A 57332-nucleotide genomic window follows, 5' to 3' on the forward strand; every position below is an offset into this window, starting at 1 on the left:
ACGTAAACAAGAATAGGTGCAACGACAGCAACTGGAATGATTGCAGAGAATGCAGCTATAACACCTGTCATGGCTGCAAGAGCAAAGACGCCAGCATTTAAGATACTGTAACCACGACCAGCCCCCATCCATTTTGAACCAACAGATGCAATATACACAGTAGTTGGGAACATACCTCCAAAAACAGCTCCTAGCATTGTTCCAACACCATCTACTGCCTGACATTCACGAACATCGTAGCTATCACCTTCTGCAGACATAGCCTCGACATTATTCATCGTTTCGACAGCGTTATAAATTGTTATTGGTAATATAACCGCGAGTAGTGCAATCATGCCTCCAAATAAATATTGAAATCCTTCAAATACGGCAATAGAAGGAAGAATCGGATAAAAACCTAAATGTCCTAAACCTTCATGTATAGCACTAACATCTGCATAGCCAAGGGAAAATGCAAGGACCACCCCGACTACAATGGCAAAAAGTGAAGCTGGAATTTTAAATGGAAGAGAAACTTTACCTACGATTCCTAATAAAATAACGGCTAGAACAAATAATCCTACGATTGGCATTTCAAGTGTCATAAATAACATCTCACCAGCAATAAATGCTAGTGCTACACCTGCTAACGCCCCAAGCATAGCAGCCCTTGGGAGATTGCGCTGGATCCATTTCCCAGTAAAACTTGCTAATACTTCAATCAGTCCACTGATAAAAGCTGCAGCTAATGCGATTTTCCAAGCTAATTCAGGGTCACCTGTAAAAGCATGTGCAGGAACTAGTACTCCAAAAAGGAAGATAAACATAACAGGGGTACTTATTCCATAAGAGAGAGCTGTTACATTCGTACGATTCTCCTTCTTAGCTAGTCGATTGGCCATATAAGCGTAGTATAGGTTACCGAAAATTACTGCTACTGCTGCTCCTGGAATAACTTTTCCAAAAACTAAACTAGCGGGAAAACCAAGCCCTAGCATTGTCACAGCAATGAGCACAAAATTAGCAATGTTATTTTGAAATAAAGCGAAGAAAGCATCTGTATCTTCTTTTTTAAACCAAGGATAATATGTTTTTTCAGACATGATTAGGATCTCCTTTTTAATAAGATAAAATGAGGTAAAGGTATTAGCTTAGTGTAATTCACAACGGTTAACCTTCTTCTATGAACGCTACTTTTCCGTTTGACAGGGAAGAAATTCTTGCAAGGGATTCTACCCTGTACCCCTTCTCCTCCAGTTGTTCTCGCCCTGGCTGAAAGGACTTCTCAATAACAATACCAATGCCCGCAATAGATGCACCTGACTGCTTTATAATATCGATTAGTCCGAATGCTGCTTGGCCATTCGCTAAGAAGTCGTCGATAATGAGGACATGGTCATTCTCAGATAATAATTCTTTTGATATGGCAATTTCGCTTGTCTGTTGTTTTGTAAATGAATAAACCTCAGCAGTATAAAGTTTATCTAGCATCGTTAATGATTTTCGTTTCCTAGCAAAAACAAGCTCACAATCTAGGTTGAGTGAAGTCATTAGTGCAGGAGCAATCCCTGAGGATTCAAGTGTGACAATTTTTGTAATACCATCACCGCTGAATTTTTCTGCGAAAGTTTTACCAATTTGCTCCATTAATTTTGGATCAATTGCATGATTTAAGAATGAGTCTACTTTTAATACGCCTTCGGAGATGACCGTTCCTTGTGAAGCGATCTGTTCTTTTAGAAGTTCCATGTTGCGTACCTCCTTTAAAATATAAAAAACCTCGATATGACCATTCACTCGTTTGAATACAAGTGAACAGTCATATCGAGGTTTTCTCAAAGGAAAACAGGGAACAACTATACATAGAACCTTAACAAAAGGAAGATATTAGTATAGTAATCCTGTGGATAGACTCTTCACTCGTAGTCAAACAATTTACGGTCGTTTGGTAGAGACTCGTGAGCCTTATTCTCACAGTTATACGAGTGTTTTATAAGTTTGTGGATTGATTATAGCATATAATTCTAGGCTGTAAAACCTTTTTATCCGAACTTTATCATAATAAGAAAGGATAAATGTTCGTTTTATGTATAAATATCCCAATGGAAAGGTTTACATTACCACGTGTTAATTTATGAAAATAAAGTAAATTACTAATAATGAATGATAGGAGTGATTTATTATGTTAAAAAAGTTATTTGGGTTAGATAAAAAAAATGAAAAAGGAGCTTCAAAAGCAACGGGTAGTGATATAGTGAAGAGTCCCATGACAGGAAAAGTTGTTCCTTTATCAGAAGTCCCAGACCCTACTTTTTCACAGAAGATGATGGGGGACGGGATGGCAATTGAGCCTGCAGACTCTCTAGTTTTAGCTCCTGTAGATGGAGAAGTTATCAATTTATTCCCGACAAAACATGCCATTGGTATAAAAACAGTAAATGGAATTGAAATCTTGATTCATATTGGAATTGATACCGTTAACATGAAAGGGGAAGGGTTCGAGGCATTTATTAAGCAGGGTGATAATGTTAAGACTGGAGATAAGCTCATTAAATTTGATATGGGACAAGTTGAGAGTAAGGCTGCAAGTACAATTACACCACTCATCATTACTAATGGAGATGCTGTGAGTGAACTAAATAAGGAAGAAGTAGCTGATTGTATTGCTGGTGAGACTACACTTATGACAGTAATAAAAAAATAGTCTACCCTAAAAATAAAGAAAGAGGCTAGGAAATATCTAAAGTGTTTAACTGAAATTGCGAACGATAATAAATTATACCTAAGTTCCGTAGCGAATGTTCGAATATTTCATATGTTAAAACACTTTTGTCCCAGCCTCTTTCTTACAATCCATTTAATTCAAGTAAAAAAGTCAATTTCCTTAATAGTAACTTGGATAAACATAAGGTGAATCAGGTTGATCTACTTCTGTAATAGATGCATCTTTTATAACAGGAATAATGAAATCATTATATTCTCCCCGGTCAATTGTACCAGTAACATAAATCCAAGTATCTTCGTCATAATGTCGGGCTTCCTCAGACTCGACAAGAGTACCATATACACCTGCATCAGCTGTACAACACGTAATAGAAAAACGGGCCACTACAATCTGATTTTCAGTAAAGTCTAGCTCCCTAAAAGCAAAACCGAGTATTTCAATTTCTTTCCCTATAAATTGATCTAAATAGAGGTCTAATACAGTCATCACATCTAGGTAGTTTCGATCAGTTACAGTAATGATAGACTCTTTACTTAATTCTTGAGCGAGTTCATCATAATACTCGTTAAACCAATCCTCATCATAAAAGGATTCAAGTTCATATGGATTATGACCCTCTTCTATATAGTCATCACTAAACTGCTCTAAGCTACTTAAATAAGCCTCTGGATCTTCTAAGAAAGCTTCTGCACGAGCCAAGGAATTCTCTTCGCCATCTTCTTTAACAGAAGTTTGAGCACTTGCTTGATTGATCCCTAATCCAGAACCATATTGTATCCCACGGTTTGCAGCAATGGAGCTATCAAGTGCTTTGTCAGGAATGATAAATCCAAATAGTATTGGAAGAATAAATATACTATAAATCAATAACTTCACAGGTGCGGGTCCCTTTATTTGATGATCATGATCACATTGACAAGATGTATCATGCTCACTATCTTTTTTCGTGCTACGAAAAATTTGTACAATCCCTAAAAGGAAGAATGTAATCATAGCAAAATAAATAAAAGGCATCATCATTGGAGCGATATAGTAAACGATATTACCAGTAATAACCAGTCCTAGAATTAACAAGGCAAACCCAATCAGAATAATCCCTTGAATATAAGCATGAAAAAGGTGGTCGTATTTTCTCATATAGACTCACTCCTTTTATAATATAAATCCAAACAAGATGACTACTGCTGCAAAAACAACAACAGTAACTGTTATCATAAAGGTGATGACGAATCGGGACTTAAAAAATGCAAAGAGCATAATTGTATTTTTTAAATCAAGCATAGGTCCATAAACTAAGAAGGCTACCAGTGACATATCCGTAAATTGTCTACCGAATGATGATGCAACGAATGCATCTGCTTCTGAGCATAATGATAACAAGTAAGCAAAAACCATCATGACAGCTGTGGAAGAATAATCATTTTGCCCGATTGTAGTAAGAATGGCACGGTCTAGGAATGTTTGGAATAGAGCAGCAATGAACGCACCTATTATTAAATACTTACCCATCATGAAAAACTCATCTACGGCATGGTGCAAAACGTCTCTTATTCTAGTGAAAAAGGTTGGTTTCTGAATATTTGTTATGTGATGGTGGTGATGTACAGTTACATCACTTCTTAGCTGATTACTATTTTTAAATATAGAGTATAGGATTCCACCTATAATGATAGATAAAACAAAGGCTAGTCCCATTCTTGAATATAATATTGTATTGGTCGTTTCACTTCGAAAAGCAAAATAAGTTGATGCAAATACGACGGGGTTTAAAATTGGTGCTGCGACGAGAAACACTACTCCGACACTTAATGGCATCCCCTTTTTTATTAAACGCCTAACTACTGGTACAATAGCGCATTCACATAAAGGGAGAATAGCGCCTAATAAAGCTGCAGGTAAAAGAGCGACGATAGCATTCCTTGGTAAAAAACGCTGGATCGTATCTTCTGACACATAAATCTGGATTAAAGCTGAAACGAAAACCCCTAAAAGGATAAAAGGAATCGCTTCAATGACTATACTTAAAAAAATTGTGTTAACATTTATCCAAGCTCTTGGTATATCATTTAGCATTTCATTATTGTTTAATGTATCACTCATTAAAAACAGGATTAAAAAGAAGAATAATAATAAAAGTCCAATAAGATCTTTGAAGAAGTTATTTTTACGATTCATTTGGTCCCCCATCAGTAATCTATACTCTGAATGTATAATATCAATTATGATTATATATCTCTTGATATTCTATCAACTATAGGACGTATAGTAAATCATTAAAATATGGCTTTTGTTAATATATAAAATAAGATGAGGCTGGGACATAACTTAAGTGTTTAACTGAAATTGCGAACAATAATAACTTTTGCGGAGTATATTTCCGTAGCGAATGTTCGGATTTTTTCATATGTTAAAACACTTTTGTCCCAGCCTCATCCTATTGTCTACAATGCAAATATTTATTCTACTTCCATAATCATCGTTGGATCAAGCAGTGTAAATACAAGAATTGCTACGATAAAGCAGTATATGGCAAAATAAATCAGCTTACTCTTCTTTAAGAAATCAATAAGCCAGACTATTCCAATCATCGAAAATATAAACGTAACTACAAAAGAAACTACTAAGTTCATTGGACCAATATAATCGACCATAGTGACAGAAAAATCATCGATTGCTAATACAGTTGAGCCTAAGATGACAGGGATTGCTAGTAAGAAGGAATATCTTACAGCTGTTTCTCGGTTTAATCCAGCTAAGAGGGAGACAACGAGTGTTGCACCTGAACGGGAGATTCCCGGTATAACTGCCAACGTTTGCCCTAAACCTACGAGGACTGAATCCCAAAAAGTCATTGTTTCTTCTGATTTATTTCCAGTACGGTGGAATCTTTCTATAAATATTAAAGCAACCCCAGTAACCGTAAGTGCTAGTGCAATAAATGGTGGTGTCTTGATTGCATCTGAAGCCACGTCAGTTAAAACCATTCCTAAAACACCTGTAATGATAGTAGCTACTAAAATATATATTCCGAAGAAAAATTGTGTTTTGTTCTCTTCTCTTTTTCCACCTAGAAACTTAAAAAATCCTTGAATGACTCGCCATAAGTCTTTCCAAAAATAAATTGTAACTGCTAACACAGAGGCGAGGTGCAAAAAGATTTCAAAGCTAAGTCCTGGAAAAGTGTAGCCGAATATTAACTGTGTAATAACAATGTGGGCAGTACTTGAGATTGGTAAAAATTCTGTAAGTCCTTGAACGATTCCGAAGATAATTGCTTCAAATAATGTCACATGGATCTTCCTTTCATCATGAGGTTTTGCTACTTAACAACTTATAGCTGAAACCACTTTAATAATATACATTTATACACTTCAACTATCTTACCAAAAAAAAGATTGTAATAGTATCTTTTTTTAAGACCTATTTTAATAAATAATATCGCTTGTACATCAAATTTATTACCGTTTTAAGTAGATCTATTTTATAGAATGTTAATTCCTTTCAACTAACATGAATACCATTTATACTGAAGTTGATGAGAAAGAAAATGGAGGAGGCTTATCATGAAGGCTAAACGATTAACCACGATACTATTATTTATAGCTGCCCTTGGCCTTGGGGCCTTTGTTATATACGAGAATCAATCGCAACAAAATCAAAATGAACGACAAATACAAGAATATCTGAATGAGGGCACTGAGCAAGGGGGAAATGGGACTACATCTATTCAACTTGGTGTTGAAGCTCCAGATTTTAGTTTACCTGTGTATGAAGGTGAAGCAGATATGATGAGTTTATCTCAGCACAGAGGGGATTTTGTGATTATTAATTTGTGGGCCTCATGGTGTAAGCCTTGTACTGACGAAATTCCTCATTTCATTCAATTTTATGAGGAATACGAAGAGGACAATGTTGAAATTTTAGGTGTAAATATGACTAGTACAGAATCAAATCATGAAGTAATATATAGGTTTTTAGAGGACTTTCCTATCAACTATCCTGTACTTCTAGATGAAGATGGGCAAGTTTATGATGATTATCGAGTTTATGGGCTACCTATGACTTTTTTTATTGATCCAGACGGTTACATTGCCAATAGCGTGATGGGTTATGTCAGCTACGATAGATTAGTATCTATGTATGATAGCGTAGTGGAGGAGTATGAGGGAAGGTAGCAAACTAAAATGAAGAGGCTGGGATATAACTGAAGTGTTTCATTGTAAATGCGAATAATAATAACAAAAGTGGATGTATATTTCCAAACTGAATGATTGAATTTTTATATAAAAATACTTTTGTTTCAGCCTCTTCATCATTGTTTTCTTTTATTCCTAACCAAATTCCATACTAACGGTGTTTGTCATATTTAATTTGATTTGTAACGGCTCCTAATGCAACAAGTTCCTCTTCACTTAAAGTATCTACGAAAGCTGCGGAAATATTTCTCTCCAACTGTTCAATCGAGCTTGCCCCTGGAATTGTTGTAACAACTGCAGAGTGATCTATAACATACCGTAATGCTAATTGCTCCAATGTTAATCCTTTATCGTTCGCTTTTTCTAACAAATTCGAAATCATTTCTTTTAGTTCTTGTTCAGAGTAAGTTAAATAACCATCTGAAGTCAATTTTCTTTTATATCTCTCAGTAAGGTGGCCTTTAGCAACAGGTCCTCGGGCAATTATAGAAACGTTATGCTCTTCAATGTAGGGCATGAATTCTTCTGGGCGACGGTCCAATAAACTATATTGCATCATGATGCTCACAATATTTGATTCTTTTAAATACGATTTAATGACATTAGGACGGATAGATGAAATACCATAGTACCGAACAGTGCCTTCTTGAACAAGCTCTTCAAATGCTTCAATCGTCTCACCGATTGGGTCATCGATGGTTCCCCCATGAAGTTGATATAAATCAAGATAATCTGTATTTAGCCTCCTAAGTGACTCCTTTAAAGCGGTTTTTATATGTTGTTTGGAAGGATTCCATTGCCATCCTTCTCCATTACTCTTCCATTCATTTCCTCCTTTAGAAGCGAGAATAACATTATTTCTTTTTCCATGTAGAGCTTTACCTACTGATTCTTCATTCCAACCACGTTGATATAGGTCGGCAGTGTCAAAAAAATTAATCCCTTGATCTATTGCGTAATGAATGAGTTTCTCGTTGCTTGGCTGGTCCATTCCTAGAGACATACATCCAAAACCGATTTCCGAGACATATAAGTCTGAGTTCCCTAATCTATTTTTATTCATTCTTGCACCTCGCTCTCTTAGTGATGAAACCGTTTATATAACGATAGTAACAATCATTTATTACAAGTCAAGAAAAGAGGACGGGTATTTATTAGGAAAATGAGAATACATTGGGAAGGGGAGGGGTGTTGGCGTGCTTACAGAAGAAAAGGTTCGAGTAACAGAGATTCTAGAAAAATCAAATGATATTATTCGGATAAAAACTTCGGGAGGGTGTGGGAAAGCGCTCCTTTATCGAAGTCTTTGTCCTGACGTTGAAGTTGGTGATGTAGTTATAGTCAACACAACGGCAGGCAATTTAAGACTAGGAACAGGTGGATGGGATATCGTTCGATACGTCATGAATAAGCATATAGAAGAGAAGGATATTAGTAAAGAAGATGGACATATCATGAAGGCAAGGTATTTAAGTGATCAACACAGTGTTTTATCCGTAGAAGCTCCAGAAAGTATAGATCATGAATTATTTCAACAACCAATACATTTGAACGGACGAAATATATTAATAGGCGAGTTACATAGTATGCTCCCGATCGTTTGGTTTTTATTAAAAATCTTAAAAGAAGAACAATCTTCTTTAGCAGTTATCTTTAGTGATGAGGCTTCTTTGCCCTTAATAATGAGCAAGCATGTATCTTATTTACATAAGCAATCGTCGTTTTATTCTATCACGACAGGTCAAGCATTTGGTGGAAAAGCAGATGCAGTAAACGTAGTCACTGGCTTACAATATGCAGTAAAAAAATACCCCATTGATACACCGATCTTAATTACATTAGGACCAGGGGTAGTAGGATCTAACACTCACTATGGCTATAGTGGATTAAGTCAGGCAAATTGGGCTAATTATATTGGCGCATTAGGAGGTAAACCAGTCTGGATCCCTCGACTATCAGAGTATGAGAGTCGTGAGAGACATCGCGGGATTAGTCATCATACATTAACGCCTCTTAAGGAATTAACATTAACAGAAAGCATCTTACCATTACCAAGTGGAGAGTATAGTGACAGCTTAGTGAGTAACGGAATTGATTTAATTAAGAACCAATCACATATTTATATAAAACAAATTTCAGAATATAAGCTTTTTCCGTTACTAGAAAGGGTTCAGAATTTGTCCCCATTTCCTTTATCAACAATGGGACGAACAATTGACAAAGATCCTTTATTTTTCTTAGGGGTAGCAGCTGCAGTATGCTGGTTATTAGAGAGTGAACGGTGCCATTCCTCCACTAAATAAAATTGCTTCTTCTTTTGTTTTAAAAATTCTCTAATTTCCCAAGCCTTCCCAATGAGGGCAACACCGTTATTAGTGCAATGAATTTTCATGTAATAATCCCTCCAATTCTGTGTAATTAAATGATTTCTTTGATATGCTAAACAATATGTACAAAGGGTACAGATCAGAACTGGAGGGATAATAAAATGGATTTAAACGAGCGGACAATAAAGGAAAAATCGATTTATAAAGGGAAAATCATTGATTTAACCATTCATGATGTAAAGCTGCCTAATGGCAAGGAAAGTAAGCGAGAAATTGTGACGCATCCTGGAGCTGTTGCAGTTATTCCAGTCACAACGGAAGGGAAAGTTATACTTGTGAATCAGTTTCGAAAGCCACTAGAAAAAGTTATCGCAGAAATACCTGCAGGCAAACTTGAAAAAGGCGAAGACCCACTATTATGTGCAAAAAGAGAGTTAGAAGAGGAAACTGGTATGCTTGCAGAAAACTGGACGAATGTAGGTTCTTTTTATACAAGTCCAGGATTTGCTGATGAAATCATTCATTTATACTTAGCCGATGGACTTACAGAAGGAAAGGAAAATTTGGACGAAGATGAATTTGTAGAGCGTTTTGAAGTAACACTAGATGAAGCAGAAAGACTAATTGAGACACAGCATATACATGATGCGAAAACAGTCTATGCTATCCAATATTTAAGACTACAGCAATTAAAGAATAGGTAAGGTGGTCGTATTGTCATCGACTAAAAATAAGTATTATATGGATTTACACATACATATTGGAAGAACCAGATCAGGCCGCCCTGTAAAGATCACTGCTTCAAACCAATTAACCCTATCCAATGTATTAGAGGAATCTCTTGTAAGAAAAGGGTTATCTATTGTAGGAGTAATCGACTCCCATTCTCCTGAAGTGCTGGAGGAGTTGGAGGAACTTTTGGATACTGGATATGCAAGGGAGCTTACTGGTGGCGGTTTAAGCTATCTAGATCAGATTACATTAATCCTTGGTACAGAGTTGGAGATCTATGATGAGAACTCCATTGGCCCAATACATGTCCTTTGTTTTTTCCCAACGATAGAACTAATGACTGTTTTTTCGAATTGGTGCAAGACCCGTATGAAAAATATTCACTTAAGTTCTCAGCGTATATATGTCAGTGGTAAGGAGCTACAAAAACAAGTTCTCGCACTTAATGGTTGGTTTATTCCTGCGCATGTATTTACCCCGTTTAAAAGTCTCTTTGGTAAAGGTGTAAATATTTCTCTAGAAGAAGTGTTTGATTTTAATGATATTCATGCAATGGAACTTGGTTTAAGCTCTAACACACAGATGGCGGAGAAGCTATTGGAAATGCAATACTTCCCGTTTTTAACGAATTCAGATGCTCACTCCACAGCTAAAATTGGCAGGGAGCATCAAATTGTACAATTGAACGAGCCATCATTCAAAGAACTGACCCTGGCATTGAAGAATGAGGCTGACAGGGGGATCATTAGAAATATCGGTTTAGACCCAAGGCTAGGGAAGTATTACCGCACGATCTGTAAAGTCTGCGAAACTCAAGCCGTAAATGGGGAGTGTCCTAATGGTCACGATCAAACAAAAATAATTAAAGGCGTTTCTGAGAGGATAGATGATTTAGCACTTAAGCAATCGTCGCTGGTCATGAACAAGAGGAAAGAAGAAAAGGTTATACATCCTCCTTATATACATCAAGTCCCTTTAGACTTCATCCCAGGTTGCGGGGCGAAAACAATGGACAAGCTGCTATCGAATTTCCAAACAGAAATGAAAATATTACATGAGGTATCAGGTGAAGAACTATTGGCGGTGGTGCCTGAAAATATTGCAAATAAAATATTAGCTGCAAGAGCTGGGAAATTAATGATTAAAGAGGGTGGAGCAGGAAAATACGGAAAAATAAATTAGATGAAATCTATGAACTCAGTCATAGTTTCCTTAATAGATTCATAGGCTTTGATAGAAGCAGAATTATAAGGAAATGAGGCGAGTAAACGATGAACCGTATGGGAATATTTAAAAGGTCTTTGGTGGAGCACGTGACTAATCATCTTTCTATTTATATATTTACAGTTGTTCTATTATCAATGGGGGTAATTTTCGGGGCAGTTATAGTTAATAGTTTAAGCTTTTCACAAAAAAATGATCTATACGCTTATTTGACCCTCTTTTTTGGACAAGTAGAAGAAGGGGAGTTTGCAAATTCCTCGACGATGTTCGTACAAAGTTTTGCACACTATAGTAAATATCTAGGACTGATGTGGTTTTTAGGTCTATCTGTAATTGGGCTGCCAGTTATCTATATATTACTTTTTCTTAAAGGCTTAGTAGTAGGGTTTACAGTAGGTTTTCTAGTTGGTCAAATGGGGTTAAACGGCTTTTTTCTCTCATTTGCAGCAATTTTTCCCCAGAACGTGTTGCTCATTCCGATCTATATTGTTGTCGCTACTGTAGCAACGTCATTTTCAATTAAATTGTGGAGACAAGTTACAAGAAGAGGATTTGAACCAATGTTCCCTCATTTCATGTCCTATTCCTTCTTCTTGCTCTTTATCGGTGCACTTATCGCGATCGTTTCATTATTTGAAGCATACGTTTCTCCTTCCATTATGCAAGCAGTATTTCAAATCTTAGGATAGACACCATTACAATTATTCTATCTTTATGGTAGATGTGCGCTTTTTTATAAATATTATTATATGATAATAATTACAGTATTGAATTTATAATGATTCTCATTTGACACCTTTTTTTCTCAAAGAGTATAATAGTTATTGTAGATGGGCTTTTGGGGGGAAAGATGATGGAACAGAGGATCGAGAGAATAAAAAAACAGTTACATTCCCAGAGTTACAAACTGACACCTCAGCGGGAAGCGACAGTAAGAGTCCTTTTAGAAAATGAGGAAGATCATTTGAGTGCTGAAGATGTATATATGCTTGTGAAAGAGAAATCGCCAGAAATTGGTTTAGCTACAGTATATCGGACTTTGGAATTGTTAACGGAATTGAAGGTAGTAGATAAGATTAATTTTGGTGATGGTGTTTCTCGCTACGACTTGAGAAAAGAAGGTGCTGCTCACTTTCATCACCACCTTGTATGCATTGAATGTGGTTCAGTAGATGAAATTCAGGAAGATCTCCTAGAAGAAGTTGAAAAAGTAGTGGAACGTGATTGGAATTTTTACATTAAAGATCACAGACTAACTTTTCACGGAATATGTCATCGTTGTAAAGATGTAAAACAAGATTAAATATAATATTAATGGCTTAAAAGTAGCAGAATCGCTACTTTTTTTATTTAATTAAGGTATACAACTTGTCTTGTCCGTCATATTCTGTACTATACAGAATGAATGGAGAAAGGAAGTTGTATATGAAGGTTCTGAAAAGCTTTGCTGAAGCAGTGTGGGTATTTTTATTGTTTATGGGGTGCACGCTCATTTTTTATTATGGTATTCTATGGGTAAGTTCGGGGTATCAAGATTACCATCGCTATGATGAACCTAGTGGTAGGGCTACAAAAGTATTCCAAGTTGAAGAACCTATAAACCTCGAACCTTCTTTGTGGCGTTTACAGCTATTTTTAAATCACGGTGAATAACATGTTAGCATTTGTAAAGGGTTCACTGATTAACAGTGAGGGTGGAGATAAGATGCTTCAAGAATTGAAATCATTCACATATTTTTTAGCAATGGAAAGGGGAGTATCTAAAAATACAATTGAGGCATATCAACGAGATTTAACTCAATATATCCACTTCTTACAGGAGTCAGAAGCTATCGAAATGATTGATCAAATTTCCCAAGGGCATATCAAAGCTTACATTCACCACCTTAAATCCCAGGGAAAAGCAGCCTCTACACTGGCTAGAACGGTCACTTCTATTCGAGCGTTTCATCAATTCTTATTACGGGAATCTATACATAAAAGTGATCCAACGATACATATTGAAAGACCGAAGGAAACAAAAAGAATACCGAGTATTTTAACAACATCGGAGGTAGAAGCTTTATTGGAAGCAAAGGTCGATAATCCCCTACTCGATATAAGGAATAAAGGAATGCTTGAACTTCTTTATGCTACAGGAATTCGGGTTAGTGAATTATGTAACTTGACTACTGCTGACTTACATTTGGAGTTAGGGTTTCTTCGATGTTTTGGGAAAGGGAATAAAGAAAGAATTATCCCTATTGGACGAGTTGCTAAGAAAGTTCTAGAACAGTACTTATTAAGTGCCAGACCGCTCTTGATAAAACAACAAAATCATGATTTTTTATTTGTGAATCATCATGGGAGGCAATTGTCACGTCAAGGTTTCTGGAAAATCATAAAAATGTTAGCTAAACTAGCAGGGATTGAAACAGAGCTTACACCTCATACTTTGAGACATTCCTTTGCAACACATTTATTAGAGAATGGTGCAGATATAAGAGCAGTTCAGGAGATGTTGGGGCATGCTGATATTTCTACTACTCAAATTTATACGCATGTAACGAAAACAAGAATGAAGGACGTTTATTCAAAATATCACCCTCGAGCGTAGGAAGGGTGTTGTTTTATATGAAAGGTCAGACTTCAGACTACCTATTGGCCAGAAGTTATTGCCATCAGAGAATTACTATTTTCACGGTAGACAAATAAATAAAAAGTAATAGAAGTGCCATCTGTGACGAAAGATATGAAATAGAGAATGGAAAGTACGTAAAAGAGGGAGGAAATTATGAAATATAAACGTATTTTTTTAATTGTAATGGACTCGGTTGGAATTGGAGAAGCCCCAGATGCTAAAAAGTTTGACGATGAGGGGTCCGACACATTAGGAAATATTGCTAAAGCTGTGAACGGTTTAAAATTACCTAATTTAGATAAACTTGGATTGTCTCATATTAAGACATACCTTGGTGGAGAAAAACCTGAAATAGCTGATGCTTACTTTGGGAAAATGGAGGAAGCATCAGTTGGTAAAGATACGATGACAGGTCATTGGGAAATCATGGGGCTACATATTGATCAACCGTTTCAAACTTTTCCAGAAGGTTTCCCCCCAGAGCTAATACAAGAGTTAGAAGAAAGAACTGGTAGAAAAGTGATTGGGAACAAGCCTGCATCTGGAACAGAAATACTAGAGGAATTAGGTGAGGAACATGTGAAAACAGGTTCTCTCATTGTCTATACATCGGCAGATTCCGTCCTTCAGATTGCCGCTCACGAAGACGTAGTTCCAATAGAAGAACAGTATGATATATGTAAAATAGCTAGGGAATTAACATTGAATGAAAAGTATATGGTCGGGAGGGTAATCGCCCGTCCGTTTATAGGAGAACCAAAAAAGTGGGAGCGTACGTCAAATCGACATGATTATGCCCTTAAACCATTTGGCCGAACTGTGATGAATGAACTAAAAGATGGAGGCTTTGACTCTATAGCTATCGGAAAAATTTCTGATATATACGATGGTGAAGGAATAACAAAATCACTTCGTACGATTTCAAATATGGATGGAATGGATAAATTGAGAGATACATTAGAAATGGAGTTTACTGGTCTAAGCTTCTTAAACTTAGTTGATTTCGATGCGAAATTTGGTCATCGTCGTGATCCAGAGGGGTATGGGGCAGCACTGGAAGAGTTTGATGTACGTCTAGAAGAAGTTTTTGCTAGGCTTCAAGATGATGACCTTCTAATGATAACAGCGGATCATGGGAATGATCCTACCTTTAAAGGTACAGATCATACAAGGGAATATGTTCCGTTACTAGTTTATAACAAGAATATGAAAGAGGGTAAGTCAATAGGAACTAGAAAAACATTTGCTGATGTAGGGGCAACTGTTGCAGATAATTTCCAGGTAACTATGCCAAAATACGGAAAAAGCTTTCTAAATGAATTAGGAGAATAGGGGAGAACTTAAATGGTATCAAAAAATGAAATTATAAAAATTGCTGAACTGATTAGGAAAAAGAGTCAGTTTCAACCCAAAATTGGACTAATTTTAGGATCTGGTCTCGGTGTCTTAGGAGATGAGATAGAGGATAGTGTAAAGATTCCTTATAGTGATATTGAAGGATTTCCAACTTCAACAGTGGCAGGTCATAAAGGGCAACTTGTAATCGGAAATTTAAATGGTCAGCAAGTGATCGCCATGCAAGGTAGATTTCACTATTATGAAGGATATAGTATGGAGCAAGTTACCTTACCAGTGAGGGTAATGAAGGAGTTAGGTGTATCACAACTAATCGTCACGAATGCTGCAGGTGGAGTAAATGAAAGCTTTGAACCTGGTGATTTAATGCTTATTAATGATCATCTTAACCTGACTGGAACAAACCCTCTAATTGGACCTAATGATGAAAGCTTAGGTGTGCGTTTTCCAGACATGTCGAAAGCTTATTCACCAACATTACTTGAATTGGCAAAAAAGACAGCAGAACAATTGGATATTCAAGTCAAAGAGGGTGTGTATGCAGGTAACCCAGGCCCAGCTTATGAAACTCCCGCAGAAATACGAATGATTCGAACACTTGGTGGAGATGCAGTTGGAATGTCTACTGTTCCTGAAGTCATCGTTGCGCGTCACAGTGACATGGAAGTACTAGGTATCACTTGTATTTCCAACATGGCTGCTGGTATATTGGATCAACCTCTATCCCATGAAGAAGTGATAGAGACCACAGAAAAAGTAAAGGCAAACTTTTTAAAGTTTGTGAAGGCAATCGTTCGTGATATCAAATGAATATGTTAGCCTTGTTTCATCGTGTTTAATCGTGTTTAAGGATTATTGAGGAGTGAGATCCATGAGAATGGTGGATTTAATTGAAAAAAAGAGAAATGGAAGTGCCCATACTAAGGAAGAAATTGATTTCATTATTAATGGCTACACTAATGATGACATTCCTGATTATCAAATGAGTGCATGGTCGATGGCCGTTTATTTTCAAGGAATGGATGATCAGGAGCGAGCAGCGTTAACTAATGCAATGGTTCACTCTGGAGAAACGATTGACCTATCTGCTATAGAAGGAATAAAGGTAGATAAACATAGTACTGGGGGCGTTGGTGATACAACTACACTAGTTTTAGCACCTCTAGTTGCGAGTGTTGGTGTTCCTGTAGCAAAAATGAGTGGTCGTGGTCTAGGGCATACTGGAGGAACGATTGATAAATTAGAATCTATTAGTGGGTTTAATGTGGAAATTAGCAATAATACATTTATTGAATTAGTTAACCGAAATAAAGTTGCTGTCATTGGTCAGACACACAACTTGACACCTGCTGACAAAAAACTATATGGGTTGAGGGACGTAACTGGTACAGTAAATTCAATCCCACTAATTGCAAGCTCTATTATGAGTAAAAAAATTGCTTCTGGTGCTGATGCTATTGTATTAGATGTGAAAACTGGGTCTGGTGCATTTATGAAAGAGTTAAAGGATGCGAAAGAATTAGCAAATGCCATGGTTAAAATCGGAAGAAGCCTCAATAGGAAAACATCAGCAGTAATTTCCGATATGAGTCAGCCGTTGGGATACGCAATTGGCAATGCACTTGAAGTAAAAGAAGCGATAAACACACTTAAAGGAGAAGGCCCAGATGACCTTTATGAGTTATGTCTTACTTTAGGCAGTCATATGGTTGTACTTGCAAATAAGGCAACAACCCTTGAAGAAGCAAGAAATCTACTAATTGAATCTATACAATCAGGAAAAGCGTTACAACATTTTAAATTATTTATTGAAGCGCAAAATGGGGAGGAGTCAGTGGTTGATGATACAACTAAACTCCCTCAGGCAAAGTATCAAATAGATGTGAAAGCAGAGAGCACTGGATATGTATCAGAAATCGTTGCAGATCAAATTGGGATTGCTGCCATGATGCTCGGGGCTGGAAGGGCTACAAAAGAATCAAAAATCGATGTTTCTGTCGGTATTGAACTTAGGAAGAAAATTGGTGATGAGGTAAAGAAGGGAGACCCCCTAGTAACCATTCATGCGAATTCTGAAAAAGTGATTGAAGTGATAGAAAAAATTAAGCATTCCTATACGATTACATCCTCTAGCGTGAGAGCACCAGAATTAATTTATAGTATCATTTCAGAGTAATGATAAATATAAAAATGAGATATATAATGGGTGGCTAGTACAAATGTACTGGTCATCTTTTTTTATATCTGATTTTGTATGGGAGATGCGTGTGTTAAAACTCCAAATGATGGTATATTCCCCTCTCTTTCGGGCAGAATGGTAAAGAAAAAGAATGGAGGGATTAAATTTGAAAAAATCATTCATTGTTTTTTTAGTAGGTTTATACATTTTTACGGGGACAATTACGGTCCATGGAGAGGAGTCTGGTGGTGTTAATTTAGCAGAAGAATCTACTTCTGCAGTACTAATGGAGAGAGACACTGGAGAAATACTATTTGAAAAAAATAGTAAAGAGCAATTACCTCCAGCAAGTATGACAAAAGTTATGACGATGCTATTAATTATGGAAGCTATTGATTCTGGAAAAATCAAATGGAGTGACATGGTTCGAACTAGTGAACGTGCTGCTTCAATGGGTGGGTCTCAGATTTTCTTAGAGCCTGGCGAAGAAATGTCAGTAGAAGACATGATGAAAGGGATTGCGATAGCTTCTGGGAATGACGCCTCAGTTGCAATGGCAGAGCATTTAGCTGGCTCTGAAGAAGAATTTGTCAAACTTATGAATGAAAAAGCAGAGGAATTAGGATTAAAAGATACGCATTTTGTTAATTCAAATGGTCTTCCAGCAGAAAATCATTTTTCTTCAGCGGAAGATTTGGCTGTAATGGCAAAAGAACTATTAAAATACGAAGAGATTACGAAATACACAAGTTTATATGAAGACTATTTAAGGGAAGATACAGATGATAAATTTTGGCTCGTTAATACAAACAAACTAGTTAAGTTTTATCCTGGAGTGGATGGGCTTAAAACTGGTTTTACGAATGAGGCGAAATACTGTTTAACTGCTAGTGCCAATAAAAATGGTATGCGTGTTATTGCAGTAGTAATGGGGGCTCCAACACCAAAGGAAAGAAACCGCCAAGTTTCAGAAATGCTCGATTATGCATACAGTCAATATGAAATACAACCAAGATATGAACGAGGAGATGTTTTAGGTGAAGCAAAAATAAGTAAAGGTTCAACTAGAACAGTTCCTGTACAAGCTGATGAAAATATTTCATTACTTATGAAAAAGGGTGAATCAGTAGAAGGAATAACGGAGCGTCTTGAATTGGAGGAACCCCTTGCAGCACCTATTGAGGCAGGTACTCCTGTTGGTACTTTATATGTTGAAAAGGATGGAGAAATATTATCTGAATCTGTTGTTGTAGCGGAACTTGATGTTTCTAAAGCTACTCTATGGACGTTAATGAAACGAAGTACATCTAGCCTAGTTGGAAGAGATGGTTTTTAATTCATCGATATTTTTCTTGTTTTGACGAATTAACACTAGTTTTGTTTTTAGGAAGGAAACTTAACTACCTATAAAGAAAACGTTCGTGTAGCAATTTCCTCAGGGAGAGGGAACTGGATAAACAATAACTTAAGGGGTGAAGACATGAGTTTACTCATTGATCTTGAAAAAAGGGACAATGTTCTCTGCGTACGACTTGAAGGTGAATTAGATCACCATACAGCGATGGAACTCCGTGAGAGTGTAGATGCTGCAATTACTGAGCAACGTTTAACACATATTATGTTAAACCTTGAAAAACTAACCTTTATGGACAGCTCTGGCTTAGGTGTCATCCTTGGCCGATATAAAAGTGTACAAGCACTTGGAGGGGAAATGGTTGTATGTTCCATTTCTCCTCAAATAAAAAGACTATTTGAGATGTCAGGCATTTTTAAGATTATCCGTCTAGCATCTAATGAACAGGATGCATTAATTACGCTGGGGGTGGCGTCATGAGAAACAGAATGGAGCTATCATTTTCAGCGTTAAGTCAGAATGAATCATTTGCTAGAGTAACGGTTGGGGCGTTTGTGGCACAGCTAGATCCAACTATGGATGAATTAACGGAAATTAAAACGGTGGTTAGTGAAGCTGTGACAAATGCAATCATACATGGCTATAATGAAAAACCAGATGGAATGATCTACTTAGAGGTGGAGCTAGAAGAAGATTTAGTAAGGTTGTCCATCCGTGATGAAGGTATTGGTATACATGATCTTGATGAAGCTAGACAACCGTTATATACGTCAAAACCTGAGTTAGAGCGTAGTGGAATGGGCTTTACGATAATGGAAAATTTTATGGATGAAGTGGAAGTACAGTCAGAGCCAATGGTTGGTACGACTGTTAGTTTAGCAAAACGACTCTCAAAGCAACGCGCTCTTTGTAATTGAGGGGCGGGCAGCTATGGATGTAGAAGTTAAACAAACAAAAAAGACGTATCTAGACGACAAAGAAGTAAAGAAGTTAATTAAAGAAGCCCAAAGCGGTAATCAAGAAGCTCGGGATCATATTGTTAGTATTAATACGAGACTTGTTTGGTCTGTCGTACAGAGGTTCTTGAATAGGGGTTATGAGGCTGATGATCTCTTCCAGATCGGATGTATCGGATTAATTAAATCGGTAGATAAATTTGACTTGAGTTATGATGTGAAGTTCTCTACCTATGCAGTCCCGATGATTATTGGTGAGATCCAACGTTTTTTAAGGGACGATGGAACTGTTAAAGTAAGCCGTTCAATTAAAGAAAGTGCAAATAAAATAAGAAAAACAAAAGAAGAGCTTACGAAAACATTAGGTCGAATACCTACTATTAATGAAATAGCTGAAAAACTAGAGCTCTCGCCAGAGGAAGTTGTTTTTGCACAAGAGGCTAGTAGACAACTTACGTCTATTCATGAAACAGTATATGAAAACGATGGAGATCCTATTACACTTCTTGACCAAATTTCTGATGACGGTGACTTAAAATGGTTTGATAAGATCGCTCTCAAGGACGAAATTGAAAAGCTAGATGAGAGAGAAAAGCTTATTGTGATGATGAGGTATTATAAGGATCAGACACAGTCACAAGTAGCGGAAAGGTTAGGGATCTCTCAAGTTCAAGTATCTAGACTTGAAAAGAAAATATTAAAGCAATTGAAAGAGCAGCTAGGTTAATAACCTTAGCTGTTCTTTTTTTTTGAGCCAATTTCGTCTCTTCATTCGAATACAAATTGGCATTTGACGTCATACTAAGTGAAAATTCATTTTGATAGAAAAGAGGTTTTTCGATGGTGAAAAAAGTTTATTTTCGATTGAAAAGCCGTCATTGGATCAAGGATAAGACAGTTGTTTTAAAAGATATTTCACAAATAATTACAGAAGGGATTCCACATGAGTCTATAGAGAATATGAAAATTTGTGAATTAACGGAAGCTGATAAAAGTCTCGAAGTAGTAGATGCTATGAAGGTTGTTGAAATTATTAATAAAAATTTTCCTGGTACAGATGTTCAAGTGGTAGGGCCAACTCAATCGATTATTTACAGGAAGGAAAAAGGAAAAGGGGCTAAACCAATCTTATTTATATTTGTTTGGTTACTATTGTTTATTGGCGCTGGTTTAGCTGTGATGAATTTCCATGAAGATGTCAGCATGCAGGAAGTTCATGTGAAAATTCATCAAGTGATCACTGGAGAAATAGTTGAACACCCATTATGGCTTCAGATACCATACTCTATTGGATTAGGATTGGGAATGATCCTTTTTTTTAATCACGTTTTTCGCAAGCGTATCAATGAAGAGCCTAGTCCTATGGAGGTTGAGATGTTTAATTATGAGGAGAATATGGATCGCTATATTTCTGTATACGAAAATGATGCGTGGAAGAGGAAATAATCATGTCATTATTTATTCTTAGCATGATTGGATTATCTGGTGGCTTGGCTGTAGGGAGTGGGTTAGTTGCTTTCCTAACAGTATTAGGTGTCGTTCCAAGACTTGCGAATTTAACAAAAACAGAGAATTTACTCTCTTTATATGAAATGAGTATTGTCGGGGGAGCTATTATTGGTATTTGGTTTAGTTTAGGTGACCCGGCTTTTTCATTTACTAACAGTTTACTTGTCATTATTGGATTAGCGTGCGGCATGTTTATAGGATTATTAGCAGCAGCATTAACAGAAGTGTTGAATGTTTTTCCTATTTTAGCAAAGAGAATTGGTCTTAAAGGAAAAGTTTATATTTTATTATGGGCAATTGTGTTAGGGAAAATTGCCGGATCATTGTATCAATGGATATTCTTTGTACGTTCATAATGTGGTGCTTTCGGTATGGGTAACTAATTACAATTTTGGGAGTGATTACATGAATTCGAAGAAGCAGGTTATATTAATCACTGATGGCGATGCATCAGCAAAGGCTGCTGTGAAATATGTTGCTGATAAAAATGGTTATGAATTCATAGGTGAATCAGGCGGAAATCCAACAAGAATAGCAGGTGATGAATTAATAAACATCATCAAAACATCTCAAAAAGAGCCTGTTCTTGTCTTATTCGATGATTGTGGTTATCCAGATGAGGGGCCTGGAGAAAAAGCATTAATTACAATTGTTAACTCACCAGAAGTTGAAGTTATTGGTGCCGTAGCAGTAGCTTCCCAGTCTTTTTCCCATGAATGGACAAGGGTGGACGTTTCCATCGACCGTAATGGGGTGTTAACGGAATATGGTGTTGATAAAGATGGGATTAAAGATACAGAAGTTGGAAGAATCATTGGAGATACAGTTTCAATCCTAGACCGACTTCCGATACCTTTAATTGTAGGGATTGGTGACATTGGTAAAATGGGAGGTCAAGATTCCATCGAAAAGGGCGCCCCAATAACAGAAAAGGCAGTTGAGTTAATATTGGAAAGGAGTGGGAATATTGGAACCAGCTAATAATCCAGATTATAATCAACCAGTCACAAAAGACATTCGAGAAAATGAAAAAATAATGTCTGAACGTATTGGCATTGGGACTAGCTTTGATGTAGGTATTCGAAAGCTTTACATATTGGATAAAGAAGTGCAGTTTTACTTTGTAAATGGTTTATGTGATATCCAATATATTATTGAATTGTTGAAAGAACTAATGTCGTTAGATGCAAATGAACAGAAAAAACAAGGTCATGTTCGACAACAAATAGAAAATAGACTCACTCATGTCCAAGTAGAGCCAGTAAAAACAATCGATGATTCGATAACGCAAATATTGTCTGGTTTAATTGCCATTTATATTGAAGGTGAATCAGAAGCTCTTATTATTGATGTCCGGAGTTATCCAGGAAGAGGACCAGAAGAACCGGATACGGAAAGAGTTGTCCGTGGAAGTCGTGATGGATATACGGAAAACATTATTGAAAATACTGCATTGACAAGAAGAAGAATTAGGGATGAAAGATTAAGAAATGAAATTATGAAAGTAGGGAAAAGGTCAAAAACAGATATATGTTTGTCCTATATCGATGGAATTGCAGATACCACTTTAATTAATGTCATTCGGAAAGAGCTAGAAGCAATCGATATAGACGGCCTTACAATGGCAGATAAGGTAGTAGAAGAATTTGTTGTAAAACAAGGAATTAATCCATTTCCCGTAGTAAGGTATACAGAACGACCTGATGTAGCAGCGACCCATTTACTTGAGGGTCACGTACTTGTCATTGTTGACTCGTCCCCAAGTGTCATTATTTTCCCAACAACATTTTTCCATCACGTTCAACATGCTGAGGAATTTAGGCAGGCTCCGATGGTGGGGACATTCCTTAGATGGGTTCGTTTTTCTGGTATGTTATTTTCCATGTTTATACTGCCACTATGGCTGTTAATGGTTGTTAATCCAGATATTTTACCAGAAGGCCTAGATTTCATAGGCCCTAATGAAACAACCAATATTCCGATTTTTGTACAGATGTTGTTTGCGGAATTAGGTATAGAACTATTAAGAATGGCCGCCATTCATACACCATCACCATTAGCAACAGCCTTAGGTTTAGTTGCAGCCCTACTGATAGGTGATATAGCAATTGAAGTGGGATTATTTGTGCCTGAAGTTATTTTGTACGTAGCAGTTGGTGCAATAGGCATGTTTGCTACACCAAGTTATGAAATGTCCTTAGCATTAAAAATGTTCCGGATCCTTTTATTATTTGTAGTGTTTTTCTTCAAGGTACCAGGCTTTGTAATTGGGACAACTTTACTATTCCTATTCTTAGCGTTGAAAAAATCACTTGAAGTTCCATATATGTGGCCATTTGTACCATTTTATCCGATAGCGTTTATGGATATTTTAATTAGACAAGCAGTTCCAATGAAGAAGAAACGACCAAGTATTGCAAGTAAAAAGAATCAAACAAAACAAGGCTTAGCATGATGTTAGGTGTTTTTATTGATAAGCTTTGAAAAGGTTGATATGGCTAGTGAAGTATGCTATTGTTGAAAACAACAGTTTTTTCACAGTAATCTTGTAAAATATAATTACCTCAAGAGGTAGAGGCGCAAAGCGAATGAGTACATTGCAGGAGTAATTGGAGTACAAGGATGGCAATGGAAAGGTCAATTTGCCGAAGCTTTCGAGTTTTCCAAAACTTGTTATGCTGGGGTGTTGTTGAATAAACAGCGCACTGCCACTACATATGTAGTGGAGCACTATCCGATGGATAACGATTAATATTCGAATCGTTAAGGATAACGGATAGATCCGTTATCCTTTTCTAATGTATTGCATCGGTAAGAAATGGGAGAGGATAAAATGGGTTTATATGGAACGAGCCGTATTAACAACCAAGGTCATTTGGAAATTGGTGGAGTAGATACAACATCACTTGCTGAAAAATATGGTACTCCTTTATATGTATACGATGTTGAAGATATGAGTAAGAGAGCGCTAGAATTCAAAAACGCTTTTGATAAGCACGATATGAAATATCAAGTTGCCTATGCTAGTAAAGCATTTAGCTGCGTTGCAATGATTCAACTTGTCGATGAGCTTGGCTTAAGTCTAGATGTTGTCTCTGGCGGTGAACTCTATACTGCTTTAAAAGCAGGTTTCCCAGTTGAAAGAATTCATTTTCACGGAAACAATAAGTCGCCTGAGGAAATTGAGATGGCTGTGCGCGAAGGAATTGGCTGTATCGTAGTAGATAATTTCACCGAGTTATCTTGGCTTATGGCAATTACGGAATCACTAAAAAAGAACATGAATGTACTAATCCGTATCACTCCAGGGGTGGAAGCACATACGCATGAGTATATTTCCACAGGACAGGAAGACTCAAAGTTTGGATTTGACATACAAAGTGGTCAGGCAAGTAAGGCTATTGAAATGTTACAGGCTAATGATTATTTAAATCTTGAAGGTGTTCATTCCCATATTGGATCGCAAATTTTTGAGACAAATGGATTTACTTCTGCTATTGAAGAAATATATAAGGTGCTCATTGTATGGAAAAATACGCTTGACTATGATTTAAAAGTACTAAATTTAGGTGGGGGCTTTGGGATCCGCTATACAAATGAAGATAACCCTTTACCCCTTCGTAGTTATGTTGATGCTATGGTTGAGGCTGTAAAGGAAAAAGTTCAAGAAGCTAATATGACTATGCCTGAAATATGGATTGAACCAGGGCGAGCAATTGTTGGAGAAGCAGGAACTACGATTTATACTGTGGGATCAAGGAAGGATATCCCTGGTGTAAGAAGTTATGTTTCAGTAGACGGGGGCATGACGGATAATATTCGTCCAGCATTATACCAGGCAAAATATGAAGCAGTTCTTGCTAATAAAATGAATGAAGACACCGCTGAAAAAGTTTCAATTGCAGGTAAGTGCTGCGAGAGTGGAGATATGCTTATTTGGGACCTCGACCTTCCGCAGGTGGAAATGGGTGATTTATTAGCTGTGTCCTCAACGGGAGCTTACGGTTATTCCATGGCAAATAATTATAACCGTATCTTAAAACCAGCTGTTGTTTTCGTAGAAGCTGGGGAGGACTACTGTGTTATTGAACGAGAAACGTATGAGGATCTTGTTCGTCACGAACTCGGTTATAAGAAAAAACAAAAGGATCAATCTTTAATTAAAAGTATTTAATGTTATTATTAAGTAAGAGACTGGGACAAAACTTAAGCATTTTTGTCCCAGTCTCTCTGTTTTCTTTCTCCTTTCATTTAGTGTACAATAAACAAGAAGTTTTACTTATATGAACTACAGGAGGCATTTTTTATGAAAAAAGGAACTATTATTATGGACAATGGAGATAAAATTCAAATTGAGTTTTTCCCAAACGAAGCCCCAGGAACTGTTGAAAACTTTGAAAAACTTGCAAACGAGGGATTTTATAATGGATTGACATTTCACCGTGTTATCCCTGGATTTGTAGCGCAAGGGGGATGCCCTCAAGGTACTGGTACTGGTGGTAGTGGAAAAACTATTAAATGTGAGACACAAGGTAATCCACACAAGCACGTGGCTGGGTCCCTATCCATGGCTCATGCTGGTAAAGATACTGGATCTTCCCAGTTTTTCATCGTTCATGAACCTCAGCCGCACTTAGATGGTGTGCATACAGTTTTTGGACAAGTTACTGAAGGTATGGAAGCTGTTCTACGCATTAATCAAGGTGATGTAATGCAAGAAGTTAAAGTTTACGACGAAGAATAAAAAGAGAGAAAAGTCGTCTTTAAGTCGGAGGGATACTCCGCTTAAGACGGCTCTTTTATTTGGTTCTTTTAAGCTTCCTAAGAATGTAAATGTAGGAAATACAGGCTTATAACAAGTTTATTTGAATATATATAAATTATAAGCTCGAAATACCTATAAAGGAGTGCTTGAATGAATCATTTAAAAACAATCAGTATGTTTCAAATGATTATTATCATTCTACTTTTAGTATTGATGCCGTTCATACTAGCAGAAGCAAACATAAACCGATCATCTTTCTCCATATCATACGGATATGAAATATTACCTCAACTCATGGCCTTTGTTATTGGCTTCCTTCTCCTTCCACATAAGACAGAACAATTGCTATTAAAAAACATTAATTATCACTGGTCTGCTTTAACTGTAGGGGGAATCATTTTTTGCTTGTCTTGGGTTCCTTTCATACTTCTTCTAGATAGTTTAGCTATAATATTCCCGGCTGCATTTATTGAATTTCAAGAAGTAAGATTTATCATTTTTGTAATCGGTGGGTTGCTAGCAATTATAGGACTTGTAGGTAATAAAGAAAAAATGGCTTCGGAAGAACAATTTAACACAGAACTAAATGATGAAGAAAAGGAACAAGAAGAAACGGAAGATTAAAACACTCCCTAACTAGAGGCAGTTTTTGTGGCCGATGAACAAGGCACTGTCGCTTTTCTTTGTCTAGCTCCAGTGCCTACTCGCTGCGGGGCACTTCGAAATGACAATAGAAGTCTAAAAAGCGCGACTTCTAGTTGTCATTCCTCCACTGCCCTACGCTCGTGACCAAAGGCACTGTCGCCTTTCTGACATCATTGTCATTTTTTCGTCACACCATATATCTTGCTTAAGTATAATCTTAGTGATACTATCAAAACATCGAGAAAATTAACAAAGATAAAATTTAATAAATTACCGAAGTCCTTCGGGGTAGGGTGAAATTCCCAACCGGCGGTGATGAAGTACCTTAGTGGTATTTCTAAGCCCGTGACCCGGCACATTTTTATGTGACGGTGGATCTGGTGTGAAACCAGGGCCGACAGTATAGTCTGGATGGGAGAAGGTTACGACGGTGGAAATGGTTAAAGGGATTAGTATGTATTTTAAAGTCCTTTTGCAGCCAGAATTTTTGTTTTAAAAAACAGTAAATTCCGGCTTATTTAGATATGCCATTTTCACGAAGTTGCGTTTCCATTACAAGCCTGAGGGATACTATCCTCAGGCTTTTTTTACTTGAGAATGGAGAGATTTTAATGATGGATCATCATTATATGAAAATGGCAATAGAATTAGCTCAGTCAACACTTGGACAAACCACACCAAATCCAGCAGTTGGTTCTGTAATTGTTAAAAATAATCAAATAGTAGGAATGGGTGCCCATCTACGTGCAGGGGATCCTCACGCAGAAAGGCATGCTCTTCACATGGCAGGAAAAAAAGCAGAGGGAGCAACTATCTATGTCACTCTTGAACCTTGTTCTCATCATGGAAGAACCCCTCCCTGTGCTGATGGTCTTATCGAAGCTGGTATAAAAAGAGTTGTGATTGCTTCTGTTGATCCGAATCCAAAGGTAGCTGGAAAGGGTATTAACAAACTAAGAGCAGCTGGTATAACTGTTGAAACAGGGGTATTGGAGCAGGAAGCCTTACAATTAAATCAAGTATTCTTTCATTATATTCAACATAAAACACCATTTGTAACGTTAAAATCTGCTACTAGCCTAGATGGGAAAATTGCTACAAGTTCGGGAGAAAGCAAATGGATTACTGGTGAGGAAGCAAGGGAAGATGTACATTACCTTAGACATACTCATGACGCTATATTAGTTGGGGTAAATACTGTACTTGAAGACGATCCCTCCCTCACTACACGTTTAAAATATGGTGGGAAAAATCCTGTTAGAGTAATATTAGATTCCAAACTTCGAACCCCAGTTCATGCGAAGCTAATCTCTGATAAAGAAGCTGAAACATGGATCATAACTAGCTCACTTAGGGATCCTATCAAAAAAGAGAGATTGGAAAATGAAGGTGTAAAAATAATTGAAGCTTCAGGAGAAACAATAGAGATTCCAGATATACTTGCCCTATTGGGAAAAAATGAAATTACTTCTGTTCTTGTAGAAGGTGGTGGAACTGTAAATGATGCCTTTTTAAGATCGGGACAGTTTCACCAAGTGATAACATATATGGCACCGTTAATTATAGGTGGGCAAGCATCACTATCTTCATTTGCAGGTTTAGGAATAGAAAAGCTAGAAGAGGCTCCTAAGTTGCAGGTGAAATCTATCGATCAATTAGGTAAAGACATAAAGATTGTCCTCTCGAAAGGAGATGTTTAAGTTGTTTACAGGAATTATAGAAGAAAAGGGTGTCATAAAAGAAATGAAAGAAACTGGTGACGCCATTGTGATGAAATTAGCGGCTGATAAAATCTTATCTGATGTAAACCTTGGTGATAGTATTGCCGTCAACGGGGTTTGCCTAACAGTAACAGCATTTGATACAAAGACATTTACTGTAGATGTTATGCCAGAAACGGTTAAAGGGACTAGCCTACGGGAACTGACAAGAGGTTCTGAAGTGAATCTTGAGCGAGCTATGTCTGCTAACGGTCGATTTGGTGGGCACTTTGTTACTGGACATGTAGATGGTGTAGGGAAAATCAGAGGTAAACGCCAGGAATACAATGCTGTCTATTATGAGATTGAAGTGGCTCCGAATCTTAGGAAATATATGACGATGAAAGGTAGCGTTGCTGTAGATGGCACAAGCTTGACTTTATTTGGATTAACACATGATAGCTTTACCATTTCCATTATTCCACACACTATACAGGAAACAATAATAGGGAATAAAGGTGTTGGAGATATTGTGAATGTGGAATGTGATATGCTAGCAAAATATATAGAGGAACTACTAAATAATAAAGTTGGTAATGATTCGTCTGGAAACATTACAGAAGGATTTTTAAAAGAACATGGCTTCTAAGGTCATGAGGGGGGATTTAGATGTTTGATCCAGTTGAAGAAGCGATATATGAATTAATGCAAGGGAAGGTTATTATTGTTTGTGATGATGAAGACCGAGAAAATGAAGGTGACTTCATAGCGTTAGCTGAAAAGGCTACACCAGAAGTAATCAATTTTATGATTACACACGGAAGAGGACTCGTTTGTGCGCCAATTACAACGGATCTGGCTAAAAAGTTAGATCTTATCCCAATGGTGGATGTCAATACTGATCCACATGGTACTGCCTTTACAGTGAGCATTGATCATAAAGATACAACAACCGGTATTTCAGCACATGAGCGCTCCTTAACGATAAAAGCGCTCATTGACGATATGACGAAGCCTATAGACTTTAAAAAGCCAGGCCATATTTTTCCATTAATCGCCAAAGATGGTGGAGTACTTCGACGAGCAGGTCATACGGAAGCTGCAGTTGATTTAGCTCGTATGTGTGGTGCAAAACCAGCAGGGGTTATTTGTGAAATCATTAATGAAGACGGATCAATGGCGAGAGTACCTGACTTAAGAAAAATCGCTGATGAGCATGAGCTTAAAATGATTACAATCAAGGACATGATTAAATACAGAAATCGGAAGGATAAATTGGTACAAAGGGAAGTGGAAATTGAATTACCTACTGACTTTGGTAACTTCCGCGCTGTAGGATACAGTAACGTTGTAGATGGTAAAGAGCATGTTGCTATTGTGAAGGGAGAAATTAATGGAGCAAACCCAACATTAGTGCGTGTGCATTCAGAATGTCTAACAGGAGATGTTCTAGGGTCCCATCGATGTGATTGTGGTCCACAACTTCATGCTGCATTAAGCCAAATTGAAGAGGCTGGCTCAGGTGTACTTTTATATATGCGTCAGGAAGGCCGTGGAATTGGTCTTTTGAATAAGATGAAAGCATATAAACTGCAAGAAGAGGGCTATGACACAGTGGAAGCAAATGAGAAGCTTGGATTTGCTCCTGATCTTCGTGACTATGGGATAGGCGCTCAAATCTTAAAAGATTTAGGTGTTCGCAAAATGAAGCTCTTAACAAACAACCCAAGGAAAATTACTGGTTTAAAGGGTTACGAACTAGAGGTAGTTGAAAGGGTACAATTACAATTGCCATCAAAAAAAGATAATGAGCAATACTTAAAAACAAAAAAAGATAAGCTAGGACATTTATTACATTTTTAAGAAAAATTATTCTTTATATAAGCACCGAGAAAACTGACGTATTGAATTTAAATGCTTTAATATTCAGAGTCCTTATTTAAGGTAGTCTTATGAACCATATAGAAAAAATAAAATTGAAATCACTATAGGAGGCAGAACATATTATGGGTAGAACTTTTGAAGGGAATTTAGTAGGTACAGGATTAAAGGTAGGTATTGTTGTAGGGAGATTTAATGATTTCATTACGAGTAAATTACTTAGTGGTGCAGAAGATGCATTGAGACGCCATGGTGTAGAAGAGGATAACGTAGACATTGCATGGGTTCCAGGTGCATATGAAATCCCTGTAATAGCAAAAAAAATGGTTGATTCTGGCAAATATGATGCTATTATTACACTAGGTACTGTTATTAGAGGATCGACACCTCATTTCGACTTCGTCTGTAGTGAAGTGTCTAAAGGTGTTGCCTCATTAAGTCTTTCAAGTGGATTACCGGTTATTTTTGGAGTAATTACGACTGATACGATTGAACAGGCAATTGAGAGAGCAGGAACAAAAGCTGGTAACAAAGGCTGGGACGCTGCAACAGCTGCGATTGAAATGGCCAATCTTACAAAAAGCTTATCTTAGTGAGGGATGTTTATGCTTGTTCCATATAAGCAGGAATACGAGAAAATAGCAATGGGCTTACTATCGTTTATGCCAACGGAGAAGAATATTAAGAAACTGCAAGAAACAGTGGATCATTACTTAGATAACCCTAATTTTCATCTTTATTTATGGAAGGGTAAGGCATTCATTGGTGTGATTGGAGTGGAAGAATCAGAAGAAGGTGTACTGCTTCGGAATTTGTGCGTTGATCCATCGCACCGTAATGAAGGAGTGGCAACAACCATGATTCAAGCAGTTGAAAAACAGTTAGGTGTGAGCCTACATGGAACAAAGCATACGAACGAATTTTTAATACATTGTAGGGAGGAAGGGGAAGTTTAATTTCCCTTCCTTTCTCTACGTTTTTCTTTAAGAGATCGGAGGCGTTCTTCAATAACTTCACTTCGATCCCTCCGTTTATGTCTGTGAATAAGATCAAAGTCATGAAAATCTTCTTCAGAACACCATGATACATTCTCTTGATTACACCGCTCTTTACATAGGTCAACGAGAGATTCATCAGTTAGTGGAAGGTTCATTGTAGTGTATGGGCCATCTTCCAATATGTTTTTTATACGTGCTTTTACTGTAGTCTCTAGTACCTCAACATCGATAGCTATATTTTCTAATGGAGTAGGGTTATTGCGTAATGCAGCTAGTACTTTTCGGTATAATCGAAGACTTCCAGTATGATTAAGTTGTCTTTCGTGGTAAATAGCGACGGCCAATTGAATTAATGTGTGCCAATGCTTTTCTTTGTTCTTTTTCCAATACTCTTCCATTATTTCATGGCATTCAAAGTAATCACGAGTTCCGTGAAATTCCAATAAATAATCAATATAAGCTTTAGGATAATTCATTTTCGTCCTCCAACATGAATGAAGTTTACATTAATCATAGCGTACCATAATCTTTTTAAAAGTGCTTGCAATTAATCTTTAGATTATACGAACAAGAATGCTTGTTTATGATATAATGCTTGAAAGAACATAGGGAAATGGTGAGACCATGCAATATAGTGTAAAGCTCCAAACATTTGAAGGACCTCTGGATTTATTATTGCATTTAATTCAGAAAAACGATTTAGATTTATACGATATTCCTGTTAAAGAAATAACTGAACAATATATGATTTATATTCATACGATGCAAGTTCTTCAGTTGGACATTGCAAGCGAATATTTAGTGATGGCTTCTACTCTACTCCATATGAAAAGTCAGATGTTACTGCCTGCTCAAGAAGATTTGGAGGAGGAAGACTTTGAATATGAAGAAGAAGACCCTAGAGAAGAACTAATGCAGCGACTTATTGAATATAAGAGATTTAAAGAAGCGGCAGGAGAATTAAAAGAGAGGGAGCGGGAACGAAGTGATTTATTCTCGAAACCCATGACAGATTTAACAAACATTATAAAAGATGACTCCATGGGAGACGAAGAAAAAACATCGATGAATGTTTCTATTTATGATATGTTGCAGGCATTTCAAAAGCTAACGAAAAGAAAAGAGTATAAGGAACCAGTGTATTCTAGAATACAGCGAGAGGATATTCCTATTGATGAAAAAATGAGTCAAATTCTACAAGATCTTCATAGGAACCAAGGTAAAAGGAAGTTTTCTGAACTATTTGACCGGGAAGATAAAAATCATATCGTTGTGGCGTTTCTTGCCCTCCTTGAATTAATGAAGGCAAATGCTGTGTTTTGCTACCAAGATAGTAATTTTGATGAAATAATGGTTTTTCAGAAGGGAGCTTTGTCAGTTGAAGAGTCATGAAATTAAAGCTGTAATAGAAGGGCTTCTCTTTGTATCTGGTGAAGAGGGATTAGACATTAAACAAATAATGGATGTACTTCAAATAGACAAAAAAACGGCTAAGTTTTACTTGGCAGAGCTAATGGAGGCATATGCTTCAAATTCTCGTGGAATTCAACTAGTGGAGGTAGCTGGTGGATATCAGCTAACAACAAAGCCTGAGCACTCCTTGTATTTTAAGCGTTTAGTCCAGGCCCCATCTTCTACAACGTTGTCACAAGCAGCATTAGAAACATTAGCAATTGTGGCGTATAGACAACCAATATCAAGATTAGAGATAGAAGACATTCGCGGTGTGAAAACGGAAAGGCCCATAAGAACTCTTGCTGCAAAAGGATTAATTAAAGAGGTGGGTCGGGCAGAAGGCGCAGGACGGGCAATATTATATGGTACAACGAAAGAATTTTTGGATCAATTTGGTTTACGATCTATTGGAGAACTTCCACCATTGCCAGAGACAGTTGCAGAAGAGGAAGTAGAGGAGGAAGTAGATTTATTCTTCTCCAAATTCCAAGAGCAATTAGCATCGGCTAAACAGGAAGAAGTAATGGAACAACCAGAAGCAGTAGAAGGGAAGGAAAAAATTGATGGGTAATGATTTAGTTCAGCAACAATTAGTATTTACGATGGAGAAATTAAAAGATGTGTCACAAGAAATTAGGGTATTCTTAAATGATACGACATTAAAAGAGTTGTCGGATCAAGGAAAAGAAGTTGATATAAAGGATTATGAAGATATATTAGATCAATTTAGAAGGATTTTAGTTTTTTTCGATGAAGGTCGAGAGTCAGGAAGCTTGTTATTAAGAAGCGAAGTTTTTAGAAAAAGTGCTGCTGAGAAAACTTTATACTGGGTTTTCCATCAGTGTGTGGAGGAATTCTTTCATCCTAAGCTAGATGTGTGGTATGAAGACAGTAGAGCAGCCTATACTGGGAAAAATGCAATAAAGTTTAGGGTACCAGTGCCGGAAAAAATGAAAGAGCTTGTTAAATCCATTGAAGGGCCACTCCAGGAAGTGCGGGAAGAGCTCGAGTATTATGAAACGGACTATCGCACAAAAATGCGACAACGCGGAAACGAATAATATTATGAGAAAGAGGCTGTCCCAAAAGTATAAACTTTTGGGCAGCCTCTCTCTTTTTTCTAGTAATTACTATTTGAGTACTCGAACCGCTATAGGCGGACGCTTTCCGCGGGCAATGCTTCAGCTTCCTCGGGAAAACCACCCTGCGGGATCTTCAGCTATTGCTTTTCCCGCTGGAGTCGCCGCCTGTCGCTCTTCGAGTTACTCTTATCAATGGAAAAACACACACGGTCAATACTTTGGTAATAAGCTTGTCTATTTTTAACAAAAATGAAAAATAAAAAAATCGCTCCAATTGGTATAATTAAAGTACCGCCAATAACCTACCAAAGGAGCGATTTTTTATGACATATAATTATATATCCTTCAAAAATTATAACATGGAACAACTATATTTACCAATGGATTTAGAGGTACATATCCCAGAAAACCATGTCTGTCGAATAGTAAATGAAGCTGTGGAACAGTAATCTTATGTTGGTTTCGTTACGATCCATTCCCAGTCCTTGGGCATAACACAAGTCCAATCCCCGTATACACCTTGTTAACAAATTTTATTAGTTTTCCATAATTTTTTTTAGCCAGTGGTTCATTTGTGTAGTCAATAATTTAGATTGCCCAATTAACAAGCTGATTTCTGAACTTGGATCTACTTTAGTTCCTTGGAAGACCCCTTTTATCTCCCCATTTTTTGTTAACCAGTACTTATGAATGTATGTATGATAAGCCTCCCAAAAGTTATTTAATATCATTAATTGCTCAAATGAATAGATTTTATTTAGTTGATTCTCACTTATAGACAATTCTTTGGGGGATAATTCTATCTCCCTTTTATGAATATCTACAGTTTGTTTTTGGACTGCGTTACGAACTTCCATGCATTGAAGTTCTACGGTTCTTTTTAGTTCATCCTTCCATTGAACACTATTATAAGGGTTGTTTTTGTTATTTACGGTGTTAGGTTTATGAATAAACTTTTCCAAAATGTGTAACTTTCTGAATAGAATCCAAAGGCCGGTCAATTGGATAAAAATACTGAGACTTATTAATACTATTATTATCAACACCTATTTCCACCACATTTCTTTTAAATACAATGTTTATTTTACATTATATTGTAGAAAAAGTAAGCACTGCAGTCTGTGTCATTTATGGATAAAAAATGTTAATTGGATCCATGTTAACAAGTAAGGAATTTTTAAAATGATACTATGTCCTTCATAGGTATCACAAGGAAGGAGCTAAAGTATAGTGAGGTTAGTGATGGTTAGAATCATTATTCTATTTTTAATCCCACTGCTTTTAATTAGCTGCCAAAATCCACCAAATGGACAAACTGCTTTTGAAGCTGAAGGGTCTCGTAAACCAAGTATTTCACAAGACACGGCACAAAAAATGCGAGCAGAAGTACAGGCGATGTCTGAGGTAGACCACGTTACTAGTGTTTCATTGGAAGATGATGTGTATATGACATTAACAGTAACAGGTTTTCAGCGACTTTTTTTAGAAAAAATAAGAAAAACTGCGTTTGATCGAGCAAAAAAAGTGGATAAGAATACTACTGTTCACATATCCACAGACCGTAAAGTAGACATGGAGTTAAAAGAATTAGAAAAAAAAGTATACCGAAATGAAATTACAAAGAAAGACTTGGAAAAGGAACTTATGAAAGTGGAAGATGATATGAAAGGTTAAATGGAGGTGATGCATATGATGTTTTTCTGGGCTTTTGTAGTAGGTGGCTTGATTTGTGTGGTAGGTCAAGTATTAATGGATGTGGGAAAACTTACACCAGCCCACACGATGAGTACACTTGTAGTTTCTGGTGCTGTCCTAGACGGTTTAGGTCTGTATGAGCCATTGATTGACTTTGCAGGTGCAGGTGCAACAATTCCAATTACTAGCTTTGGTAATGCACTAGTGCACGGAGCGATGGCAGAAGCAGAAAGGCATGGTTTAGTTGGAATAATAACTGGTATTTTTGAAGTTACTAGTGCAGGTATCTCAGCGGCAATTATATTCAGCTTTCTTGCATCCCTCGTATTTAGGCCTAAAGGCTGAACGTAAAGTAATTCTGAAATCAACCTATATAATGGTATCTCGTATGTAAGAGGTACCTTTTTATGTTTGCATTTGACTTGGACATAACTTTTCTTTCTTTGCATAGACTTGTACAAACAGAAAAAAGACCAGCATGAAAGTGGAGGAAAACAATGATTAAGAGAACATTAAAGCTAACTATGATATTTATTCTTGTTTTTAACATACTACCTAATTACAGTGATGCAGCAACCTTTCCAGGTGATGTTTCTGCTAGGGGTTCTATATTAATAGAACAGGAAAGTGGTAGAGTACTATTTGAGAAACAAGCACATACACCAATGAGAATTGCAAGTATCACAAAAATCATGACAGCTATTCTTGCCATTGAGTCTGGTCAGTTGGATGAATGGGTAACTGTATCGAAAAATGCAGAGGGAACAGAGGGCTCCTCCTTATACTTAGTTGCAGGTGAGAAAATTAAGCTGAGGGATTTAGTGTACGGACTAATGCTAAGATCTGGGAATGACTCAGCAGTTGCGATTGCGGAGCATGTGGGTGGAAGTTTAGAAGGTTTTGTAACCATGATGAATCAAAAACGCGAAGAATTAGGAATGATAAATTCTGCTTTTGCAAATCCACACGGTCTAGATGATCATGAGGAGCATTACTCTACTGCTTATGATATGGCGATCCTTACAAAATACGCACTGGAGCTTGATGAGTATAGAGAAATTGCGTCAACAAAAAGCTACACTTCGAAAAATAAAGCCGGAAGTGTAAGAAGTTGGCACAATAAAAATCGTCTTTTAACTCAGTTATATAAGCATAGTACTGGTGGTAAAACAGGGTATACAAAAAGGGCTAAACGCACATTAGTCAGTACAGCTAACAAGGATGAGATGGATTTAATAGCGGTAACAATAAACGCTCCTAGCGATTGGAATGATCATATAAGTTTGTTTGAGTGGGGTTTTAATACTTTTAAACATTCTACCCTTGTAAAACAAGGAGTAATAGAAGTTGAGGATGAGTTTTACCAAGAAAAGATTACAGCAGAGTATTCTTTTGAATATCCATTGGCAGAGGAAGAAGTGGAGTTAATCGACAGGAAAGTGGTCCTATATAGACCGCCAAATGATGATAAATGGGAAAGAGAAGATCCACCATATCCAATTGGAACAATTCAGTTGGAGTTAGGTGAAGAATTGATTGGGGTCGTTCCTCTCAAATATATCGGTGAAGATGAGGAAGCACCACCGTTTTGGAAAAAATGGCTCGATCACTTGTTCATGGTAATAGGAGTGAAGAACAGTGGTTAATATTATATGGGTATCACTATTTGTAATTGGTTTGGTGTTTGCTGGAATTAACGGGACAATGGATCAAGTAAATGAAGCTATTTTCCAAGGGGCAAAAGAAGCTGTTACCATTTGTATTGGATTAATCAGTGTACTTACCTTTTGGCTTGGATTGATGAGAATTGCAGAAAAAGCGGGTCTCCTTTTAGGGATGAGCCGCTTACTGCAGCCAATAGTAAAGCGACTTTTTCCAGATATACCAAAGGATCATCCCGCAATGGGATATATTTTGTCTAATATGAGTGCAAATATGTTTGGATTAGGGAATGCTGCTACGCCTATGGGAATTAAAGCGATGGAAGAATTAAAGAGTTTAAATGGAGGAAAAGATGAAGCAAGTCGGTCGATGATTACATTACTTGCCGTGAATACTGCAAGCATCACGTTAATACCAACGACTGTTATTGCCATTCGAATTCAGTATGGATCTGTATCTCCAACGGAAATAGTAGGAACAACGATTTTAGCAACTGCCTGCTCAACATTAGGTGCTATATTAGTAGACCGTTTTTTCTATTATCGTAGAATGAAAAGAAGGACGTGACAAGCTATGGAGTGGGTAACGACCGTTTCCATGTGGATGATCCCATCTATTATTGCAATTATCTTAATCGCAGGAACCGTGAAGAAAGTCCCGACATATGAAACATTTGTAGAAGGGGCAAAAGAAGGCGTGAGTATGTCATTTTCAATTATTCCTTATTTAGTAGGAATGTTAGTTGCAATTACTGTTTTTAGGGAATCTGGTGCGATGGAATTTTTTATATCTTTAATTAGACCTGCTTTGGAGATGGCTGGTATACCTGCTGATATTGTACCATTAGCATTAATAAGGCCTCTATCTGGTACTGGCGCTCTAGGTATGACGAGTGATTTAATTGCTACACATGGTCCTGATTCATTTATTGGTCGATTAGCATCTACTATGCAGGGGAGTACTGATACTACCTTTTATGTTTTAACAGTATATTTTGGTGCTGTAGGTATTAGAAAAATGGGTGACGCCCTTAAAGTTGGTTTATTAGCAGATTTGATTGGCGTTTTTGCCTCCATTATCATTGTCTCCATTGTTTTTTTATAATATGCATTTATAGGGTTACTAAATTTGATAGTAGACATCATAAAATTATATAATAAAAGTAACTAGAAAAAGCTCGTATAATTACTAAACGAGCTTTTTCTTTGTGTAGGCTTTAAAAAAAGGATAGAATTAGTGTTTGAAAATGTGTATTCAATAACAAACTAGCTAATAGATTGAAATCTTGTTTTGGGGTGAGAGATGTGGAAAGGTTACAGAAGGTAATAGCTCAATCTGGCATTACATCAAGAAGAAAAGCTGAAGAATTAATTGTTGAGGGGAAAGTATATGTGAATGGTAAAAGGGTAACGGAGCTTGGTACAAAAGTTGATCCGCAAATAGATAAAGTAGAAGTTAATGGAGTTCCATTAGAGAGGGAAGAACCAGTGTACTTTATGTTATATAAACCAACTGGTGTTATTTCGAGTGTATCTGATGAGCATAATAGGAAAGTCGTAACAGACTTTATCCCGACAGACCAGAGAATTTATCCTATTGGGAGATTAGATTATGACACTTCTGGACTCTTGCTCTTAACAAATGACGGAGACTTTGCCAACTTATTAACACACCCGAAACACAAAATTTATAAAACATACATTGCTAAAGTGGAAGGCATGCCTTTAAGAGAAGATATTAAAAAGTTAGAAAAAGGCATTATCCTAGAAGATGGGAAAACAGCCCCTGCTAGAGTAAAAGTGATAAGAAGCGATAAGAGGAAAGAGACATCAATCGTAGAGATTTCTATTCATGAAGGAAGAAATAGACAAGTGAGGAGAATGTTTGAAGCTATTGGTCATCCAGTAATGAAATTAAAAAGAGAACAATACGGGTTTTTACAGTTAAAAGGGTTAAATGCAGGTGAATTTCGTGAATTAAAGCCACATGAGGTTAAAAAGATGCGAGAATTAGCTGTCACATAATGTTCACAAATGTTCGGTTAAACCATATGTAAACATCACTTACGTAGTGTTAATATGTAACTGATAAGATTGTAACAGGATTTAATGGGGGAGAAGTATGAAACAAAAACGTTTAATTATACGTTCAATCATCTTAGTGGTAATGTTTGCAGCAATTGGCTATACACTGATATCCCATTTTACAGAAGATCGCGGGCGTGTCGATAGAGATGATATTGCACCTAACTTTGCAGTAGTAGATACAGAAGGGAATTTATTAGAACTAGCAGATTTAGAGGGTAAAGGTGTCTATGTCAACTTTTGGGCTACGTGGTGTTCTGTATGTAGAGATAAAATGGAGCACTTAAAAAACAATTATGATGATTATCGTGACAAAGGTGTCGTTATTGTTGCTATTAACTCTGGTGAGGGCAGCACTGTTATCCAAAGACATATGGAACGTTTTCAATACAACTATCCGCTCTATATAGATAGAGGGAATTTAGTAGGGAACGCTTATGGTGTAATGGAAATTCCAGTCGCATTCCTTATCGACGAAAATGGTGTTGTCCTAGATAGGGAGATAGGGCCAAAATCAGAGGAAAAAGTGATACAGTCACTTGAAAGATTAATTCCAGGTAATTAATGGGGGATATAAATGGAAAAAGTGAAATGTGATTGTGGCCATGTGAACCCTTATGGTACTTATTTATGTGAATCATGTGGTAAGCCTCAAATGGAAGACAATCAGACTTTAGTTGATATGAGGTATGAAGGGGTTGCACGGCGGTCGCAAACTTATAGAAAAACGTTTATCGATAAAATATGGAACTTCTTTAGCTCCGTCAAGGTTGGTATATGGATTATTGTGCTCTTATTGATTGCATCAGCCATTGGAACAATTTTCCCACAAGAAATGTACTTGCCTCCTGGGGAAAGGGCTGCAATCTATTATGAGCAAGAGTATGGAATATTAGGTAAACTTTATTTTCAATTAGGACTCCACAATATGTATTCTTCTTGGTGGTATTTACTCTTGATTGCATCTTTAGGAGTATCGTTAGTAATTTGTAGTCTAGATCGAGTTGTTCCACTTCACCGCGCCCTTAAAACACAAAGGGTAAAAAGGCATACTTCCTTTTTAAATAGACAGAGATTATTCAGTAAATCAGATGATGTAATCGAAACTGCCGAAGAGGATATTCAAAAAGCAGAAAAGGCACTTAGAGAAAAGAAATACAAAATATACAAGGAAGATGGAAATCTCCTAGCTGAAAAATATAGATTTTCACGTTGGGGCCCTTATGTGAACCATGTTGGGCTAATCATTTTTCTAGTTGGTTGTATGCTTCGATTCTTCCCTGCAATGTACATAGATGAAAATATCTGGATTCGCGAAGGGGAAGAGGTTGTTATTAGAGGAACTGATGGAGAGTACTTTCTGAGAAACGACCAATTCATCGTAGAATATTACGATGAAGAGGATGAAAGATTTAGAGACTCATTCGAACGTACTGGGGGTCAGCCTGTTGTAGAAACATACCAGACTTCAGCTACATTATTAAAGAAAGTCGATACTGGTACTGTTGGGGTTGGAACCGAATTGGAAGAAGTGAAGCAGTATGATATTAGGGTGAATGATCCGTTAACTTTTGAAGGGTTTTCACTATACCAAGTAGATTACAAGCTTAATGAATTAGCTGAGTTTACTTTTACAATAGAGTCAAACTTGGATGATTATAATGGTGACTTGTCAAATATCAGTTTTGAAGTGGATTTATATAATCCTGAAATGGTTTATGAGCTAGACGGTGGGTATCGAGTAGAAATATTCCAATATTTCCCGAACTTTTATATTAATAATAGAGGAGAACCAGACACACGTAACAGGATACCAGATAACCCAAGATTTATTTTTGAGGTATTTTCCCCTGAAGTGGACCACGAAGAAGAACGTGGAGAGCTAAGCTTAGTTGGTGTTCAAATTAATGAACCCCTAGTAGATGAAGGGGAAGTAAATGATTATAGTATACGAATGATAGATGTGGACATGAACCATGTTACGGCACTAACAGTGAGAAGAGACAGAACCCTTCCAATACTTTTTGTTGGCGGAACAATCTTTATGATTGGATTAATTCAAGGATCTTACTGGCACCACCGTCGTATATGGTTGCAAAACCGAAAAGGTGTTATTTGGGTTGCAGGACATGCAAACAAAAACTGGCATGGTTTAAAGAAAGACATTGAGTTTATCATTGAAGGAACATCTATTCCGATGCCGGAAGATCAGACAGACGAATCGAATATGATAGAGGAGATAGAAGGGGTGAAGGGAAACGATGATGCAACAACTAAGTAGTAACTTTTTGTTAGTGGCATTCTTTCTTTATTTGGCATCAACAATCCTTTTTGCTGTATCGATTACAGGGAGAAGATTTAAAAATAAGGAAGGAGAAGAGAAAAATAAATCAGGATTATTAGGTTATATTGCTTCTATTTTGGCAGTAATTGCATCTTTGCTATATTTTATATTCCGCTGGATTGCAGCTGGTCATGCGCCCGTAAGTAATATGTTTGAATACACGACCTTCCTTGGTATATGTATGGCTGTTGCCTTTGTCATCATATATCCTATTTATAAAAACAATTATTTAGGTATTTTTACAATGCCAATTGTTATGTTAATTATTGCGTATGCATCTATGTTTCCAGGTGAGCTTCAACCGTTAATTCCTGCGTTACAGTCTAACTGGTTAACAATACATGTTATAACTGTTGCGCTGGGTCAAGGGATTTTAGCAATTGGGTTTGCTGGAGGTCTACTTTACTTAATCCGAGTGGTTGACTTTACAAAGACATCGAAAAAAGTAAAAGGAGTAGAATTTATACTCTTCTGTATTTTCTGTACCGTGGCTTATATTATGTTAGGGATGGGCTTTGGTGCAGCGGATTATGAAGCTCAATTTAATTATGTGAATGAAAATGGCGTAGAAGCTGTAATGGGTTATCCAATGCCACCACTTATAGGGCCAAATGAAGGGGAAAGGATTTCTGAAGGATTTGAGCCATTTCTTTCAACGCCTGCTATTATTAGAAGTAATGATTTAAACACAGTAATTTGGTCTATCCTTGGCGGGTTAGTTCTATACTGGGGACTTAGATTAATAATAAGGAAACCAATTGGAGGTTTGATTCAACCTCTACTAAAATCAGTGAATCCACAATCAGTTGATGAATTGAGTTATCGTGCCATTGCCATAGGTTTTCCTGTTTTCACACTTGGTGGCTTAATTTTTGCTATGATATGGGCACAAATTGCCTGGACGAGATTTTGGGGATGGGACCCTAAAGAAGTATGGGCACTAATTACCTTTCTATTTTACGCAGCATATCTGCACCTGCGTCTGTCTAGGGGATGGCATGGAGAGAAAAGTGCGTGGCTTTGTGTAATTGGCTTTGCCTTAATTATGTTCAATCTTATCTTCGTTAACCTTGTTATTGCCGGTTTACACTCATACGCTTTCTAATGCATATTCACTGAATGAACAACGTATATATTTTATTTTGTTTTATAGAGAAGAGAGGCTTAAACTAAGGATCTATTCCTCGTTTAAGCTTCTTCTATATATAAATGCAAAAGTAGGTTAAAACTATGATTATATATAATTTTTGTTTATGTATATACAATAACTACTTTTGTCATGGTACAATGTAATGTGAATATTTAGTCGAAAAATTAGAAGTGATCACAAATAATATAAGTTTAATTTGAGGGGGAATTGTGATGACACAAGAAGCCAAAATTTTAGTTGTTGATGATGAAGAACGTATTCGACGTCTGTTAAAAATGTATTTAGAAAGAGAAAATTATGAAGTTGATGATGCAGAAAACGGTGAAAAGGCATTAAAATTAGCACTAGACAAGGATTATGACCTTATCGTCTTGGATTTAATGATGCCTGGTATCGATGGTATTGAGGTATGTGAAGAAATACGTAAACATAAAGCTACTCCTATTATAATGCTAACTGCCAAAGGGGAAGAAGCTAACCGTGTACAAGGCTTTGAAGCTGGTACGGATGACTATATTGTAAAACCTTTTAGCCCTAGAGAAGTAGTGTTAAGGGTTAAGGCATTATTGCGTCGTTCTTCTACAACGAAGTTTTTGCAAACAGAAACTACGACAAAAGATGTATTAGTTTTTCCACACTTAACAATAGATAATGATGCTCACCGAGTAACTGCTGATGGAAAACATATTAGTTTAACGCCTAAAGAGTATGAATTGCTCCACTACTTAGCAATGTCACCAGATAAAGTGTTTGCTAGGGAACAATTACTCAAGGATGTATGGAATTATGAGTTTTTTGGTGATTTAAGAACTGTAGATACTCATATCAAACGCCTTAGGGAAAAGTTGAACAAAGTATCGCCTGAAGCAGCAAATATGATTTCGACTGTATGGGGAGTCGGATATAAGTTTGAGGCTGTGAAAGAGTAATGATGCTTTGGCGTAGCGTTGTAGGAAAGTTATGGTTAACGATCCTACTTCTTGTTTCTGTTGTATTAACGATACTAACGGTAATGTTGTTACAATATTTTGAGCGATTTCATACAGAACAGGCAGAGAATCAGTTAATTAACCATGCGAGTTTAATTGCATCACTGTTAGAGGAAGAAAATACACAAGATGCAGCATTATCCATGAGTAAAGATATAGCAGAAAAGTTTGCAATTAATGCGGTTGTTATAGTGAATGGAGAGGAATACATCTTTACTACAACAGAAGAGATGTATCATGAACAGCCTGCATTAGTATTTAATGAAGACCAGGAGCTTTCTTCTGTTTTTCTAGAAGATGATTTCGTTATTACACAAGGAACATATACTTTTCCAATGGGTGAAGAGCAGGTTACGGAAGACTTAATGGTTGTTGGCATGCCTGTTAGTATTAATCCTGGAGATTCAGGTAGTATATTTTTATATCAATCACTTGAAATACTTGAAAGTGCTTCTAGCCAAACAAAGCATATCATTTATTTATCTGCTGGTATCGCTATTGTGCTAACAACTGTATTTGCTTTTTTCTTAACAACTAGAATAACAGCTCCACTTAGAAAAATAAGGAAAGCCTCTTTGGAAGTTGCAAAAGGAAATTTCGATATGAAGGTTCCTATCTTGACCAATGATGAAATTGGACTTCTAGCAATTGCCTTTAATAGAATGGCAAAAGCCTTAAATACGAACTTAAACGCATTAAATCAGGAGAAAGAGCAATTATCCCGAATATTAAGCTCAATGGCAGATGGAGTAATAACACTAGATCGCGAAGGTTCTGTTATGGTTACGAATCCGCCAGCAACTGAATTCATCAGTGCTTGGTTATATGAACAGGGATATGAAGTAGAAAAAGCTGGTAACTTACCAAAAGAACTAGAAGATCTCTTTGAGAAAGTTGTACAAGAAGAGAAGGAACAAATGGGAGAAGTGGATGTCCAAGGAAGAAGTTGGGTTATATTAATGACCCCATTGTATGGCCAACAAGATGTCCGAGGTGCAGTTGCTGTTTTACGTGACATGACGGAGGAACGCCTCCATGATAAACTTCGTAAAGATTTCATTGCTAATGTTTCCCATGAGTTACGTACACCTATCTCTATGTTGCAAGGATACAGTGAAGCAATTATTGATGGTATAGCTGAATCAGAAGAGGAAAAGGTTGAGCTTGTTCAAATTATATATGATGAATCATTACGAATGGGGCGTCTCGTTAACGAATTTTTAGATTTAGCAAGAATGGAAGCAGGGCACATCCAGTTGAATAAAGAAAGCATTAACTTAACTGACTTCTGTCGTCGTGTCGTTAGGAAATTTCAAGGAGTTTCTAAGGAACATGGAATTGAGTTAATAGACGAAATATCTCTACTAGAAAAGCCTATACATGCAGATGGAGATCGTATTGAACAAGTACTTACAAATTTAATTGATAATGCTATACGTCACACGTCTGAAGATGGTAGTGTAACCTTGAGGGTTGAACCATATGAAAATGGGGTAAAACTTGAGGTGGAAGACACAGGTACTGGTATACCAGAGGAAGATCTTCCTTTTGTATTTGAACGTTTCTATAAAGCGGACAAGGCTAGAACACGTGGCCGTTCAGGTACAGGCTTAGGCCTTGCAATAGTTAAGAACATTGTCGAATCGCATAATGGGAGAATATCAGCACATTCCAAAGTAGATGAAGGAACGACATTTTCTGTCTATTTACCCTATGAATCATAATGGATCTTGACTGAATTGAGAGAATGATCTTGTTCCACAAGAAACAACGGTAATTGCCATAAAGATTGTCTATTAAAAATAGGTTATCAGTTCTTTTGTAAAGTTACCGTGAAAATCCAAACCTTGTGTTCGTGTTCACTAAAGTCCAATAGCTCTCACACTATGTAGCTGTGAGTTATCTCGAGGATGTACTTCGTAGCATAGGCTCGTAGAGGAAGAGACAGTTTACCTCATGGACTTACGTTCACACCAACTTATTAATATAAATTTTCATGCTTCATTTGTGCAGTAATATATATTGCTTGGAAGTCTGCTTTAAATACGTTTTCTTCCAGTCGCAAAAAGATTATTTAATTTAGTAGCTAATGATTAGTTATTAAATTGAATAGTCTTTTTATTAGGCTCTTTTCTAAAAGATTGTTGTTTAATACATAATTATTTAGCTTGGCTACGCTACTGGTGGACGCTTTCCGCGGGCAATGCCTCAGCCTCCTCGGGAAAAACCACCCTGCGGGGTCTTCGACTATTGCTTTTCCCGCTGGAGTCGCCACCTTTCGCTTCTCCAAGCTTTTTTATAAAAAGCAACAAAGTTTACGAAAAGAGCCTTTTATTATGAAGTATAAAAAGCCATCGACCAAATGTTATCGGTTTACTTCAGAGGTGCAAACAAGCCGTTCACAAGAAAAAACACATGCGATTTCTTAGCAAAAATCACATGTGAATTTGTTTGTGATTTGACGTTTTGCACCTCACAAGTAAGCCTGTTTTCCAAATGTAATGTTACTTTATTCAGTACTTTTTGGCAGATGACCAAGGCGCTTGCGCTTTTCAGTGTAGTGATTAGAATATAAGTAGTTTCTTCGAAACAATGTCTAGCTCCAGCGACGAGCGTTTACTTCACGAGTATGCTTCGAGTTGTCTCGACGGATATGCTACGTAGCATTTGCTAGTAGAGGAAGAGACAGCTGGTTTTCGGCCCAAGAAACTTCCTTCACCTCGTCTACGATAAGTCAACATCAACTCACTCCGTTCGTTGTGTTTCCTTTATCTCACGATAGCTTCTTCGAATTAGCTCCTCCAACGAGCGTTTACCTCACGAATATGCTTCGAGTTGCCTCGACGGATACACTCCAGAGCGATGCTAGTAGAGGAAGAGGCAGTTTTTGTGGCCGATGACCAAGGCGCTTGCGCTTTTCTTTGTAGTGTTTAGAATATAAGTAGTTGCGTCGAAACAGTGTCTAGCGCCGGCGCCGAGCGTTTACTTCACGAGTATGCTTCGAGTTGTCTCGACGGATATGCTACGTAGCATTTGCTAGTAGAGGAAGAGACAGCTGGTTTTCGGCCCAAGAAACTTCCTTCACCTCGTCTACGATAAGTCAACATCAACTCACTCCGTTCGTTGTGTTTCCTTTATCTCACGATAGCTTCTTCGAATTAGCTCCTCCAACGAGCGTTTACCTCACGAATATGCTTCGAGTTGCCTCGACGGATACACTCCAGAGCGATGCTAGTAGAGGAAGAGGCAGTTTTTGTGGCCGATGACCAAGGCGCTTGCGCTTTTCTTACTTATCCTTATATATTTCGCGCATTACATGTGCTAGTTCAGGGACAATTAACTCATTCATAGCTAGCTTTACAGCACCAGATGAGCCAGGAGTGGAAAAAATCGCTGTTGTTCCACGCACCCCTGCAACAGCTCTACTAAGCATTGCTGCAGATCCAATGTCCTTTGTAAAACTCAAATATCTAAAGATCTCCCCAAACCCAGGTATCTCTTTATCCAACATTTGAGAAACTGCTTCATATGTGGTGTCTCTAAAGGTGATTCCAGTACCTCCATTAATAAGTAGCGCTTCTATTCTTTTATTAGCGTCCGCTTCTCTAATGATATGTTGGATAGCACTGAAATCGTCCTTAACAATGCGGTGATCAATCACAGTGTAACCTGCTTCTAACAGTAATGATTTCATCAATTGACCACTTTTATCTGTTTCCAAATTACGAGTATCCGAAACTGTTAATACCATACAGTTAACAGTTGTAGGTGCCTCCTGTTTATGTTCTTGTACGCTCATGTATATATCTCCTTTCTCAGTACATCCCCTATAGCAATGATGTTGATCACTTCTATTGTGTTTACTTTCCTGTTGTTTTTTGTTAAATCATGTATAATATATCTATAGTCATTTCTATTTCTATCTTAACAAATGGTATAAATTCAGTACACAGCTACTGTGCATGAATTAAATATATCTGCTTATTTAAGGTCATACTATTTTCTGTATGTTAAAAGGGAAGCTGGTGAAACTCCAGAACGGTCCCGCCACTGTAAGCGTTTTGACAGCTTTAATATCCACTGTGATCCTTTTTCATGGGAAGGGGAAGCTAGTCGCATAAACGTAAGTCAGGAGACCTGCCTTAAAGTAATTATACCTTCGTGGAAAGGGTGAAGCAGCAGTGGTCTAGAGGATGGGGATTGTCAAATGGATAATCTAACTTATATCTTATTCTGCTGCCATCACTGTCGTTCCATACTTTGGAGCGATTTTTTTAATTCAGTAATGCCCATACAGAAGTAAAGCTTTCCAGCGGAACAGTGAAAGCAAGTAGATTGTAGTTTGAAAGTAGCGTACATAAAAAGGAGCAACGAATGTCGTTAATAAAAACATTTCATAAACCCAAAATTTATATAAGCTATATAGTTATGATTTCTTTATTTTTTGTTTCTGTAATTCTAGGAATCAGTGTCGGTAGTGCCTCCATAACCATAAGTGAAACTATATCAGTATTACTCAGTTTATCAAAATGGATAGAGTTAGACGCAAGTATCAACTCAAGGGTTGCTTATATTATATTAGATATTAGACTTCCAAGAGTCTTACTTGCATCATTAGTAGGGGCATCACTAGCCGTAGCTGGTGCAGCTTTTCAGGGCCTTTTAAGAAATCCATTGGCAGACCCCTACACATTGGGTGCATCTTCTGGTGCAGCTGTTGGTGCAGTCACAGTTCTATACTTCGGAATAAGTATACCTTTCATAGGTATTTTGACTCTCCCTGTTTTTGCAATTTTATCTGGTTTTATTACTTTGATTACAGTAATTTTATTTGCAAGAACAGTGCAGCGCAGTTTGTCGGTTGAAACTATTATCTTAACAGGAATTATATTTAGCTCTTTTTTAGGGGCAATCATTTCCCTATTAATATCTTTAAGTGGAGATGAAATTCGTCAGTTAGTGAACTGGCTATTAGGTTCAGTAGGAATGCGTGGTTGGAATTATGTGTATTTAATTATTCCATTCTTTTTCCTAGGATTTATACTCCTTTTGGCCCATTGGCGAGAGCTAAATGCCTTTGTATTTGGAGAGCAGTCTGCCCATCATTTAGGGATTCATGTGGAGCGAAAAAAATTTGTTATTTTATTTGCCGCTTCCTTATTGACAGGTTCAGCAGTAGCAGTCTCAGGAACTATTGGTTTTGTAGGTCTCGTAATCCCCCACTTTGTAAGGATTATTTGGGGCGCAGACCATAAGCATCTGATTCCTCTCTCTGCATTAGTAGGTGGAATTTTCCTTGTTGTTGCAGATTTAATTGCTAGAACAATCATTTCACCTGCTGAGTTACCAATTGGAGTTATAACAGCATTAATAGGCGCACCTGTTTTTGGGCTCATATTAATTAGTAAGCATCGTGGAAAAATACCGAAATAAGGGGAGAGCGAATTGATAGAAGTGGATAATCTGTCTGGGGGCTATGGTGCATCTCCAGTTGTAAAAGACATTAGTTTTACAGTAGAAAAAGGTACTTTCTTTGGTATTATCGGTCCCAATGGTTGTGGAAAAACAACATTACTAAAACTATTAACAGGAGTACTCCCAAATAAAAATGGATTCATCTACATTGAGGGACGATTATTAGAGTCCTATAACCGCAAAGAATTAGCAAGGAAAATCACTTTACTCCCACAACAGCCTGAAGTCTCCTTTTCATACACTGTTAGGGATGTCATTGCTATGGGGAGGTACCCATATAAAAAAGGATTGTTTCACTTTTTTGATGAAACAGATGAGAAGAAGGTTAGAGAGGTTATCAGACAGCTTGGTTTGGAAAAATACCAGGATCTTCCCCTTCCTTCATTGAGTGGTGGAGAGCAACAACGAGTGTTTTTAGCGAAGGCATTAGTTCAGGAACCTTCAATATTAATTTTAGACGAGCCAACGAATCATCTTGATGTTTCGTTTCAAATAGAATTAATGAACCTTATTAAAGAACTGGTTAATACCCAGAAGGTAACAGTTATAGCAGTTCTCCACGACCTAAACATGGCAAGTTTATATTGTGATCAAATACTGTTAATGAAGGACGGAAGGAGGGTTTCAATAAATGAGCCTAACCAAGTTCTTCATAGTGAAACTTTAGGGGAAGTCTATGGTACTGCGCTTGAGAGAAAGGAACACCCAATTGTCCCAAAGCCTCTGATCACTTTCCAACCAACTGACTTTGGTAAAAAAACGAAATGGAATCTGCAGCAATACGATGAAAGGGATATGTGGGTTGTTGAGTCGAATATATATTTGAAAACACTAACAACTGAAGCAGGAAAAGGGATAAACTGGGTAAAGAGGTTTGAATTTCATAAAAACTTTCATGTAGGATTGGAAAACCAATCAAGCGATAAGTTCATGTACACTGTTCGTAGGGAGATTGAACATGGCAAGCAGAATTTGATAAAGGTACAAAAAGACAATCTTCACGTTTTATCACTAGGGACATTTGATCGTGAAAATGTGTTAGGATTTTTTATTAATGGGTATTTAGGGGAATCAGAGTTTTTTCAAATATTTATGAAAATAGGGCAGTGGTTATCTTCTTTTAGTTCTCCTGAGGAAAACCATGACCCTGTGATACTTTTAGCTGCCACACAAGTGAATAGTGAAGTGTCTATAGAAACAATAGCTGTAGAAATGAAAGAAGCCTTAATTGAAATAGCTGAAAAGAAAAACAAAAAGGAGGAAAACGATGAAAATCTATACGAAAAAGGGTGACGAAGGAGAAACCCAATTAGTAGGAAAAAAGGTGGCGAAAACTCATGAACGGGTGGAGGCCTACGGGACAATTGATGAATTGAATAGCTTCATAGGCGTGACGATTTCAAAAATATCTAGTAAGCATTCTGACATTCATAATGATTTAGTAAAAATTCAGCATGAACTTTTTGATCTCGGAGGGGACCTAGCAAATGTAACGAAAAAGGAAAATTGGGCTGTAAAAGAGGAGTATGTCAAATATTTAGAAAACAGAATAGATGTTTATTGGAATGAATCTCCACCATTAAAAAAATTTATTTTACCAGGTGGTGTCACAGGTGCTGCTGAATTACATGTGTGCAGGACTGTGGCAAGGAGAAGCGAAAGAAAAGTTTTACTAATAAAGGATGAATATCCGATTCCACCCGATGCTTTAAAGTATATAAATCGCCTGTCTGATTATTTTTTTGCAGCTGCAAGGGCAGTGAATTACCGCGAAGGTGGAGAAGATGTATTATATGAGCGTGGCTCCGATGTGTTTAAATGACTTAAAAAAAAGAAACCGACTCTCATAATGACGAGAGTCGGTTTCGTATTACTTAAATATAAATTTCTACTTCGGCATCTTCCATTAATTGCTGAACATAGGAGTCCCATACATAACTTGCTTCTAGCTCCACTAATAGCTCGTCATATTCACCAATTTCTTCCCCATACTGAGCAATAATTTCATCATAATATGCCCTTAAGTTTTCCTCAGTGACATCAAAATCTTCAAAATCAAGATGATCTAAGTCTGTTAATTTTTGAATCTTTAATTGATCCTTTACTTCTTGTCGGAACATTTCATCTGAATAACCTTGTTCTTCCATGGCTGATTGCAACTCTTCTTCTGTTGTATCATATTCAACCAACATTTGTTCAACGGCCATATCGATCTCTTCCTCCGTAGGTTCAATGTCATGTCGGTCAGCTTCTTGAACTAGTACTTTTTCACGAACTATATCATTAAGAAGATCCATTCTTATTTCTTGTAGTGTTTCTTCATATTCATCAGAGTCAAGGTCTATTCCTTGTTGTGAGTAAAATTGCCTCATAGAATCAACCTGTTGCTCCAAAAAATCAAGTGGAATCTCTTCCCCATTCACGATTGCAGCAGCTTCACCATCAGCACTATTTTGTTCTCCTTCATCATTACCTCCACATGCTACAAGAGTGAATATAGCTGCAACAAAAAAAACAATAAAAAAATTCTTTCTTAAAAATAACATTAAAATATTTCCACCTTTCTGTTCCTATAAGAGATATGGACTAGACTATGTTTCACTTTACCACAAGGGAAGAAAAGAATTCAATTTAACAATTATAAAAAATTATGTGGTTATAACGCAAGGTTTTTCGTGAGTCCTAGCTTTCCGCTCTAATTCAATCATTTCATCTACAATAAATTCATATGATACAAGAAAGGAAGGTGATAGGCTTGAAACAATATGTCGTAAAACTTGAGGATACGATTCATAAAGTAAGCTTCTCCCACAATGTATCTGTTAAGGATATTTTAGATTTTAATCCACATCTTCAGGACGGTCGTGCTTACATATATCCAGGTGAGCAGTTATTGATTCCTAATTCGTATCATGGGAAGTTTAAGGAGAAACAGGGAGAATGTGTGAAAGAATTCTCTTTTGGTGATGTAAAAGCATATATAGACAAATGGAGGGGACATCGACTACTTGATGCATCTGTCATTGGTAAAAGTGTACTAGGGTACCCGTTGTATTTGCTGAAAATAGGGAATGGACCTAAAGAAGTATTTTATTCTGGGGGATGGCATGCAAATGAATGGATGACAAGTAAATTTCTTTGTGATTGGATCGATGTTGTATTAGATAACTATGATAAGAATGAGTTATTTTATGGAGATAATCTTAAGAGTATATTTGATAAAGTGACCCTTTATGTAGTTCCTATGGTGAACCCGGATGGGATTAGTTTAGTGCAACAAGGAAATTATCCGAATCACCCATACTATCACACTATAAATAGAATAAATAAAGGAGCACCATCTTTTGATCATTGGTCTGCAAACATACGTGGAGTTGATTTAAATCATCAATGGCCCGCTGGGTGGAAGCAAGAGGCTGATGAGAGTCCGCAAAAACCATGGCCTAGACATTACAGTGGTACATCACCATTAACAGAACCAGAAGTATTAGCCATCTATCACTTAACCTTAAAGCACCATTTTTCTCATGTTTTAGCATTTCATTCACAAGGGCAAGTGATTTATTGGGGTTACAGAAATATGGAGCCTAAAATTAGTAAAGAAATGGTGGATCGATTATCCTTGAGGAGCTCTTATGTACCAGTTAGAACAGCAGACAGTGATGGTGGTTATAAGGATTGGTTTATACAAGAAACAGGTAGACCAGGATTTACAATAGAAGTAGGAGTGGGGACAAATCCATTGCCATTCCGTGCATATGGAGAAATTTGGGCAAATAATGTGGAGCTTGCACTAGAGGGACTAAAAATTTCTATATAACTCATTTGAAACTTCGGACTTACTTATATATGCTTGTCCTAACTAAGGTGATAGATTATGATTATCAAGAAGGATAATTACGATTTTCTTGGAGGAGTAACATGAAGGATTGGATCAAGCATTTAAAAGGAATGCCTTTTTTCGAAGGTTTATCAGATGAAGAGCTAAGCCCTATTATAGAAATGAGTAGAATCAAAGAACTAAAAGATAAAGAGATATTATTTTGGGAAGGAGATCCTAGAAATTATATTTATGTACTCGGGGAAGGTACAATACTTATTAGTAAGCTTACAGAAAGTGGAGAGGAAAGCTTAATCAATGTTTTAGCAGAAGGAGAAATATTCCCCCATTCTGGTTTTTTTGATCAATCTCCATATCCAGGTACTGCAAAAGCAAAAAAGGATGTTGTATTGTTAGCCATCCCAATTGATGGATTTGAAAAACTTATAAAAAATAACCCTGAATATGCTTTTCGAATTATTCAAGTTATGAACCAAAAATTAGTATTTATGCAGAAGAAACTAAATGAAATATTATCATTAAACGTAGAATCACGTCTCAAAGGTGCCCTTGCTCACTTACAAGAAACACAAGGGAATACGATTCGTCTTACACATCAAGAGATAGGGAATATTATTGGTTCAACTCGAGAAACAGTCAGTAGGCAATTAAAAAAATGGGAATCTGAAGGATTAGTTGAAGTGAAAAAGGATCGGATTAAATTAATAAAGGATTTTAATTAAGTGCACAAGGAAAGAGGCTGAGATGTTACGTCCCAGCCTCTTTTAACACTTGCAATTTTCTTATAATCTATTCAAACTTTAATGCGTCACCATCAAATGGCTCATCTGCAATTTTAATGGAGTCTGTTGGACAGCCATCTAATGCATCTTCCATATCTTCGTAAAGCTCTTCAGGTACCTCAGCAGTTCCTTCGTTATCATCGAGGATTACCCAAGCAATACCATCATCATCATAATCATAAATATCTGGTGCTGCTGCACCACATGCTCCACATGCGATACAAGTGTCTTTGTCTACGATTGTATACTTTGCCATAACAAAAACCTCCCATTGAAATTTTATATAGAATCCCTTTATTTGTCTCTTTTTATGTATAAAGGGGTTTGGAGAACGTCTTCCATCCCTTGTGAAAAATGTTCTTCCATACTTTATTGTAAATGGTCCAATATACTTTTTCAATAGGTAAAATAATTGAGAATCCTTATCAGTAAAGGTTTTTGATAGATTGGACACGACAGATAATTTATAATAAGAGAATATATATTGTGTTTGAAGGGGAATAGCTATGTCATTTATAGATTGGTTTTTATTAACGATATTGTCTAAGTTAGAAGGACAACGAAGTGCGGGGGGTGCTTTCCATATATTAAAGGGGAAGCGTTCAGCACAAACAATTCAAGATGTACATCTATTTCATTTGAAAACATATGTTGGTTCCATGAAGGACCTTAGTCGAGAGAACTTCGATAAAAAAATAAATGAGTATATTAAAGTAGGGTTAATTATTAATAATAATGACCATATTTCCCTATCGGTAAAAGGGACGGAAGCTTTAAGTAATTTAAATAAAAGATTTTATTTACCTGAAGGCTATGATGGGTCAAAGTATGAATGGACAGGTTTACGGGAAGTTTTCTGGAATCGCTTATCATTGATTGTTCAGTCTGTTACTCATTTAATAAGGGAGGAACATTCCTTCATTCCTGTTACCTACCAATTAGAGACGCAGAGGTGGGTAAGGAACTTTCTTAAGAATACACCTTTGTCTGTGAAAGAGCTAAGGGATTCCTTATACAATGAGTTATACCAATTTTTGAATACTCTTCCTTCCAGTAGAGCAAACCTATTTACTAATAGGTTGTCAACACCTATTGCGACTGGGAGAACATTTGATCAACTATGTGTTGCTTTTTATGAAGATCCACTATATACGAAGGTATACTTTAATTCTATTATTCATCAATTATTATACCAGGTTTCTGAACGGAAAAAAGAATATGGTCTACTTTCAAAACTTATTCATGATATTGTTTCAACAAAAATGATATCAGAGTCAGCAAAGGAAACTGAAAAACTCCTTAACAAGGGACTTGAATTGGAAGAGATAATGCAAGTAAGGGGTTTAAAAAGGAGTACGATAGAGGATCATTTTATTGAACTTGCTATAAACAACCATGAATTCCCAATCCTTCATTTCATTTGTAAAAAAGATATTGAGGATGTGTTGACTATTGCTTCAAGATTTAACACAAAGCGACTCCGATTCATAAAGGATAAACTAAATAATGATATTTCTTATTTTCAAATACGGCTTGCATTAACGAAAGCTCAGGAGGAAACAAGCATTGGATAAGTTAGACGTGATATTAGAGGAGAAATTTGGTTTTAAAAGCTTCCGACCTGGACAAAAAGACATTATTCAATCTGTATTAAATGGATTAGATGTTCTTGCTATTCTACCAACTGGAGCGGGGAAAACCTTATGTTATCAATATCCTTCAAAAATGATCAGCGGATTGACAATTGTTGTTTCACCTCTATTATCATTAATGGAGGATCAAGTACATCAGCTACGTGCAGCTGGGGACAAAACAGTTTATCAATTGAATAGTATGCTTACTTTTTCAGAGAGGAAATATGTATTGTCTCAGCTTAAAGATGATTCTATGTTATTTATATCACCAGAGATGCTTGGCAGTGAGTATATTCAAAAACAACTAAAAAGTCACCCAGTAGGCCTTTTCGTAGTAGATGAGGCACATTGTATATCACAGTGGGGACATGAATTCCGAACAGATTATTTACGGCTGAAGGAAGTGAGAAAAGCATTGGGCTCTCCCCCTTGTCTCGCATTAACAGCAACAGCAACCCCCGAAGTAGAGGATGATATAAAAAAAGAGCTTCATATGCGTTCACCTGTGGTTCATAGATTTTCTGTAAATCGTGAAAACATAAGGTTAATTGTAGAGGAGGCTAATGGAGTTAAAGAAAAGGAACAGCTTTTTATTAAAAGCCTTGAATATATAGAGACACCAGCAATTATTTATACTGCAACGAGAAACGGTGCAATTGAAATTGCTGAAAAACTTAAAGAAAAGGGAATTACTAATACGGCGTATTATCATGGTGGGATGTCAAAGGAAGACCGTCTGTTAGTTCAATATCAATTCTTAAAGGACGAACTTGATATTATTTGTGCTACAAATGCATTTGGTATGGGAGTAAATAAATCAAATATACGCACTGTTGTACACTTACATTTACCATCTTCTGCTGAACAGTACATACAAGAAATAGGGAGGGCTGGTAGGGACGGAAAACAGAGTAGTTCCGTGTTATTCTTTACAAAAGAAGATAGAAGAGTCCCCCTAAACTTTATTGCACAAGAGTTTCCAACTGAAAATGAATTAAAAGTTTGGTTTCAAAGTGGCTTACACACAAATGGAAGGATAGAAGCTGAAGAACTTAAACAAATTTATCGTATTGATGAAACAAGATGGAAGATGCTTTCCTATTACTTACAAAAAGCAGATATGATTGATGGTGATTATATCTTATTAGAGAAAATAAATGATGATATGCTAAATCGCTTAAACCACCATTTCTTTGGACGAAAAAAGAAGAAAGAAACTCGTTTCGCACTGTTTGAAGAGCTTGTCCTTGGGGAAAATTGTATTCGTAGTGCTATCTTGATGTATTTTGGTGAGGAGCCTTCAAGCCTAAGGGAGAATTGCTGTTCTAAATGTGGTGTTAAACTGACTGACTTAAAAAAGGGTGGTTTAACAAGCGATATTGACAAGGAAGTTTTTTCGTGGGACATTCAACTAAAGAGAATGTTCTTTCCTACTACTGATGGGGGTTCATAATGAAAAAGCAAGGGGAAATCATTAAGCAATTAACTGACCGGGAATTATTACTGAATTTATATATTACACAATTCATTATATTAATTTTAGCTTTTACCTTAAGCAGGTTTTTGTTTGGTACTTGGTTTTATCCACTAGAGTTAATCACGTGGGATCTACAAGCAGTCACATTAGGGGTAATAGCTGGATTGTTAGTTGTATTACTAGAATTAATTCTTGTAAAGTGGCTTCCAAAGCATTATTTTGACGACGGAGGAATAAATGAACGAGTTTTTCAAAAAAGATCATTTCTTCACATTGCATTCATTTCAGCAGTTGTTGCTTTCTCTGAAGAATTATTATTCCGTGGTGTTCTTCAAACATATTTAGGCCTTCTTCCAGCATCTATTATTTTTGCTTTGATACATTTTAGATACCTGCACAAACCATTTTTATTCGTTTTTACAGTAATATTAAGTTTGTTTTTAGGAATTTTATATTGGTATACAGGTAACTTATTAACTGTAATGATATGCCATTTCCTTATTGATTATCTATTAG

Annotated in this window: 62 protein-coding genes, 1 pseudogene and 4 riboswitches (2 of these 67 running past the window's edge); of the genes and pseudogenes, 51 read left to right on the forward strand and 12 right to left on the reverse strand. The window is 36.8% G+C overall.

Annotated features, from left to right (window positions below; genetic code table 11):
* Together BW724_RS09485 and BW724_RS09490 are read right to left on the reverse strand one after the other, a co-directional pair.
* Positions 1 to 1082, reverse strand: partial view of an NCS2 family permease gene (locus BW724_RS09485; RefSeq protein ID WP_205160365.1) — the 5' portion only. The gene continues 433 nt to the left of window position 1, outside the view; the window shows 1082 of its 1515 coding nt (coding positions 1-1082); its start codon is at positions 1080 to 1082; the stop codon falls past the left edge of the window.
* 67 nt (positions 1083 to 1149) lie between these two features.
* Positions 1150 to 1728 (reverse strand): xanthine phosphoribosyltransferase, encoded by a 579-nt coding sequence (locus tag BW724_RS09490; protein ID WP_088074993.1) that lies wholly within the window; start codon positions 1726 to 1728, stop codon positions 1150 to 1152.
* Positions 1729 to 1882: 154 nt separating this feature from the next.
* Positions 1883 to 1984, reverse strand: a riboswitch (purine riboswitch).
* Positions 1985 to 2161: 177 nt separating this feature from the next.
* On the opposite strand from BW724_RS09490, the gene BW724_RS09495 reads away from it, so the two are divergent.
* Positions 2162 to 2683: a PTS sugar transporter subunit IIA gene (locus BW724_RS09495; protein WP_088074994.1), complete on the forward strand. Its 522-nt coding sequence runs from the start codon at positions 2162 to 2164 to the stop codon at positions 2681 to 2683.
* 180 nt (positions 2684 to 2863) lie between these two features.
* On the opposite strand, the gene BW724_RS09500 is transcribed toward BW724_RS09495, so the two are convergent.
* From BW724_RS09500 to uppP, 3 genes are all read right to left on the reverse strand, one after another.
* Positions 2864 to 3841, reverse strand: a complete 978-nt coding sequence (locus BW724_RS09500) for a TIGR03943 family putative permease subunit (protein ID WP_088074995.1) — start codon at positions 3839 to 3841, stop codon at positions 2864 to 2866.
* A gap of 15 nt (positions 3842 to 3856) precedes the next feature.
* Positions 3857 to 4879: a permease gene (locus tag BW724_RS09505; RefSeq protein WP_088074996.1), complete on the reverse strand. Its 1023-nt coding sequence runs from the start codon at positions 4877 to 4879 to the stop codon at positions 3857 to 3859.
* Positions 4880 to 5160: 281 nt separating this feature from the next.
* Positions 5161 to 5994 (reverse strand): undecaprenyl-diphosphatase UppP, encoded by an 834-nt coding sequence (gene uppP / locus BW724_RS09510; RefSeq protein WP_088074997.1) that lies wholly within the window; start codon positions 5992 to 5994, stop codon positions 5161 to 5163.
* Positions 5995 to 6267: 273 nt separating this feature from the next.
* Here uppP and BW724_RS09515 point away from each other — a divergent pair, with 273 nt between their 5' ends.
* Positions 6268 to 6879, forward strand: a complete 612-nt coding sequence (locus BW724_RS09515; RefSeq protein WP_088074998.1) for a peroxiredoxin family protein — start codon at positions 6268 to 6270, stop codon at positions 6877 to 6879.
* A 172-nt stretch (positions 6880 to 7051) separates the two neighbouring features.
* Here BW724_RS09515 and BW724_RS09520 read toward each other — a convergent pair whose 3' ends face one another.
* Positions 7052 to 7963 (reverse strand): aldo/keto reductase, encoded by a 912-nt coding sequence (locus BW724_RS09520; protein WP_088074999.1) that lies wholly within the window; start codon positions 7961 to 7963, stop codon positions 7052 to 7054.
* 133 nt (positions 7964 to 8096) lie between these two features.
* Between BW724_RS09520 and BW724_RS24060 the strand changes: the two genes are divergently transcribed.
* Complete coding sequence (locus tag BW724_RS24060; protein ID WP_235848936.1) at positions 8097 to 9203, forward strand: DUF3866 family protein; 1107 nt, start codon at positions 8097 to 8099, stop codon at positions 9201 to 9203.
* Between the two features lie 32 nt (positions 9204 to 9235).
* On the opposite strand, the pseudogene mciZ reads toward BW724_RS24060, so the two are convergent.
* A pseudogene (mciZ, locus tag BW724_RS24440) lies at positions 9236 to 9292 on the reverse strand (Z-ring formation inhibitor MciZ); the annotation flags it as partial.
* A gap of 96 nt (positions 9293 to 9388) precedes the next feature.
* On the opposite strand from mciZ, the gene BW724_RS09535 reads away from it, so the two are divergent.
* The 25 genes from BW724_RS09535 (at position 9389) to BW724_RS09655 (ending at position 31104) form a co-directional block, all read left to right on the forward strand.
* Complete coding sequence (locus BW724_RS09535) at positions 9389 to 9931, forward strand: NUDIX domain-containing protein (protein ID WP_088075002.1); 543 nt, start codon at positions 9389 to 9391, stop codon at positions 9929 to 9931.
* Position 9932: 1 nt separating this feature from the next.
* Positions 9933 to 11141 (forward strand): endonuclease Q family protein, encoded by a 1209-nt coding sequence (locus tag BW724_RS09540; RefSeq protein WP_419178072.1) that lies wholly within the window; start codon positions 9933 to 9935, stop codon positions 11139 to 11141.
* A gap of 89 nt (positions 11142 to 11230) precedes the next feature.
* Positions 11231 to 11872, forward strand: coding sequence for a stage II sporulation protein M (gene spoIIM / locus BW724_RS09545; RefSeq protein WP_088075004.1), 642 nt, complete (start codon positions 11231 to 11233; stop codon positions 11870 to 11872).
* Positions 11873 to 12036: 164 nt separating this feature from the next.
* Positions 12037 to 12486, forward strand: a complete 450-nt coding sequence (locus tag BW724_RS09550; RefSeq protein WP_088075005.1) for a ferric iron uptake transcriptional regulator — start codon at positions 12037 to 12039, stop codon at positions 12484 to 12486.
* Between the two features lie 122 nt (positions 12487 to 12608).
* Positions 12609 to 12836: a YqzK family protein gene (locus BW724_RS09555; protein ID WP_088075006.1), complete on the forward strand. Its 228-nt coding sequence runs from the start codon at positions 12609 to 12611 to the stop codon at positions 12834 to 12836.
* Positions 12837 to 12888: 52 nt separating this feature from the next.
* Positions 12889 to 13779, forward strand: coding sequence for a site-specific tyrosine recombinase XerD (gene xerD, locus BW724_RS09560; protein ID WP_088077808.1), 891 nt, complete (start codon positions 12889 to 12891; stop codon positions 13777 to 13779).
* A gap of 177 nt (positions 13780 to 13956) precedes the next feature.
* Complete coding sequence (gene deoB / locus BW724_RS09565; RefSeq protein ID WP_088075007.1) at positions 13957 to 15135, forward strand: phosphopentomutase; 1179 nt, start codon at positions 13957 to 13959, stop codon at positions 15133 to 15135.
* A gap of 12 nt (positions 15136 to 15147) precedes the next feature.
* Positions 15148 to 15969 carry a purine-nucleoside phosphorylase gene (locus BW724_RS09570; RefSeq protein WP_088075008.1) on the forward strand — a complete coding sequence of 274 codons (822 nt, stop codon included), beginning with the start codon at positions 15148 to 15150 and terminating at the stop codon, positions 15967 to 15969.
* Positions 15970 to 16030: 61 nt separating this feature from the next.
* Complete coding sequence (locus BW724_RS09575) at positions 16031 to 17335, forward strand: pyrimidine-nucleoside phosphorylase (RefSeq protein WP_140354948.1); 1305 nt, start codon at positions 16031 to 16033, stop codon at positions 17333 to 17335.
* Between the two features lie 169 nt (positions 17336 to 17504).
* Complete coding sequence (locus BW724_RS09580; protein WP_246596317.1) at positions 17505 to 18674, forward strand: D-alanyl-D-alanine carboxypeptidase family protein; 1170 nt, start codon at positions 17505 to 17507, stop codon at positions 18672 to 18674.
* A 144-nt stretch (positions 18675 to 18818) separates the two neighbouring features.
* Positions 18819 to 19172 (forward strand): anti-sigma F factor antagonist, encoded by a 354-nt coding sequence (gene spoIIAA / locus BW724_RS09585; protein ID WP_088075010.1) that lies wholly within the window; start codon positions 18819 to 18821, stop codon positions 19170 to 19172.
* Complete coding sequence (spoIIAB, locus tag BW724_RS09590) at positions 19169 to 19609, forward strand: anti-sigma F factor (RefSeq protein ID WP_088075011.1); 441 nt, start codon at positions 19169 to 19171, stop codon at positions 19607 to 19609. Before spoIIAA ends, spoIIAB begins: the two co-directional genes overlap by 4 nt.
* A gap of 13 nt (positions 19610 to 19622) precedes the next feature.
* The gene (gene sigF / locus BW724_RS09595; protein ID WP_088075012.1) at positions 19623 to 20375 is read left to right on the forward strand and encodes an RNA polymerase sporulation sigma factor SigF; all 753 of its coding nucleotides are present in this window, start codon (positions 19623 to 19625) and stop codon (positions 20373 to 20375) included.
* Between the two features lie 113 nt (positions 20376 to 20488).
* Positions 20489 to 21094, forward strand: coding sequence for a stage V sporulation protein AA (locus BW724_RS09600; RefSeq protein WP_088075013.1), 606 nt, complete (start codon positions 20489 to 20491; stop codon positions 21092 to 21094).
* 2 nt (positions 21095 to 21096) lie between these two features.
* Positions 21097 to 21513, forward strand: coding sequence for a stage V sporulation protein AB (locus tag BW724_RS09605; protein WP_140354949.1), 417 nt, complete (start codon positions 21097 to 21099; stop codon positions 21511 to 21513).
* Between the two features lie 49 nt (positions 21514 to 21562).
* A complete protein-coding gene (locus tag BW724_RS09610; protein ID WP_088075014.1) occupies positions 21563 to 22138 on the forward strand; it encodes a stage V sporulation protein SpoVABEA in 576 nt (191 codons plus the stop codon).
* 55 nt (positions 22139 to 22193) lie between these two features.
* On the forward strand, positions 22194 to 23612 hold the full coding sequence (locus BW724_RS09615) for a spore germination protein (RefSeq protein WP_088077814.1): 1419 nt from the start codon (positions 22194 to 22196) through the stop codon (positions 23610 to 23612).
* A gap of 109 nt (positions 23613 to 23721) precedes the next feature.
* Positions 23722 to 23898: riboswitch (Lysine riboswitch) on the forward strand.
* 92 nt (positions 23899 to 23990) lie between these two features.
* Positions 23991 to 25331, forward strand: a complete 1341-nt coding sequence (gene lysA / locus BW724_RS09620) for a diaminopimelate decarboxylase (protein WP_088075015.1) — start codon at positions 23991 to 23993, stop codon at positions 25329 to 25331.
* A gap of 132 nt (positions 25332 to 25463) precedes the next feature.
* The gene (locus BW724_RS09625) at positions 25464 to 25901 is read left to right on the forward strand and encodes a peptidylprolyl isomerase (protein WP_088075016.1); all 438 of its coding nucleotides are present in this window, start codon (positions 25464 to 25466) and stop codon (positions 25899 to 25901) included.
* Positions 25902 to 26072: 171 nt separating this feature from the next.
* Positions 26073 to 26546, forward strand: a complete 474-nt coding sequence (locus BW724_RS09630) for a hypothetical protein (protein ID WP_088075017.1) — start codon at positions 26073 to 26075, stop codon at positions 26544 to 26546.
* 296 nt (positions 26547 to 26842) lie between these two features.
* Positions 26843 to 26994, forward strand: a riboswitch (FMN riboswitch).
* A gap of 187 nt (positions 26995 to 27181) precedes the next feature.
* Positions 27182 to 28267 carry a bifunctional diaminohydroxyphosphoribosylaminopyrimidine deaminase/5-amino-6-(5-phosphoribosylamino)uracil reductase RibD gene (ribD, locus tag BW724_RS09635; protein WP_140355087.1) on the forward strand — a complete coding sequence of 362 codons (1086 nt, stop codon included), beginning with the start codon at positions 27182 to 27184 and terminating at the stop codon, positions 28265 to 28267.
* Position 28268: 1 nt separating this feature from the next.
* The gene (ribE, locus tag BW724_RS09640) at positions 28269 to 28916 is read left to right on the forward strand and encodes a riboflavin synthase (protein WP_088075019.1); all 648 of its coding nucleotides are present in this window, start codon (positions 28269 to 28271) and stop codon (positions 28914 to 28916) included.
* 20 nt (positions 28917 to 28936) lie between these two features.
* On the forward strand, positions 28937 to 30130 hold the full coding sequence (locus BW724_RS09645; RefSeq protein WP_088075020.1) for a bifunctional 3,4-dihydroxy-2-butanone-4-phosphate synthase/GTP cyclohydrolase II: 1194 nt from the start codon (positions 28937 to 28939) through the stop codon (positions 30128 to 30130).
* A 143-nt stretch (positions 30131 to 30273) separates the two neighbouring features.
* Positions 30274 to 30741 (forward strand): 6,7-dimethyl-8-ribityllumazine synthase, encoded by a 468-nt coding sequence (gene ribE / locus BW724_RS09650; RefSeq protein ID WP_088075021.1) that lies wholly within the window; start codon positions 30274 to 30276, stop codon positions 30739 to 30741.
* A 12-nt stretch (positions 30742 to 30753) separates the two neighbouring features.
* Positions 30754 to 31104 (forward strand): GNAT family N-acetyltransferase, encoded by a 351-nt coding sequence (locus BW724_RS09655; protein WP_088075022.1) that lies wholly within the window; start codon positions 30754 to 30756, stop codon positions 31102 to 31104.
* Here BW724_RS09655 and BW724_RS09660 read toward each other — a convergent pair.
* Positions 31101 to 31622, reverse strand: a complete 522-nt coding sequence (locus BW724_RS09660; protein WP_088075023.1) for a DUF309 domain-containing protein — start codon at positions 31620 to 31622, stop codon at positions 31101 to 31103. The two genes, BW724_RS09655 and BW724_RS09660, sit on opposite strands and share 4 nt — an antisense overlap.
* Before the next feature lie 148 nt (positions 31623 to 31770).
* Between BW724_RS09660 and BW724_RS09665 the strand changes: the two genes are divergently transcribed.
* From BW724_RS09665 to BW724_RS24265, 4 genes are all read left to right on the forward strand, one after another.
* Positions 31771 to 32538, forward strand: coding sequence for a segregation/condensation protein A (locus BW724_RS09665; protein ID WP_088075024.1), 768 nt, complete (start codon positions 31771 to 31773; stop codon positions 32536 to 32538).
* Entirely contained in the window at positions 32525 to 33172 is a 648-nt protein-coding gene (gene scpB, locus BW724_RS09670) for an SMC-Scp complex subunit ScpB (RefSeq protein ID WP_088075025.1), read from the forward strand. The genes BW724_RS09665 and scpB overlap by 14 nt, the downstream gene beginning before the upstream one ends.
* A complete protein-coding gene (locus BW724_RS09675; RefSeq protein WP_088075026.1) occupies positions 33165 to 33662 on the forward strand; it encodes a DUF3907 family protein in 498 nt (165 codons plus the stop codon). Before scpB ends, BW724_RS09675 begins: the two co-directional genes overlap by 8 nt.
* A 344-nt stretch (positions 33663 to 34006) precedes the next feature.
* Entirely contained in the window at positions 34007 to 34132 is a 126-nt protein-coding gene (locus BW724_RS24265; protein WP_268876146.1) for a hypothetical protein, read from the forward strand.
* Positions 34133 to 34219: 87 nt separating this feature from the next.
* Here BW724_RS24265 and BW724_RS23580 read toward each other — a convergent pair whose 3' ends face one another.
* On the reverse strand, positions 34220 to 34726 hold the full coding sequence (locus tag BW724_RS23580) for a hypothetical protein (RefSeq protein ID WP_088075027.1): 507 nt from the start codon (positions 34724 to 34726) through the stop codon (positions 34220 to 34222).
* A 199-nt stretch (positions 34727 to 34925) separates the two neighbouring features.
* On the opposite strand from BW724_RS23580, the gene BW724_RS09685 reads away from it, so the two are divergent.
* The 11 genes from BW724_RS09685 (at position 34926) to BW724_RS09735 (ending at position 45331) form a co-directional block, all read left to right on the forward strand.
* Positions 34926 to 35357 carry a hypothetical protein gene (locus BW724_RS09685; RefSeq protein ID WP_140354951.1) on the forward strand — a complete coding sequence of 144 codons (432 nt, stop codon included), beginning with the start codon at positions 34926 to 34928 and terminating at the stop codon, positions 35355 to 35357.
* A gap of 15 nt (positions 35358 to 35372) precedes the next feature.
* Complete coding sequence (gene spoVAE / locus BW724_RS09690) at positions 35373 to 35723, forward strand: stage V sporulation protein AE (protein WP_088075029.1); 351 nt, start codon at positions 35373 to 35375, stop codon at positions 35721 to 35723.
* A gap of 152 nt (positions 35724 to 35875) precedes the next feature.
* On the forward strand, positions 35876 to 37024 hold the full coding sequence (locus BW724_RS09695; protein ID WP_088075030.1) for a D-alanyl-D-alanine carboxypeptidase family protein: 1149 nt from the start codon (positions 35876 to 35878) through the stop codon (positions 37022 to 37024).
* Positions 37017 to 37607 (forward strand): nucleoside recognition domain-containing protein, encoded by a 591-nt coding sequence (locus tag BW724_RS09700; RefSeq protein WP_088075031.1) that lies wholly within the window; start codon positions 37017 to 37019, stop codon positions 37605 to 37607. The genes BW724_RS09695 and BW724_RS09700 overlap by 8 nt, the downstream gene beginning before the upstream one ends.
* A 6-nt stretch (positions 37608 to 37613) precedes the next feature.
* Entirely contained in the window at positions 37614 to 38144 is a 531-nt protein-coding gene (locus tag BW724_RS09705; protein WP_088075032.1) for a spore maturation protein, read from the forward strand.
* 200 nt (positions 38145 to 38344) lie between these two features.
* Positions 38345 to 39064, forward strand: coding sequence for a pseudouridine synthase (locus tag BW724_RS09710; RefSeq protein WP_088075033.1), 720 nt, complete (start codon positions 38345 to 38347; stop codon positions 39062 to 39064).
* A gap of 97 nt (positions 39065 to 39161) precedes the next feature.
* Positions 39162 to 39689, forward strand: coding sequence for a thiol-disulfide oxidoreductase ResA (gene resA, locus BW724_RS09715; RefSeq protein ID WP_088075034.1), 528 nt, complete (start codon positions 39162 to 39164; stop codon positions 39687 to 39689).
* A 12-nt stretch (positions 39690 to 39701) separates the two neighbouring features.
* The gene (gene resB / locus BW724_RS09720) at positions 39702 to 41405 is read left to right on the forward strand and encodes a cytochrome c biogenesis protein ResB (protein WP_088075035.1); all 1704 of its coding nucleotides are present in this window, start codon (positions 39702 to 39704) and stop codon (positions 41403 to 41405) included.
* Positions 41389 to 42573 carry a c-type cytochrome biogenesis protein CcsB gene (gene ccsB, locus BW724_RS09725; RefSeq protein WP_088077816.1) on the forward strand — a complete coding sequence of 395 codons (1185 nt, stop codon included), beginning with the start codon at positions 41389 to 41391 and terminating at the stop codon, positions 42571 to 42573. Before resB ends, ccsB begins: the two co-directional genes overlap by 17 nt.
* Before the next feature lie 257 nt (positions 42574 to 42830).
* Positions 42831 to 43547: a response regulator transcription factor gene (locus tag BW724_RS09730; protein WP_088075036.1), complete on the forward strand. Its 717-nt coding sequence runs from the start codon at positions 42831 to 42833 to the stop codon at positions 43545 to 43547.
* Positions 43547 to 45331, forward strand: a complete 1785-nt coding sequence (locus BW724_RS09735; RefSeq protein ID WP_088075037.1) for an ATP-binding protein — start codon at positions 43547 to 43549, stop codon at positions 45329 to 45331. The genes BW724_RS09730 and BW724_RS09735 overlap by 1 nt, the downstream gene beginning before the upstream one ends.
* A 1562-nt stretch (positions 45332 to 46893) precedes the next feature.
* Here the strand turns inward: BW724_RS09735 and BW724_RS09740 are convergent.
* Entirely contained in the window at positions 46894 to 47406 is a 513-nt protein-coding gene (locus BW724_RS09740; protein ID WP_088075038.1) for a MogA/MoaB family molybdenum cofactor biosynthesis protein, read from the reverse strand.
* 172 nt (positions 47407 to 47578) lie between these two features.
* Positions 47579 to 47767, forward strand: a riboswitch (cobalamin riboswitch).
* Between the two features lie 214 nt (positions 47768 to 47981).
* On the opposite strand from BW724_RS09740, the gene BW724_RS09745 reads away from it, so the two are divergent.
* The 3 genes from BW724_RS09745 to BW724_RS09755 are packed head-to-tail and all read left to right on the forward strand — an operon-like array spanning position 47982 to position 50904.
* On the forward strand, positions 47982 to 49040 hold the full coding sequence (locus BW724_RS09745) for a FecCD family ABC transporter permease (protein ID WP_088075039.1): 1059 nt from the start codon (positions 47982 to 47984) through the stop codon (positions 49038 to 49040).
* Positions 49041 to 49061: 21 nt separating this feature from the next.
* Positions 49062 to 50375 carry an ABC transporter ATP-binding protein gene (locus BW724_RS09750; RefSeq protein WP_235849071.1) on the forward strand — a complete coding sequence of 438 codons (1314 nt, stop codon included), beginning with the start codon at positions 49062 to 49064 and terminating at the stop codon, positions 50373 to 50375.
* Positions 50350 to 50904 carry a cob(I)yrinic acid a,c-diamide adenosyltransferase gene (locus tag BW724_RS09755; RefSeq protein ID WP_088075041.1) on the forward strand — a complete coding sequence of 185 codons (555 nt, stop codon included), beginning with the start codon at positions 50350 to 50352 and terminating at the stop codon, positions 50902 to 50904. Before BW724_RS09750 ends, BW724_RS09755 begins: the two co-directional genes overlap by 26 nt.
* A gap of 52 nt (positions 50905 to 50956) precedes the next feature.
* Here BW724_RS09755 and BW724_RS09760 read toward each other — a convergent pair whose 3' ends face one another.
* On the reverse strand, positions 50957 to 51628 hold the full coding sequence (locus tag BW724_RS09760; protein WP_088075042.1) for a SurA N-terminal domain-containing protein: 672 nt from the start codon (positions 51626 to 51628) through the stop codon (positions 50957 to 50959).
* A 209-nt stretch (positions 51629 to 51837) separates the two neighbouring features.
* Here BW724_RS09760 and BW724_RS09765 point away from each other — a divergent pair, with 209 nt between their 5' ends.
* Positions 51838 to 52902 (forward strand): M14 family metallopeptidase, encoded by a 1065-nt coding sequence (locus BW724_RS09765; RefSeq protein WP_088075043.1) that lies wholly within the window; start codon positions 51838 to 51840, stop codon positions 52900 to 52902.
* Between the two features lie 101 nt (positions 52903 to 53003).
* Positions 53004 to 53645, forward strand: coding sequence for a Crp/Fnr family transcriptional regulator (locus BW724_RS09770; protein ID WP_088075044.1), 642 nt, complete (start codon positions 53004 to 53006; stop codon positions 53643 to 53645).
* 67 nt (positions 53646 to 53712) lie between these two features.
* Here BW724_RS09770 and BW724_RS09775 read toward each other — a convergent pair whose 3' ends face one another.
* Positions 53713 to 53961 (reverse strand): ferredoxin, encoded by a 249-nt coding sequence (locus BW724_RS09775; RefSeq protein ID WP_088075045.1) that lies wholly within the window; start codon positions 53959 to 53961, stop codon positions 53713 to 53715.
* Positions 53962 to 54211: 250 nt separating this feature from the next.
* On the opposite strand from BW724_RS09775, the gene BW724_RS09780 reads away from it, so the two are divergent.
* The 3 genes in view from BW724_RS09780 to BW724_RS09790 are tightly spaced (each overlapping or abutting the next) and all read left to right on the forward strand, a layout consistent with a single transcriptional unit that may run on beyond the window.
* Positions 54212 to 55279, forward strand: coding sequence for a YpbB family protein (locus BW724_RS09780; protein WP_088075046.1), 1068 nt, complete (start codon positions 54212 to 54214; stop codon positions 55277 to 55279).
* Positions 55272 to 56792 carry a RecQ family ATP-dependent DNA helicase gene (locus BW724_RS09785; RefSeq protein WP_088075047.1) on the forward strand — a complete coding sequence of 507 codons (1521 nt, stop codon included), beginning with the start codon at positions 55272 to 55274 and terminating at the stop codon, positions 56790 to 56792. The genes BW724_RS09780 and BW724_RS09785 overlap by 8 nt, the downstream gene beginning before the upstream one ends.
* A protein-coding gene (locus BW724_RS09790; protein WP_176371362.1) for a CPBP family intramembrane glutamic endopeptidase crosses the window boundary here: on the forward strand, positions 56792 to 57332 show its 5' portion. The gene runs 32 nt beyond the window's last position; only the first 541 of its 573 coding nucleotides appear in the window; its start codon is at positions 56792 to 56794; its stop codon lies off the right edge, out of view. Before BW724_RS09785 ends, BW724_RS09790 begins: the two co-directional genes overlap by 1 nt.

The sequence above is a fragment of the Litchfieldia alkalitelluris genome (genome assembly GCF_002153425.1).
GTDB classification, from domain to species: domain Bacteria; phylum Bacillota; class Bacilli; order Bacillales; family Salisediminibacteriaceae; genus Evansella; species Evansella alkalicola.

Excerpts from the sequence above, each read along its gene's own strand:
- BW724_RS09660 (WP_088075023.1), bottom strand. The coding sequence starts at position 31,622 with ATGAATTATCCTAAAGCTTATATTGATTATTTATTGGAATTTCACGGA.
- spoIIAA (WP_088075010.1), top strand. The coding sequence starts at position 18,819 with ATGAGTTTACTCATTGATCTTGAAAAAAGGGACAATGTTCTCTGCGTA.
- BW724_RS09655 (WP_088075022.1), top strand. The coding sequence starts at position 30,754 with ATGCTTGTTCCATATAAGCAGGAATACGAGAAAATAGCAATGGGCTTA.
- BW724_RS09535 (WP_088075002.1), top strand. The coding sequence starts at position 9,389 with ATGGATTTAAACGAGCGGACAATAAAGGAAAAATCGATTTATAAAGGG.
- BW724_RS09630 (WP_088075017.1), top strand. The coding sequence starts at position 26,073 with ATGAATCATTTAAAAACAATCAGTATGTTTCAAATGATTATTATCATT.
- spoIIAB (WP_088075011.1), top strand. The coding sequence starts at position 19,169 with ATGAGAAACAGAATGGAGCTATCATTTTCAGCGTTAAGTCAGAATGAA.
- BW724_RS09495 (WP_088074994.1), top strand. The coding sequence starts at position 2,162 with ATGTTAAAAAAGTTATTTGGGTTAGATAAAAAAAATGAAAAAGGAGCT.
- BW724_RS09705 (WP_088075032.1), top strand. The coding sequence starts at position 37,614 with ATGGAGTGGGTAACGACCGTTTCCATGTGGATGATCCCATCTATTATT.
- BW724_RS09740 (WP_088075038.1), bottom strand. The coding sequence starts at position 47,406 with ATGAGCGTACAAGAACATAAACAGGAGGCACCTACAACTGTTAACTGT.
- ribD (WP_140355087.1), top strand. The coding sequence starts at position 27,182 with ATGGATCATCATTATATGAAAATGGCAATAGAATTAGCTCAGTCAACA.
- BW724_RS09755 (WP_088075041.1), top strand. The coding sequence starts at position 50,350 with ATGAAAATCTATACGAAAAAGGGTGACGAAGGAGAAACCCAATTAGTA.
- resB (WP_088075035.1), top strand. The coding sequence starts at position 39,702 with ATGGAAAAAGTGAAATGTGATTGTGGCCATGTGAACCCTTATGGTACT.
- deoB (WP_088075007.1), top strand. The coding sequence starts at position 13,957 with ATGAAATATAAACGTATTTTTTTAATTGTAATGGACTCGGTTGGAATT.
- sigF (WP_088075012.1), top strand. The coding sequence starts at position 19,623 with ATGGATGTAGAAGTTAAACAAACAAAAAAGACGTATCTAGACGACAAA.
- BW724_RS09760 (WP_088075042.1), bottom strand. The coding sequence starts at position 51,628 with ATGTTATTTTTAAGAAAGAATTTTTTTATTGTTTTTTTTGTTGCAGCT.
- BW724_RS09770 (WP_088075044.1), top strand. The coding sequence starts at position 53,004 with ATGAAGGATTGGATCAAGCATTTAAAAGGAATGCCTTTTTTCGAAGGT.
- resA (WP_088075034.1), top strand. The coding sequence starts at position 39,162 with ATGAAACAAAAACGTTTAATTATACGTTCAATCATCTTAGTGGTAATG.
- BW724_RS09490 (WP_088074993.1), bottom strand. The coding sequence starts at position 1,728 with ATGGAACTTCTAAAAGAACAGATCGCTTCACAAGGAACGGTCATCTCC.
- BW724_RS09505 (WP_088074996.1), bottom strand. The coding sequence starts at position 4,879 with ATGAATCGTAAAAATAACTTCTTCAAAGATCTTATTGGACTTTTATTA.
- BW724_RS09515 (WP_088074998.1), top strand. The coding sequence starts at position 6,268 with ATGAAGGCTAAACGATTAACCACGATACTATTATTTATAGCTGCCCTT.
- BW724_RS09735 (WP_088075037.1), top strand. The coding sequence starts at position 43,547 with ATGATGCTTTGGCGTAGCGTTGTAGGAAAGTTATGGTTAACGATCCTA.
- xerD (WP_088077808.1), top strand. The coding sequence starts at position 12,889 with ATGCTTCAAGAATTGAAATCATTCACATATTTTTTAGCAATGGAAAGG.
- BW724_RS09665 (WP_088075024.1), top strand. The coding sequence starts at position 31,771 with ATGCAATATAGTGTAAAGCTCCAAACATTTGAAGGACCTCTGGATTTA.
- BW724_RS09555 (WP_088075006.1), top strand. The coding sequence starts at position 12,609 with ATGAAGGTTCTGAAAAGCTTTGCTGAAGCAGTGTGGGTATTTTTATTG.
- BW724_RS09600 (WP_088075013.1), top strand. The coding sequence starts at position 20,489 with ATGGTGAAAAAAGTTTATTTTCGATTGAAAAGCCGTCATTGGATCAAG.
- BW724_RS09675 (WP_088075026.1), top strand. The coding sequence starts at position 33,165 with ATGGGTAATGATTTAGTTCAGCAACAATTAGTATTTACGATGGAGAAA.
- ribE (WP_088075021.1), top strand. The coding sequence starts at position 30,274 with ATGGGTAGAACTTTTGAAGGGAATTTAGTAGGTACAGGATTAAAGGTA.
- BW724_RS09615 (WP_088077814.1), top strand. The coding sequence starts at position 22,194 with ATGTCTGAACGTATTGGCATTGGGACTAGCTTTGATGTAGGTATTCGA.
- ccsB (WP_088077816.1), top strand. The coding sequence starts at position 41,389 with ATGCAACAACTAAGTAGTAACTTTTTGTTAGTGGCATTCTTTCTTTAT.
- lysA (WP_088075015.1), top strand. The coding sequence starts at position 23,991 with ATGGGTTTATATGGAACGAGCCGTATTAACAACCAAGGTCATTTGGAA.
- BW724_RS09625 (WP_088075016.1), top strand. The coding sequence starts at position 25,464 with ATGAAAAAAGGAACTATTATTATGGACAATGGAGATAAAATTCAAATT.
- BW724_RS09520 (WP_088074999.1), bottom strand. The coding sequence starts at position 7,963 with ATGAATAAAAATAGATTAGGGAACTCAGACTTATATGTCTCGGAAATC.
- BW724_RS09730 (WP_088075036.1), top strand. The coding sequence starts at position 42,831 with ATGACACAAGAAGCCAAAATTTTAGTTGTTGATGATGAAGAACGTATT.
- BW724_RS09550 (WP_088075005.1), top strand. The coding sequence starts at position 12,037 with ATGGAACAGAGGATCGAGAGAATAAAAAAACAGTTACATTCCCAGAGT.
- BW724_RS09775 (WP_088075045.1), bottom strand. The coding sequence starts at position 53,961 with ATGGCAAAGTATACAATCGTAGACAAAGACACTTGTATCGCATGTGGA.
- BW724_RS09610 (WP_088075014.1), top strand. The coding sequence starts at position 21,563 with ATGAATTCGAAGAAGCAGGTTATATTAATCACTGATGGCGATGCATCA.
- BW724_RS09695 (WP_088075030.1), top strand. The coding sequence starts at position 35,876 with ATGATTAAGAGAACATTAAAGCTAACTATGATATTTATTCTTGTTTTT.
- BW724_RS09685 (WP_140354951.1), top strand. The coding sequence starts at position 34,926 with ATGGTTAGAATCATTATTCTATTTTTAATCCCACTGCTTTTAATTAGC.
- BW724_RS09605 (WP_140354949.1), top strand. The coding sequence starts at position 21,097 with ATGTCATTATTTATTCTTAGCATGATTGGATTATCTGGTGGCTTGGCT.
- spoVAE (WP_088075029.1), top strand. The coding sequence starts at position 35,373 with ATGATGTTTTTCTGGGCTTTTGTAGTAGGTGGCTTGATTTGTGTGGTA.
- spoIIM (WP_088075004.1), top strand. The coding sequence starts at position 11,231 with ATGAACCGTATGGGAATATTTAAAAGGTCTTTGGTGGAGCACGTGACT.
- BW724_RS09570 (WP_088075008.1), top strand. The coding sequence starts at position 15,148 with ATGGTATCAAAAAATGAAATTATAAAAATTGCTGAACTGATTAGGAAA.
- BW724_RS09745 (WP_088075039.1), top strand. The coding sequence starts at position 47,982 with ATGTCGTTAATAAAAACATTTCATAAACCCAAAATTTATATAAGCTAT.
- BW724_RS09575 (WP_140354948.1), top strand. The coding sequence starts at position 16,031 with ATGAGAATGGTGGATTTAATTGAAAAAAAGAGAAATGGAAGTGCCCAT.
- BW724_RS09780 (WP_088075046.1), top strand. The coding sequence starts at position 54,212 with ATGTCATTTATAGATTGGTTTTTATTAACGATATTGTCTAAGTTAGAA.
- BW724_RS09500 (WP_088074995.1), bottom strand. The coding sequence starts at position 3,841 with ATGAGAAAATACGACCACCTTTTTCATGCTTATATTCAAGGGATTATT.
- BW724_RS24265 (WP_268876146.1), top strand. The coding sequence starts at position 34,007 with ATGACATATAATTATATATCCTTCAAAAATTATAACATGGAACAACTA.
- BW724_RS09645 (WP_088075020.1), top strand. The coding sequence starts at position 28,937 with ATGTTTGATCCAGTTGAAGAAGCGATATATGAATTAATGCAAGGGAAG.